Raw genomic sequence first — 55,820 nt, 5'->3', positions numbered from 1 at the left:
TTCAGGTCAGCGCTGCGCCGGGAGAACGTCGTATGATCGGGAACCGGTAGGTCCAGGCCGAGCAGGCGCATCAGCGAGCCCAGTAAGCCTTCGGTCTGGCGCCACGGACGATCAAAGGCGAGGCGCAGCATCTGCCCGGCCTCGATCGCCAAGTCCGAGTAGCGGGAAGGTCGGCCACGCCGCCCAGTGGCGGGCGACGTCCACGCGGCGACCGCCTCCGGCGTCACCCAGAGCGTCAGGTCGCCGCGCCGACGCAGCGCCGCATCGTAGTTCGACCAGTTCTCGACCCGGTAGCGCGCCTTCGGGATTTTGTGACGACGGCTCTCGTTGGCCTTGTAAGGCATCGGGCTCTCGGCTTCAGCGGGACGCCTCTATACCCGCCAGAAGCCGCACACCGCCAGCCCCCGACGCTTTATGCGCCAACGTCAAGCCCGCCTGCTGGTGCTGGCATCACGCTGGCTCACCGGCCGCACGGGTATCACCCGCGTGGTGACCGGCATGGCGCCGGGCTGGGATCTGGCGCTTGCACACGCTGCGGTGCTGGCTGGCGTTCCGTTCACCGCCGCAGTGCCGTGCGATGCCCAGGAGAGCCGCTGGCTGGCACCATCCCAGGCCTACTACCGCCGCCTGCTGGCGCTGTCAGCCAACGTCGTTGTGGTGTCGCCGGGCGGGTACGAACCGTGGAAGATGCAGGTGCGGAACGAGTCGATGGTGGATCGTTGCGACCTGCTGCTGGCGCTCTGGGACAGTTTCGCGCAGCGGCACAGCCAATTGCTGCTGGCACGCCGAGCGGGTCGAGGGCCCGATTGCGAATCTCAGGGCCCAGTGGCTGCGGCTGAACGACTCCGATTCGGCTTTGGCATCTGGCGACCGGGCTTTCCGATGATGCTTATCCCCTGGCATCTGGCGACCGTCACCTTTATCCCTTGGCATCTGGCGTCCGGTTCTTGGCATCTGGCGACCGCCGACTCGGCGGAATCCTGATTCTTCCACTGGCATCTGGCGACCATACTGATAAGAGATCTCTAGTAACTACCAATAGACCGGTCGCCAGATGCCAATCCACACGGTCGCCAGATGCCAAATTGACCAAGACCGGTCCGGTGTGCACCATCGGAGCGAGAGGTGAGCCATGGCTGAAATCCACGACCTGATCATTCATCACGGCGCTGAGCGTGCCCGCGAAATGGTGCCGTCCGAGCAGCGGCGCTACGTTGACATTGCCGCCGCCCTGATGGAAGAGGAGCGGCTAGCCATAGGCATCACCTACGCCGGATTCTGCCTGACCAGCTTGCCCCACAAGCCTCGTCCGCCAGACGAGGTGTGGACGCGCCCCGGCGCCCGCGTGACACTGATGATCGCCCCCGGCCATGTGCGTGACCAGGGAAAAACCGTACCGATCGGTGTGCCGTATGGCGCCCGGGCGCGGATGATCCTGTTCTACCTGCAATCAGAGGCCCTGAAGCGCAGCACGCGCGAGGTGGTGCTTGGCAGGTCGATGAATGAGTGGTTCGGCCGAATGGGGGTATCCGTAGGCGGCACCAGCTTCACCGCGATCCGCGATCAGGCGCGCCGGATCAGTCGCTGCATTCTGACCTTCGACTGGAACGACAGCGCCGACCATGTCCAATTTGGCATCGTCGACGGCGCTTTCAATCTGGGTGGCGAGGCGATTGACGGCCGGCAGGGGAAGCTGTTCGAGGAGGTTGTCCACCTGTCGGAGGGGTTTTACGCCGCCCTGCGCGATCACCCCGTCCCGGTCCGCGACACCGCGCTGAAGGAACTGTGCTCGCAGTCGATGGCGCTCGACGCCTATGTGTGGCTCGCCTATCGTCTGCACAGCCTTAGCAAGCCCATGCCAATCTCCTGGCCGGCCCTTTACCAGCAATTCGGCGGCGGGTTCGCCCAGATGAAGCACTTCAAGCCGCGGTTCGTGGAGAGCCTGCGGGCAGCACTCGCCGCCTATCCTGAAGCGCGCGTCGATCTTGACAGCAATGGTCTCGTTCTGATCCCGTCTCCGCCGCCAGTGCCAAAGCTGACCGCGGCATGACGGTCGCCAGATGCCAAAGGCGCTTCGGTCGCCAGACGCCAAACGAGACCCAACCGCGAGGACACCATGGCTGTATTCGTATTTGCGTCGACTAAGGGAGGGCCGGGCAAAACCACGACCGCGGCCTGCATCGCCCATCACTTCTTGCGCGAGGGTCACACCGTCAAGGCAATCGACAGCGACCCCAACCAGAATCTGGTGAAGCGGCTTAGCAAGTCAGACGTGCCGGTGGAGGTGGTTGAGGAGGAGGGGCTATTGGCAGCCATCAAGGCGGCGCAGGCAGAGGCCGAGATCGTCGTGGTAGACGTCGCCGGCGTGCTGACGCGCGGCATGCTCTATGCCGTGGCGGCGGCTAGCGCAGTCATCATCCCGTGCAGCCCAGACCGCAACGACGTGATCGAGGCGGTCAAGACGCAGATGATCATCCAGCAGGCCCAGGAGATCAAAGGCCGGTCAATCCCGCACGCGGTCCTGCTGACCAAGGTGAATCGTCGCGCCCAGGTGACGGCAGAGACGGTAGACCAGCTGACGGTCTTCAAGGTGCCGATGCTGACGGTGGACATCCCCATGCGGACCGCCTACCAGCAGGCGTCCTATACCGGCGTGCCGATTGCCGACAAAGCGGTCCAGGAAGACATCGCTGCCCTGGCCGACCAGATCGCCGACTTGATGGAGGCTGGCCATGCCGCCGCGTAAGAACCCCATGGCCGGCGTGGAGGTGGTCCAAAAGCCGAAGCGCCGCACCTTCAAGGCCGAGGAGTTCGACCCGGAGCAAATCCGCAGCGAGATAAACCCGTTCGCCACCAAGCTGCCGAGTGTTGCGAAGCAGGCCGCCCAGCCGCCAACGATCGACAACGGCACGGGCGACCTAGTGTTGGACATCGAGCGCGATCTTGAAACGGTGGAGGACTTTTCCGGCGAAGTGAGCCGGCTGTGGGGTGACGCTGGCCGGGCGTTCATCGAGACGGGCCGGGCGCTGAACCGTGCCAAGGAGAAGCTGGCCCACGGCGACTTCATGGTGCTCACGTCGCAGCGCCTGCCCTTCTCACACAACATCGCCGACCGGCTAATGGCTATCGCCCGCGCTGTCGACGATGGCGTTTATCCCGCGGATGCGCTGCCGCCGAATTACACGGTCGCCTACCAGTTGGTATCGCTGTACGAGCACGAGCGCCCAGTGGCACTGAAAGAAGGGCTCGTCACCCCCGCCGTCACTCGCCGGGCCATCGAAGAGTTCAAGAAGCGGATGCGTCCCCAGGACGATGAGGCAGACGCCCGCGTGCGGGATCGGAAGCGGCTGGCTTCGCTGATCGGGCAGCGGGCCAGGATCGATGCCGAAATCGCCGAGCTGAAAGAACGCCTAGGCAACGACACGGCCTGATGGCAAATTCTGTCCCGGGACAGAATTTGGGTGGCCCCATGAGCCGACGCACCTCACCGGCTCATGGGTGTGAGAACCTGTTCGCAGCGGGATCTGCCTGTTGAGAGCGCCACCTCGACGAAGCTGATCGCGACGATCTGATGACAGTGCGGCGGGAGAATCTGACGGTCCGGCATCGTCTCGATGTTGAGGCAGAGCAGCTTGTCGTGATGCATCAGCATATTGCAGCAAGGTTGGGCAGGCCGAGAAATCCCTTTCCGGGTCGCTGCTCATACGACGTGGATGGACTTCGGGCGCCCAAGGTCAAACATTCGGTTAAGGACCTCCACGGCGACCGAGATTTCAGTGGCCTGCGCCTCATTGCTGTGGGAGCGCAACAGCATCGCCGACTACCCGCTTGAAGCGCCCGATCTAAGCCTCACTAATGCGCGCAAATTATATACTTTGTCGCGTCGCCAGCTCAGCCGCCCAGTTTCGGCGATCTGCTGAAGGTGCTGGTCGCGCTGCGTGGGGGCGGTTTCGGCGGTGTCGCTGAACGCGGCGTCAGCGTGCGGCGGCACGATCACCGCGGCTTCCGGGTAGCGCGCCCTCATGTCGGCGTAGATGCTGTTCCGGTCGTAGGCCCCATCGCCCAGCAACGCGGTGACCGGGTCGGCCACCTGATCCAGCAGAGGGCCGGACTGTGCGGCGTCATCGACATCCCGGCCGGTCATGGGCGCGGCGACAATACGGCCGGTCACCGCATCCATGCCAATATGCAGTTTCCGCCAGGATCGCCGCTTCTTCGTACCGTGTTTTTCGATCACTCATTCGCCGGGCCCGCACAACGTCAATCCGGTACTGTCGACCAGCAGACGGATTGCACCGCCGCTGGCCTGTGGCGCCAGCAAGGCGACGGTCCGTGCACGCCGGCCGAGCGTGGTGTGGCGCAGGGCCATCCGGAACACCGCACTTACGCCGCCACCCGCCGCGGATCAGCGCCGGGTTGCTCTGTGGGTTGTCTGATGGTGGACGGCGACACGCGTGCGCCGGAGAGCGTGGCGTTGACGCAAGGCGGGCGATGGGTGGCCGGCCGTCCGGCAAGGCCGTGGCGTGGGTGGTGCCGGAAGCCGCCGGCAGGATCGGCGTGACCGACGCGGGGCCAAGCGGGTGGGACCAGCGTCTTGAGGTGGCGCGGCGGCTTCGCCGTCGGCATCACCGGGGCCGAGGCGCCGCGCAAAACGATCAGAAACCGAACCGCCCGCCGCGAAACGGACAGGTCCTGCGCTACGTTCACCATGCTGACCATTCGAAAGGCCCCACCACCGAGCGGCTCATCTGCCGCTGGCCCAAAACGGACTGATGGCAATAGGGGTTGCCTCCGGCAGGATGAAGCCGCTTCGGCAACAGCCTCAACGGAGCCGTCGTCGGGCTTCACCTTGGCGGGCGCGATTGACCTGCGGTGCAAGGAGTCCACATACAGCGCCATCGGCCGCCCGCCTCGGAGATCCGTATCATGGCACCCACCCTTCGGTCCGTTCCTCAGCTGCCCGGCGCCGCCCGCACGGTCGCCATGGCGCTTAGCGCGCGGATGGCCGAGATCTACTCCCCCTATGAGGACGAGCCGTTGGGGCCCTTCAGTTTTTGGGGCGCAAACATGCTGCCGGTGATCAGCGATGGCGTGTTGAACCGGCTCGACCGGGCCGCCGTCACGCGGCTGGTGCTGGAGTGCGAGTTCCATGAAGTTCACCCCGATTTTCCAGAGCTGGTCAACCGCGTAGTGTGCGGCCCGCAGGGTGGCCAGGGCAAGAGGATCCGCGAGGTGGCGGGTGAGGGAGTTCTGTGGCTCGACGCCGCCGGTCGAGTCCGCTTCTTCGACCGGCTCTTGCTGGACGAGGACGATTGTTGGAGGATCAACCGGTCGCTGTCGCTGCTTGCTGCATTGGGATGGCAGGCGAGCCGTGCGCATCTGCATCCATCGAAGGCGCCCAGCCACTATCAGCCGCTGTTGTCTGAGGATGTGAGGCTGCGGGCACTGGCTCTCCTGCACCATCACGACACGGGCAACGTCGTGGAGCGAGCCTGTCCGGATCTTTCAGGGAGCGAACGCGCTCAGCTGTACAGGGCGCTGCAGCGGGCCGCTGACGACATTACGAAGGACAGCGGCATCCAGCCCGACGACACGCGCCGCGGCTATGGTGTGAGGCGAGTTGGCGGGGATGGTCCTCGACAATGGAGCTCCAGCAGGAACTGAACTGATGGTGTGGATGCCCCCTATCCTTGGCATCGGAGTATGCCAGGATGCAGTTGTCAGGCGCCCCCTAGAACTGCCGCCCTGGCGACACGAAGGCTGCCCCCCGGTTGCCCCGGTGGGCCCACAGGCTTGATCCTCCTCGGGCTGGAAAACTGCCCGTCGGATCAAGCCTATGGACTACCGGGACAACCTGAAGCCCATGCTGCGGTAACGATGGCAGAGGGGGCAGCGCTCGTGTCGCCAGGGAAATAGGGATGTCACCTGACAGCAGTGTTTGTCTGGCCTTGCTGAAGGAGGGCGGCATGACTGAGACCTATCTGGTGGCGATTGATCTGGGGAAGCGGCATTTTCAGGTGTGCGCGACGGATGAAACGGGCAAGACGCTGTTCAACAGGGCCTTTTCCCGACAGAAGCTGCAGGAGCTCTTGGATAAGCTGCCGGCCTGCATCGAATGCTTCGCCGTGAGACCGTGCCCCAGATCGAAGTTGCTGCTCTGGTGCGCGATCTGCTGGATGGGGCTGCCGTCGGGCTGGCAGGGAAACTCGCCATTGAAGTAGACGACGTGCGTATCCGGCGTGCGGGTCTCCTCCCCAGCCATGGTGAGGCTGGAGAAGAGCGTGCCCGTTCGCAACCGGCGCTGCGAATCCACGTAGGGCACCTCGCGCATGACCAGAAAGCCGCCCAGTACCTGCACAAAGTAGCCATCGTCGCGCAGGCGCTTGAGGTCGGCGTTACGACTGAACAGTGCGTGTGACATTGAACACGGTCCCCTTCTTCACGTCGACCGAGCCGCCGGCGCTCAGTTCGCCAGCGTGAGGCTTGGAGGCGGCATGGCGGAACGTCATCGAGAAGAGGACGTTGGCCTCGTGCGACCCAGGGAACGCCAGCTGCACGATCTGCTCGAACGTGACCAGACGGGGCCCGTCACCACCCGCGGGCGGGAGTTGACGATGATCTCAAAGGTCGGGACGGGCCGCGGCGCGGTGATGAACCGCTCTATCCCCGGAGCTGTCAGGTCGATCAGCTCGCTCGGCTCGATCAACCGGTCCTCGCCGCCACGCACTTCAAGGAACACAACGTCGTCCACGCCGACCTTGGCCAACGCGTAAAGAGTGTTGCCATTGATCGCCGGCTTGCCCCAGGCAAGCTGGTGGTCGTTCAGCGTCAGCTTGTAGTCGCGGTCAGTCTCAAAGGCTACGAAGCGCTCGGCGCCACGGTCCCGGAGGTCGAACGGCTCGTCGAGCCGGACGTCCTCGAAGTCGCCCGCCTCCAGGACGGCGAAGAGGCTGAAGCCGCGGCGTGAGATGAGCCTGCGCGAGGCCCTGGCCTTCCTGTGCGAAGCCAAGGTGGCGCGCAAGGACGAGCGGCGCATCCAGACGGCTATGAGCATCGCCAAGTTCCCCTTTGTGCGCACGCTGGAGGAGTTCGAGTACGACGCCCAACCGTCGCTCGACCCCAAGCAGATCCGCGATCTGGCAACCGGCCGGTGGGTGGCTAACGGCGACGCGCTTTTGTTGCTCGGGCGGCCCGGCGTGGGCAAAACGCATTTGGCTGTCGGGCTTGGCCGCGAGGCCATCCGGCGCGGCTACTCGGTGCTGTTCGTGTCGGCGGCGACGTTGCTGACAATGCTGACCAAAGCCCACGCGGATGGGCGGCTGGACGAACGGCTGGGGCACTTCGCCAAGCCGAAGCTGCTCATTGTGGACGAACTCGGCTACCTGCCTCTGGAGACCAATGCAGCGCACCTGTTCTTCATGCTGGTGAGCCGCCGCTATGAACGCGGCAGTATTCTGGTGACCAGCAACCGCAATGTGAGCAAGTGGGGGAGCGTGTTTGGGGACCCCGTGGCCGCGACGGCGATCCTGGACCGCCTGCTTCACCACAGCCACGTCATCACCATCCGCGGCGACAGCTATCGGCTGCGCGAAAAGTGCCGTTCCGGTCTGATCAAGCCAATACCGTTCGCCACCGACGCGCAAAACTCCGCATGACCATGCCGTGGAACCGTCCTATGTCCGGCCGACCAGCGCCGCCTGCATCCAGGCTGGATGATCTCCCGCGGGGCGGGCTCCCTCAAGCCACGCCCTACGGGCCTCCGCCTCCGGCGGCTTCGGGCTTGACCGAACCCGCCCCGCGGGAGTCGTTGCTCACCATCGATTGCAAGCGGCTGTGGCGCTGGGCTCAACCGGGGGCCCATTCCTCGTGTCGCCAGGGAACCCCTTCCTAATGTCGTTTGACTGCGTAGGCTTTCAGCGTCAGCCCGCTGCCCTTCCAGGCCTCAAAATGACCGCGCCAATAGCTCTCCAAATCCTGACCCGACATCCTCTTACCCCGCTGAGCTGCGACCAGCGGAATATTTCATGAACCTCGATCACGTTGGATGTGTCGTCACGCAACGCTTACGGTGCTCCTACGCACCAATGGAATGAATAAGGAACAATTCAGCTGATCGACGGACCCCACGGCGTATACGAGTGTGGACAGAAAAAGGGCGGCCCCGGTCTGCGCCTGGCCGCCCTGAAGTCTGGCGCTACAACGACCCCATCCCATAGCGGAACGTGATCTCGCTGACGTATATGGTCCGCCTCAGCGGATTCTGGCCTGCAACCGGACTGCTATTTCAGCCTCCGTGCGTGTGTGCCGGGCCTGGCGCCGCTGCTCGACAAGGGGCCTGTCTTGCAGGATCCAATGCGCGGTGCCGAGGCTCGTGATCTCGCCCGTGGCGCCGCCGCAGGGGCAACCGCGCCAGCCGTGCCAGTTGGGCTCCGAGGCTTGGTGTTCGCCGCACGGGCAGATTGGCCACGGGGTGCCGTCCGGGGCGAACCGCACCGGGCGCGGAGTCGGCACAAACAGCGGTTCCTCGGCCATTGCACCTCCTTGTGAGCGCTTCAATATACAGCCCCCAACTATGGAGGACGACCGGTGATCGTGGCGGCGCAGTGCCTTGCTTGCGGGGCCGTAATCGTGTGCGAGCGTATACACGAGAGCCGGATGTGCTCCTGTCCAAACCGCGCCTTCGTCGACGTATCGATCGGCGGTCTGACTAGGGTCGGCGCGCGCGACTGGGCGCCGATCCGCGAGCTGAGCGAGGGCGAGGCCCAGGCGTTGCAGGGACCGCCGCACCAAGCCTGAGCCAGCGGCGCGGCGAAGCCGCGCAGGATGGTTGCTTCGGGGCTGCGGAGCAGCCCCCGGATGGTTGCATTGGAAGAGGTGGGGAGGACACTTGGGCCGTGGGGCCGGGAACCAGTTGGGCGTGGCAGGGCGCCAACGGCGCCGACCTGAAACGTGACTGCGGCCGAGCGGAGCGAGGCCGCGCGCCGTTCCGGCGCCGCTGGGGTGTGGAGTTCGGGGGGCGATGAGGGGGCTGGCCGAGTTTTTCTCGGATCGTACAGCTTTTCCGGGTGCCCCCGTTGCGGGCTGAAGCTTCTGCGCCCACGCTCCTGCTTAGCGTCGCACCGGGGATGAACCCCAGCGCACTTCGCGTTAAGCCCTCCGGCCGCAAGCGGCCTTTCGGGGCGTGACCGGCAGGCCGGTCACTCTTTACGCGGGAGCCCGCGGCGCATGAGCTCAGAGGATGATGCCGTGACCGCACCCTTCACCACCAGGATGCTGCACCTGACCGTCAACATCAAAGGGATCACGACGCACAAGGGCGCCATGCGGCAGCTCGACTACAACGTCGACGGCGACAAGATGCACGACCGCGATCTGATCCACACCGGCCTCGACCTGCCGAAGGATGCACCCTCGGGCGATGTCATCAATGCCACCAGCAAGGCGCTGTCGGCGTCCTTCGCCGATCAGAAGGCGTGGGAGCGGGCACATCGCGATGAACAGAAGAAACTCCTGGAAAGCGGGCGCAAGTCGCTCACTGCAGAGCGCCGTGCCGCCATCGAGAAGCAGCTGAGGGAGTGGAAAGGGTTCGTGACGAAGCGCCGTAGCGGAATCATCAAGGGCTTCATTCTGGCGCTGCCGCGCGACATCACCGATGACCAGCAGCGCGAGCTGATGAAGGGCTGGATGGAAAGCCTGACCCGCAACGGAGAACGCAGCCCGCGCGGGAAGAATCGTAAGCCGGTGGCGGTGTGCGCCATTCACCGAAACCGGGGCAGAAATCCCCACGCCCACGTCATCGTCATCAACGAGCTTGAGACGGAACACGAGGCGCGAAAGCGCGCGGAGGCCCGCAGCAACGGTGACAAGCGGACGCGCGCGCGCCGGCAGTACGTCATCGACACCTTCGCCGACCGGTCCGGCAAGTTCGCGATCCGCCGGCACTGGCGCGACTATGTGAACCCGATGCTCGAGACGTGGGGTGCGCCGGTCCGCCTGGAGGTCGAGTCCTTCGAAAACTTGGGGATCACCGACCGGGCGCCGCAGCGCCACGTCGGAGCCAGCACCACTGTCGCGGCTGAGAAGGGCAAACCGCACGACGCCAACAAGGCCGTGCACAATCGCCAAGCCAAGCAGCTGGAGATGGCCGTTGCCGAACTCGATGCGCGCCAGCAGCATCTGGCTGAATGGGAGACCGACCTGCGGGCCCGCCAAGCCGAACAGGACCGCGACCGCGAGCGCGTCCTTGAGGCGGAGCAGGCCGCCATTGTCGCCGCCGGGGCCGCCGAACTCGCGGCAGGACGAGGTGACGAATGGCGCCGATGTGCCCTGGACGCCTTGAGGCGCGTTGCCGACGCTGAGATGGAGCGCGATGCGGTCACGGCCGAGCGGGAGATTGCCAGGAAGGAGCTTGAGGCCGAGCGGGCCGCCCAGGCAGCGGCCGCGCAACGCGCATCATCGCTCGAGGAGACGCTGACGGTGCTTTGCCGCGCGTACGGCTGCGAGCAGGACGAACTGTGGGCGGTGATGGACAGCGGCGCCCGCGCAATCCGTGTTCAGCAAGCGGCTGAGGCCCGGGTAAGGGCCCGTATCGACAAGATCAACCGCGATCGCACCGAGGAAATGGCCGGCGTGATCCGCGTGCATGCCGGCGCCATGCGCGCCAAGGACGAGGAACTGACGAGGGCCCGGCGAGAGGCGCAACTGCGGACCGAGGAAGCCGACCGCCTGGAAGCGCAGAACACCCTGCTGCGTCGTCAGGTGCGGACGCTCACCAGCGTGGTCGAACACGCCGTGCGTGTCCTGAGCATCTGGTTCAGCGCGGTCAAAGAACGCGCGCAGAGCAAGTTGGCGGTGCTGATCGAGGCTGTGATGCCGCGCATGGCCGCCCTGACTGTCGAGGATCAGACCATCGAGATATACCGTGTTGCCCCCGACGCGAAGAGCGCCCGCCTGGCGCTGCGCGAGTACCTGAAGGCCGACGCTGCCGACGACGATCATGCCGTGCGGCACGACCAGCGCGTACGCGCCGAGTTGGCCCGCGTGGCCATCAAGGACCAGCACCTGAACGCCAAGCAGATGGCCCTGCACGAGGATGCGACCACACTGCAGCGTCTGGCCGATGCGCTGTTCGAAAAGTCCCACCGCTATGGCGGTGACGTGCTGCGCAGTCTGCGCGTCGACCTCGCGCAACTCAAGACGGTGGCCGACAAGCACGCGCAACCGCAGCCGACCGAGCGCGCGCGGTAGCGTCGACAGGGACTGACTGATCCTGGCCGCCCATGGCGGTGGCAGAGAGGGCGAGACGACGAGGGCGCGTTTCCCGTGGACACCCGTATACGGCGGTACACTGTAACGGTAACGCTGTAATGTAATACATTACAGCGTTACACGTTCGGCGGCGCTTCCGAGGCGCCGGGGCTGCACGCGCCCCAACACGCGCGGACGATGTTCCACTGCGCCACGCACTCAACCGGCCCTCGCTCGGTCGCTAAGCGGTCAAATCCTCCGGCTTTTTCACGCCCGTGGCAGGGGGCATCCGATTGCCCCGCCCTGCTGGGCACAGGCTGGACGGTTGGAAGCGGACGAATGGCGAGCCTCTCGGTCGAGGTTCGTTTCACGTCCTGTGGAACCGGACAATATGAACCCTGCAGATGTCGTGACTCCCATGCACATCAGAGGCTGCTGACAAGGATGGCGGCATCTGACTCGCGCTATGGTGGAACGGCGTAAACGAACGCTCACGTTGGGAGCCAAGCGTCCGCATGATGTCTGTTTCCACCATTCCGGATCGACCGGGTCGCATCGACTCGCCCGCGGCACATGGAATAGCGCTTCACGCCGGTGGCCGGGGGCGGGTCACCATCGCCACGCGTACGGTGGGCACTTGGCAGGAGCGCTCGATCCCCATCGCCGATCTCGGAGGTGCAGTGCAGGAGTTCGCCGGACGCCCTGAAGTCTTCATCTCGCAAAACCGCTTCTGGGGCGTGCGCCGGGTCGTGGCTCAGCTTGCCGAGCTGAACGCACTGTTCGTCGATCTCGACTACTACAAGGGCCGCTACGCCAACCTGAGCCCCGATCAGTTCCTCTTGGCGACCCGTATGGCCCTGGACGATGAAAACCTGCCGGCGCCCTCGCTGGCCGTATCCACCGGCCGCGGTCTCGCTCTGGTGTGGCGACACACCGCCGCGCCGCGCGCCGCGCTGCCCCGCTGGCGAGCGTGCCAGAAGGTGCTCGGCGCAACGTTGGCGTCGTTCGGCGCCGACCCGGCGGCGACCGACGCTGCGCGCGTGCTGCGCCTGATCGGCACCATCAACGCCAAATCCGGCAACCCGGTCGAGGCGATCACCGATCTCGGTGACACCTGGGATTTCGATACCCTGGCGGACGAGATCCTGCCCCTGCCGCGCGCCGAGTTGGTCGCGCTGCGCGCCGAGCGGGCGAAGCGCCGGGCTGCGAAGGACGATCGTATCAAGACAGTGGCGCCGGCGAACTTTTCGATTGCGACGCTGTGGGAAGGGCGATTGACCGACTTGCAGAAACTCCGTGCCGGGCGCTGGCCGGACGGCATCCCGTCGGGATCACGTGACGAGTGGCTCTTTCTTGCCACGACCGCCATGGCCTACCTGGTGCCGCCTGCGGTGCTCCTCCGCGAAGCCGAGGCGCTGGCGCACGAGGCGGCCGGTTGGTCGGAATCGGAGATGCGCTCCCGGATGGCGTCGGTGCTGGCGCGGGCGGAACGTGCCTTCCGGGGCGAGAAGGTCGACTACCGGGGCCACGACGTTGACCCACGATACGCGTTCCGGGACGCGACCATCATCGAACGGCTGAAGATCACCGAGCGGGAGATGATCGACCTCGACCTCCGCCACTTTGCCAGCCCCGAGATCAAGAGGGAGCGCGAGCGGCAGCGGAAGCAGCGTGACCGCCGCGCCGCGGGTGCCTCCCCGCGTGCCGAGTACGAGGCGAACAGCCTGTCTCACGAGGAACCATGGAAGGTCGAGGGATGCAGCCGCGCGACGTGGTACCGGAGGCAAAGGAACAAGGCGCGAACGACAACAGGGACCGGTGAGACAGGTCCGTCCGGTTGTATGGTGGCCGCGCCTGTCCCTGCCTCACCCCTGCAGGCAGGGGCGAGGCAGGGACAGGCCGCTGCCGCCTAGGAGAGCCGCATGGGCAAGGACGCGGCACCCGCCGGCAGCAGGGTGGACGGAGAGTGGACATGAAGCCGCTGCGGCGCGGCTGCCCTGCGCTTCAGGATTGCCCGATGCTGACGTCGGCCCAGCCGTCGCTATGCGGCGGGGTTGCTCAAGGCCGACATGCCGACCAGCACTTAGTCACGGGGCGTACCCCACCCTCGGCCTTCAGCTGGCCGCGCGACAGGTGTCCGGGCTTGTCTACCAGCGCCCACCACAAGGCGGCTGTGCCGAGGCGTGCCGGCACGCGCATAGCGGTCGCCGCCCCCAATCCGATGCGTACGCGTCATCGTCCACCCCATCAGCGCGACGACCGCCTTGAGGGAGGAGGAGCCGACCATGGGCTCTGCGGAAGCGGCCTGGTCGTTGGCGGCCGTCCGCCGCAGGGCGCGGAGCCCCATCGCCGTGAAACGCGCTAGGGGCCAGGGCGTGTCGAGCTCTCAAATCGCACTAAAAGATTGATCGTCCACAGAAATCGCGGTGCGAACGCAATGCCTTCGCTTACCTCTGCGCAATGGGTGTCGGGGATGCCGGAGCCGTGCCGCCCCGGCTGGTCCAGGCCGCGTGCGATGGCAAGCCGGTGTGGACGGGCAGGGTAGAGCACCCCGCGGGCCGACAGACGATCTCCTCGACCAGCCGTCGCGGGGACGCACGACCGGTCGGGCGGCTGACCGGCTGCCGGGGCCGGCGGATCAGAGATAGCCGGAGCGATCCGCCACACTTCGGATCTGCGGCTGCACGGTACCCGCCCTCTAGGACGCTGAGCGTGGCGTGCTCACGTTTCTTTGGCACCGGCCGGCGTTCCCTCGGAGGCGCGGCAGTGATCAGGACGAACGGTTGGCACCAAACCCGGACAGGAAGACCTGACGATGTCCTTCCGCGAGCGCCACCGCCTCCCAGCGCCCGCGCAGCTTCTCGGCGTGGCTTTTCACGAGCGGGAGGTTGGGCAGCAAGGCGGGCCATTCGTCGGCCGCCCGTTCCACCGTGCGCTTCGCCTCGTCGGTCAGCAGGCGGGGATCCAGGCTGAGCAGCATGCCGGGCCTGCGGAAGGTCTCCAACGTCACGTCGGCCATCGTCTTGGCGCGCCCGAGGGGGATGGCCAGCGTGTCGTCCCCATCCAGGCAGAATGTCGGAACGATGTCGTACGCCGGGCTCAAGTGGGCCGTGCGTCCGTCAGGATAGATCAGGCTGGTGTTCTTGAGGTGCGCATCGCCGTTGCCAAGCAGCACGTTCACGGTGAAGCGGCGCACCGCTTCGAGCAGATCACCGTTGGGGTCGGTGGCAAAGCGCTTGATACCGTTCCACAGTGTTTCCTCGTTTGCGATCGTGTACTTCTGATTGTCCACCGCCCCGAAGATCTGGGCGAAGTCCTCGATGTGGACGCGTGCGCCGGACGCGCGGTCGAACCGGGTCACCGCCAGGGCGTGCTCGCCGTGTTTGCGGTGCTCGGGACCGATTCCGCGCAGCTTGCCCAGCGGGATCAGTTCGCAGGCCGCGACCGTGACGCCAGCGGCCGCGGCGAGGCGCATTGCCGAGAATTCCAACTCGGGCAGGAACTCCAATCCGCGCTGCCGGCTTGGCAGTTTGGCGATGATGGAGCCGTACTGGCCCTCGGCCGGCACCGTCAGCCCCTCACCCTCCTTGAGGACGGAGAGCTTCATCTGCACGCCGGCCAGACCGAAGCGGATCGGCGGCAGGTCGTCGGCGGTGTGCTCGGCCACCCTGGCGGGCGGGGCGTACCCCTCGTCCCGGACGACGACGGCACCAGGCAGATCGTGCCCGACGCGCTTCATGATGTCGAAGTCGGTGTGGATGCCCGGCCCCATCTGCCGTTCGACGGCGACCCGCAGGGCGCCTTCCGGCAGCACGTTCCGGAACCAGGCGGGCAAGAGACCCAGCAGGCCCGTCTTGTCGCGCGTGTCCGAGAGGCGTGCGACGGTCCGCTCCTCGTCACCCGGGAACCACCACGCTGCGCTGAGGATCGGACGTTCCGCCCCGAGGTCGATATATCCCTGGTCGACGACGAAGCGGACGCTCTGCTTGCTGTCGAGCAGCAGGCTCCCAACTCGCACCGAAGCCCTCGCCGCTGGCTCGAGGTAGACCCCCAACATTTCGGCCTTGCGGCTCATGGCTCATCCTCGTCGGACGCGATGAAGAGTTCCTCGAGCGCACTCGGCACGCGCTCGTCCGGCTTGGCCTGGCGGTCGTTCAGGTCGAGCAGACGCTCGACCTCCGCCAAACGCTCGACCGGAACCGGGACGAGGACCGCCCGCAAGGCTTCCGTCAGCGCCAGGATCGTTGTGAGCTGGGGGTCACCGCGCCCTTCGACGGCAGCGACACGTGCCTGTGTGCGCCGCGTTCGTTCGGCAAGGGCTGCTTGGGAGAAACCGCGCAAGCGCCGCAACGAGCGCATGCGCGCGCCAAACCGTTCACGTGCTTGCATCACGATCACCTCGTTAAGCGAATAATCAGCCCCATCCATACCGTATACAGTATCAAATCTTAGTCAACAGCAATGCGCTATATGATATAACAGATGTGCTGCATACCTTATAAGGTATCAAATCGGATCGTGCTGTACGAGGCGGGCGCCGAACCGCGCAGCATCCTGCCTCCTCCCGCGGAGGCAGGATGCTTGCCGAGAAGGACTGAGCTTCCACCCTATGTTTCGCCGCCCGGGCGCCTTGTCCACCCTGCTCTCAGGAAATCTCTGCCGCATGGTTTGTGATCGACGGGCACAAGGTCCGACGCGTGTTGCCGGCTGGCGGCCCTGGCCCCCCGGACCGCCATGTGGGCTGCGGGGCGTGGCCGGCTGCCGCGGCAAGTCAGCCCCTGGCAGCCCAGGCGCGCGGCCTCCGCGCCGAGGTCCACTCCGCGATCATCCATCTGTTGCCCACCACGCTGATGCTGAAGGAGATCGACAGCCTGCTCGCGTTCTTGGCGGAGGCCAAGCTGCAGCCAGTCACCGGCGTCTTCACCGGCAATGACCAGGAGGATCAGGACGGAGCCCTCGTTGTGACCTGCTCATCACGACGGTTGGTCGCGAGCGACGTCGATGCCCGGCACAAAGCCGCGGGGATGCCGATGGCCGGAGCTGGTGGCTTCAGTCCAGCCGCCGCCATGTGGTGGAATCGGTTAGCGCGGACACGCCAACCAGCACCTCCTCATACGGTGTGCCATCTTCTGCCCGCAGCCGGGCGTGCGACGGGTGTCCGGGTTTGTCCACCAGAGCATCTGTGCCGGGGCGTACTGGCACGCGCGTAGCGGTCGCCGACTGCGATCCGATGCCTACGCGTCATCGTCCACCCCCGTCAGCGCGGCAGTCTCCTCGAGGAGACGTGCGTGGCGCTCCGGGGTGAAGGCCCGGCGGTCGGCGGCCATCCGCCGCAAGGCACGGAATCCCGCCGTCGTGAACGCGCCACGGGCCAGTGCTTGTCGAGGTCGTCCAACGCCACGAGGCCGCGGTCCAGCATGCTCTGAACGGCGGCCGGGACCTTCGGCTGCCCCTTGCGCTCGCCCGTCGACCACCGCCGCAGCAGGAACCCGTCATGAATGCTGCGGGCGCTGGACATGCGCTGCATGAACTTGCGCCGGATGAGGTCGCGTTCCTTGGCGCCGAAGTCAGGATCGTCGGAAGGGGACATGGCGGCTCCACGTTCACTTGGAACGCCGATGTACCGCATCAGCGGATACCGCAGCTAGGCGGATGATAACGGGGCCACGATGTCCGCCTGCGGACATGATCGAGCCACTCTGCGCCCGCACACCGCTGCACCGAGGACGAGGCCTCAGAGGAGGGGAAGCTGGACGCGCCCACCGTTGTCACTATGAGCCTTGGCGGCGCGCAGCGCGGCACCCTGAGCGCCCTCCATGGTGCGCGCCGTGCCGGAGGCGATGTGCTCGCCGGCCACGGTGATGAGCCACGCCCACACATCGGGCCCGCGCCACATCACCGCGAGATCGCAGCCATACGCTCGTGTCACCGCGTGGCGTGTCATCCAGGTTGTCGTATTCGGCACGTTGGTGTTCCCGATGAATCCTGGGCTTCTTTACCACAGGATCAGGATGATCCGGGAGTGCCTGCCCGAGGCATGAACGGCCAGGAGATCTGCGGATACCGATCAGGGCTGAACCGACACGGCCTTCCGACCTCCTGCGTCGGCCAACATACGATGGTCCGCATGGCGGTGCTGTGTTTAAGGGGAGATTCGGCGACGGAAGTGATTTCAATGCCATCCGCGTCGCGCAGGAGGCTTGGTAAGCGGCGATCGGCATGTCCCCCGTAGGACGGCGATGGGTCCTCGGCGGACGCGACGGGTGCTGGTTTGCGGACTCGTGCCTGTACACAGGGGGCACCGGTGCCCGCGGAGACGTCTCTGCCGCGAGGGCGAACCGAGCGTTCCGGAACGCCGCCCCGGAGTCCCTGCGGACGGGCTTGCAGGCAGACCGCAGCACCGTCTCGCCAGTGCCGATACTATAGCTGCGCAGGAGGACCCCGATCAGCCGGCGGCACGCGGTTGGGCCAACTCGACGCCGTCACCCTGCTGCGCCGCCAGAGAAGCGAGGAGTTCCACGCAATCGCCGCAGATTACCCTGAGGCCCGGTTTCCCCCACACCTTCGTCCCACATCCGCAGGCATAGGCAACCTTGTCCTTCTTCGCGGCGCCGGCCTTCCGGACGTCGGACTTCCAGGCGATGGCGATACCGTCCGCCAGCAGTTTGGCTGCTTCACGGTCGAAGGGGCCGTCCGTGACGATGATGTGCGTCATCCTCTGTCCCGTTTCCTTACCGCCCGGCGCGCCCGTGTCACTCGGGTGCAGGCCGACGGCCTTCATCTTGGCCGCCCATTCCGTGTTGTGATAGCCGCCGCGCGAGCGCTTCCCGAACTCCTCTTGCCACAGATGGACCATCTCATGGACCAAAGTGGAGAGGATCTTGGCCTGGTCGCGGTCGAACACATCCGGGTTCAAGGCGATCTCGTGCCGCCGCTCGCCAGATGCCGCCAGGCTCTCGAAGCGTTCGGGGGAAAAGTAGCCCTTAAAGCGCTTGCTGCGCTGGAAGGTGATGAGCACCTGGGGCAACGTTCCGCCGAACAGCGTCGCGTTGAAGTGGTCGAAGGCACGCTGGAGAGCGGCGTACTGCTCGGCGGTGATGGCGGTCATGCCTGATCTCGTTTGTATCGTACGCTACGGGGCCCGATCTGGCTGCCAAGGGCTGCCATGTACGGGTCCGGCTGAATCGTCTGACGCCGGGGGCTTGTGGCTCATGGCGCGCTCGGGGCGATCTGCAGGCGCAGCCGCCGCTGGAGTGCGGCTCCGTAGCGCCAACTCACCCGCTGTTGGCGCGGGGAAGCGCCGGCCGACGGACGACCACGCGCACGAAGTCGCCGTACAAGGCCGTGAACAGGCGGCCCAGAGCAGTCCCGATGCCGGCGCGCTCCGCGGCGGCCTGCACCGTCGCCAATCCGCCGGAGGCGGACGCAGCGAGCACCATCATGTCCGCACAAGCGCTCAAGTGGACGGCGTTGTAGTCGGCGAGCTGCACCGCATGGCGCTTGCGGCGGTTCTCGAAGAAGTCTTCGACCTGCGCCCGCTCGTCGGCGGTCAGGCATCCGACACCCGCGGCGGGAGCGCGGTCGCCGAAGCGGGCAAACGGGCGACCACGGTCTGCGCACCGCGGCCCCTTTCCGGGCTGTAGACCGTGCGGATCAACTGGATCGTCTGGCGGCGCGGGCCATTGCGAAGGCGGATCATCATGAGGGCATTCCGAAGGACGGTTAAGGTGCGGCTTCCGTCACCATCTTGTCCGGCGTCGTGACCAGGCAAATCAGCTCGCGTCCGAACAGCACCGGCGGGGACGCGCGGACGGGTTCGTGTGTTGCGATGCCGTTCAGGCCGGCCGGAGCCGAGATCATCCGGGCTTGTCGAGTGTCTTCGGGACACCTCGGGCGGCGAGGGCCTCGTTGAGCAGGAGTTCGACAATGGTGTACTCGGGAAGGCCGATCTCGTTGGACACCAGCCCGATCCGATCCAGCAGACGTTGTGGCAGGCGGTACGAGCGGAGCAGCTTGGGTGGGGTCTTCCGCTTCGGCTGCGAACGCCTCCTCGCCGACGCGGCAGGGGGGCCATTTGCCCAGGCTTCGGCCGTTTTCGCGTCCTCGTTCGGCTCGGTGATGGTTGGCACGGCCTTCGTGGTTGGCATCTTGATGCGCATAACCAGTTCCTCGCGTCTACGTGCGTTGACGATGGTTTACGGGCGTGGTCAGGCGCGGATCGTTGCTGACGCCCGAACACGCTCGAAGAGGGCTCCGGTCAGCACCTCGAAATCCTCGATCGCACCGTTGTCCCGGGGCTTCGCCTCGACGACGCCTTTGCCGTCAGCCGCTGCCCGGAACCAGGCGCTGCGCTTGCGAATGGGGGTATCGAGAAACTCCAAGCCATTGAGATCGGTGAGCATCCGGGCGACGTCCCGGCTCTCGGCGCCACGGAGGTCCGCCATGCTCAGGACCGCGAAGGCCTGGAGGCGTTGGTTGTACGCCCTCGCCTGGGCGATCAGGTCAACCATCTGCTGCAGGGCCCAGACGTCGTAAGCGCGCGGGCCGAGCGGGATGAGCACGGCGTCCGAGATCAGGAGCGCGTGACGCAGGGTCGCCGTGTCGCGGCCGCCGGCGTCGATGATGGTCCGCATGGTACGCGGCGATGCGCTTGGCATGGACCTTCAGGGCCTCGGCGTTGAGGATCGACACGCAGGTGAAGAGCGGATCGCCGAGCGTCTCGGCGCGCATGTTGGCGAAGGTCGCGGCCGACTGCTGCGCATCGGTATCGATGAGAGCGGTCTTTGCAAAGCGTCGGATCGCTGCCCAGACCGCGAGATTGGTGGCCAACGTCGTTTTGCCGACACCGCCCTTGATGTTGGCGACCGTGATCGTGACGGGGGCGGGCAGGAACGTCGGATCGTGGAGTTTCAGAATCGGAAGCTGCGCCATTGCGTCCTCGCGCATTGCTTGGCTGAGCCCCCTCAGAGCGGAAGGATACCGAGTCCGACCGTCAGCGCAAGCGGTCGCTCACTGTCATGCGTATACGCTTGCTGACCGATGCTGCACGCCGATGCGGGGCTTGCGAGATTGGACGTCTCCCAACCCTATGGCGGCGGGCCGCCGAAGGCTGGCCAGACTCCACGAACACCTGCCGGGTCGGCCGGTGAGGGTGGAACGCCTGTGCCCGAGCGCCTCAGGACACAGCCGGGTAAGCGGAATGGTGGTGGCAGCGTTCGTTCTTACGGCGGACATGGGAGAAACCCGGGATGCGGTCTCCGTCACCGACCGTCCGGACATCGTGTGGAAGGGAACCGGGCATTTCGGCTGGTCGTGGCCGGCGCGTGAGATTCCTGAGAAGGCTGCCTTGCCTCCACCGGCGCCTTGGAAAGATCGGCAAGGATGGCGGGCCAGGACGGCAGAATACCCTGCTCGGACAATGACTTGGCGCCGGAGCCAGGATCGGCGAAGACATGGCAACATCTTGGCGCCGGTCGCGGATTCCCACTTTGTAGGCAATGGGTTAGCTGACGGGATGATCGGCAGAAGATGACCGTGATGAGGACGGCCAAGCCGGATCGAGCCTGCCGTTACCCTGATATGCCCGGATGACCGTTCAAGTTTACCAAATCACCCTGCCGGGCGCTGTGACGGACACGCGAGAGCGTTATCGTTCCGGATCCGGAAATGGCAGGTCCATCTGCCGGCCACCATGGTGCCGTGCGCCGTCGGACAGCGCGGAGACGGCGTCCGGATCCACGTGGAACGTACGCTTGCACATGGAAGGCTCTGTTCGGCGGGAGGGCTCTGCAGCGCGCCTGCTCGGCCGCGGCTTGATCGTCGGGAGGCTGCCGCGTTGAAGGGAGGTCAGATCGGCGCGAAGCCTCTCGATCGCGCGAAGCACCTCGGTTTCGGCACGGAGCGATGGCAAGTCCAGCATGGATGGGGCCTTGTTTTGGAGGCTCTTCCTAAGAGTAGCGTGCCGAGCGCATGCCGACGAGGTCCAGGCCGCACTCTCTGACCGGTCCGGGATCGGGGCGATCGGCATCCCGCAAAGGCAACGGGTCTCCCATCAGTCTGCAGAGGCACCGCGTGTCGCTCCATTGCGGTTGCCGCCCCGGCCGCTCTTCCGCCGGTTGGTGAGCATCGGCTGCAGGAGCGGCATGACGTGCCGGGGTGACCGCACCGTCGCGCGTTGGGCGGGCGCCGCCGCGCGGCTGTGCGCCGCGGCGGCGCCCGCCCAACGCGCAAGGGGCCAGGCATCGCTCGGGCATGCGAAACCACGCGGAATTTTTCGATGATCCTCAAATCCCTGTCTGAAGCGCTGAATGAGACCGCGTCCCTCGACGTCTTCTGGCTGGACCATCGCCTGCGCTTGAACGGAACCGTCATTCCGCGTGAGGACCCGCGCTGCGCACCGGTCGACAGCTGGATTCGCCGCTTCGAGGCCGGTACCGGTGTCGGGGTCCTCGATCTCACCGCAACCGTTCCGGTCGGCGCTCGCGGCGTGCTGGATCTCGGGCGCTTGGGAACTCTTCTGGCATGTCTGCAAGCGGAGATTGTCCTCAACCGGCCTGTGTGGCTGGGCAACACGCGGATCGAGAGCGTCACCGCGGTGACGTTTCCGTCCAATGGAGTGGGTGGAGCAGACCGCCCAACCGCGTCGAGCGTCGTGTGCTCGATCAATCGCTGGGGCGACCACCGCAGCGAGGACGAGCGCTGGCCCGCGATGGTCGACGCGATGAACAGCGTGGCCGTTGCGGCCGTCGACGATCAGCGCTCCTGGTTCCGTGAATGTGGGCTGGGGACAATGCGGCTGTTCGTCAGTGCCCGGTACCCGCTGTCGGAGCGGCATCGCGACCGCGCCCGCGCGCAGCGGCGGCGCGCGGCGGAGCTGCTCGAGGACAAGCCAGTGCGCTGACCGCCCCCGCGTCGCGCCGCCCAGCAAACCGCACACCCAATCGGCCGCCCGTCCCGGCACGCCGGCCGGCCCTGCGGGCCGCCGCGCCGGGCGGTCGGCACGACAACGATGTTCCGACAGGAAGAAGCCATGATGACGATTGTTCACGACGGTACCGAGCTGATCAACCGCATCGAAGCCGATGCGGTCGTCAGGGTATTGCAGCCGGACACCGCCTATCTCACCAACCGCCTGTGCCGGCTTCTGCGCGATGCGGTGCATGCTTGGTCGCACGGCGATCACTCACCCGCTGCGCGCGAGCAGATCGAGAACCTCCTTCTCGTGGCCGGATCCCTTGGCTACCAAGTGGGCGTCGCATGCGCCGACATCTTTACGGCCGTCAGCGACCTGGACGCGGCCGTGCAGGACGGGTTGGCTCTGATGCCCCATTTTGACCGGCCGGTTCTTCGTCTGGCGTTGCAGCCCAAGCTCAAGGCAAAGGCCCACGCCTGAGGGGATCAACCACCGCCGGGCACGCCCCCTCGCTCGGCCTGGCGTGGAACACATGAACCGGAGAGGAGGCCGGGGTGGGAGCGGCCTGTTGGAACTGATGAGGACGCCCAGGGTGAGGCCCGCCGTCGGCCTCGCCGCCGCTCAGCCTGGGGCGGGCACCAAGGCCATGCACTGCGAAGGCATCAGCGTTCGCAATGCATTGGCACCCCAGAATCCCTGCTGGCCCAAACGCTTAGGTGGAAGACTCGCTGCATGGCGCGTCCGCATCGGCATGTTGCGTCGTGCCCGCCCCGTCCAAGGCACCCCGCAACCCCGTACAAGTCACCCCGTCGGCGGCTGGCCCTCCGCACACGCGATCCCGTAGCCCCGTACTTCTCACCCCGACATCCCGTCTCCGTCCAGGGTTGGTGCGGGGTTCCGGCTCTCCGGAATCTTAGAACAGAGTATTCTTGAACAGGGGAACGAAGTTCCCGCCCAAGGGGCGCGGTCCGGTGGTTTCGCCACGGATGCCTTCGGTACCCGGCAGGCCGTACAAGCGGTGGCTGCCGCGGCCGGTCACCTCGACGGCATCGCCGCAGGCTACCGAATCCTCCAGCCTCAGCCCGGCGCGGCGGACGCTGCAGCCGACCAGGACGGCCAAGCTGGCGCGAAAGCTGTCGAAATCGACATGGAAGCAGTGGAGGGCGCTCTGTCCCACGACCTTGTGAATAAGGCTGCGGGCATCGGCTTGGCCGAGTAGGGGTGGCGTTGGTCGTCAGCTGGAATTTGGAGAGAGAGCCTCGCCCAACAGGTTAGGCCCGAACTGTCGGAGATGATGGGCGAGGTACCCGAAGGATCGCCTTACGCCGCCTTCGGACCTGCTGGTGCTGAAGAGTAGGGTCCGGCGGCGCTGCGTCGATCACCACCACCGACAGCAGTTCGCGCGCACTGCCCGTCAGCCGATTCACGAGCGCCGTCTTCAGGTCTCCCGCCGATGCCGGAGGCGGCGAGCCGTCGCGTGGGGACGTGAGGTCAACTGTCGAGCCGAACCAGAACACAAGATACACGCCCCGTCCGCCCGCCAGCGGATCGGCCGTGTAGAGCCGCTGCAACTGCCCTTCCGCCGCCGTCCACAGCGCATCGTGCATCTGCAGTTTGATCTCGACGGGTAACACGAGGGTGCCGGCGGTCACGTCGATGTCGGCGCGCTTGCTCCCGGCGTAATGGCCCTCCGGCTTCGCCACCGCGCCGTGGCGGATGAGGCGGGGGCTCAACAGGCCGAGCAGGGCGTTGCGGCAGATGTTCTCCACCTTGGGTCTGACGTGCTTCTCCACTTCAGTGTTCCAGAAGGTCTTCCAGCCGTCGCCGGAGCCGGTGCGGATTTCCTCGGCGATGTCCTCCAGATGCTGGACGACGAGCGCCTGCAAATCCGCGGCGTTGGCCGGCGGCCCGCCGTCGAGCGCCGCCACCACCTGCGCGACGTCGGCGTGCTGGAACGATGCTTCGCGGCGAACTCGCACCTGTCGTGCCGCGGCATGGGCGAAGGCGTCATGCCAGGAGGCCCGCCGGGGATCGTCGCGCCAAGCGGCGAGGACGTTGGCCGCGTCCGTTGAGGGGTCGGCGGCGAGATGGTCGATGCAGGCGCGGATGAGGCGTGCGAACTCGGACTCCCCGCGAACCCGGCGCCCGTTCTCGACGCTGTACGCAGTGTCGTCGAAATGTGGAGCCAGCGACCGGATCAGCACCATGGCCTGCTGGGTGGAAAAGCTCCACCCCTCGGCGCGGCCACCCAGGGCCAACAGCAGGACAGGGGCGATGACGTCCCAGCTCATGTCCTCCCACCGGGACAGCCGGTCTTCGAAATCGGCGGCGAAGCGGTCCGGTGCGAGATGGAAGGCCAGGGCGCTCCACAGCAGGAGCCGCTCGTCATCCGGATCGTCGCCGGCAAGGTGGTGAACGGCGAGGTCCAGCAGGGCTTCGCGGTCGCCATGCCACAAGGCGGCGTTCAGCAGGCCGTCCACCGCCCGGACCGGAGCTTTCGGAAAGTCCCGCAGCAAGGCCACCGCCATGCCGCCGGCGACGTGTCCAAGGGGCTCCTGCCCCTTCAGGCCGAATAACCCCGGCGGACACTGCAAGCTCCGCTCAAGACAGATGCGCCAGAACGCCGCCAGGCTTCGCGAGGCCAACTCGGCGCGCTCGGCTAGAATCCATAGGATCCACGGTTCGGAGTACTGATCCTCGATCACGGAACCGCATAACGCCGCGTCCAAGGTGCGATCCGGCAGACCCAGAACGGCTTCCTTTCCCTCTGTCGCCAAAATCTCCATGCCGACCAGGAGCGGGAGCACTGCGAAGTGACGGCGATCCGTCACGGTCGTGTCGGCAAGTTCGTTCGGGCTCGGCAGATCGTCACGGAGCACAATGTTCCGGAAGCCGGCCATGATCGCGATGGCTGCCTCATCTCCGACATCTTCGGCGATGCGCGTGCGGAAGGCGTTCAGCTTTTCGCCCTCCAGCCCGGTGAGTGACCCGAACCCCGCAGCCCAGTCGAGCGTATCGAAAGCGGCTCCGCTCCGGATTTCCTCGAGATGCGGGGCCAGTTCGGCAGCGCCCTCGGCTTGATGAAGCTGCTTGGCATCGCGCAAGCGGCGGGAGAGCGCGATATGCTCGGAATGCCGCTCATGCACACGCGTCGTAAGGGCCGCGGCGAGTGCCGGTTCTAGGTCCGGCCGTTCGTCGGGAAGCGCCGACAACTCGTCGAGCGTCACCTCACAACCATCGCCGACGCGACCACCGGCCGTACGAACGGCCAAGTCGAGCAGGAACGCGGCCTCTTCCGGCCCGCTTGCCTCCCTTGCCCAGGACACCAGATCAAAGGAAAAACCAGGAGGAAGTGGCGTGTTGAGGATGCGCTCCTGAAAGTCCCAATAACCGCGCCAGTAATTGTCGTGTGTCTCCGACAGCCACGTCCGGAACATCGCCCGAACCATGGCGGGTTCGGCGAGACGTGTTTGTAGCCGTTTGGCATCGGGTGGCCGAATAGTCTGATGCCGATCGTCCAGCCCGGCGGCAAGCCAGCGGTACAGGCGCTCCGGGGTGACGTCTTCCGGCACTTCGCGAAGGATGCGTTCCAGAAGTCCGATCACCAGCCCGGAATGATCGAATTGCGCGCGCCTGTCGCGCGGAGCGCCGCGCGAGGCCAGTGCGTCGGCCAGGGGCACCAGCTGGTCCCGTGGCGTTCGCCGGACGATGCCGCGGCGCAGGTCCATGCTGTAGTGCCCGACATAATCCTGTGCACGCCTTCCCGTCAGGTATCCGACAAGCTGATCCGGTGTCAGCAGCCCCGGATACAGGCGCCGCAGCAGGGAGGCCCGGATGTCCTCCCGGCGATCCGCCACGACACCGTCATCCACCGCGTCCAGTAGGGCAAGCAGATCGTCCTGCCGATCCGGACTGGCGTGGGAGAATGCGTCGATCGCGTGCGAACGGAAGGCATCGCTGACACCGTCGTTGCGTGCGACGGCAAGCAGATCGTCCCCGAGTTCCGGCCGTGGCGGACCGCTCTCGATAATGTCCAGCACGGTCGCGAGCAGATGGGGCTTGACCGTCTCGCAAAGCGCGTCGCGGAAATCCGGCACGAGTTCCGGGCAGGATAAGCCGCCGAACGGTGTGCCCATGCGCGGCCAGCCCAGCGTCCGCTCCTGTGCCCGGAACCACGGGTCCTCATCCGACAGCGCCCTCAGATGGTGAAACGCCGAACGCTTGACGTCCACGCTCCACGACGCGGCATCGCCATACAGAATGGCTCCCAGCGGATCGCTGCCGAGAAGCCGCTCGGCATGCTCCGGCATCAGGGCAACCAGCCAAGCATACACGCCGCGCAGGTCCGACAGGGTGCCGCCGTCCCAGCCGGTGATCAGCGCCAGCACGCGGCCGAGCGGCAGGCCCGCCGCCCGCATCCGGTCGCGCAGGTGGCGTGCGGCCATATACTCGGCGATCATGCGGTGGCGCGGCACCACCCGCCGGCCCTCGACCGGCGAGAACGGCCGTCGCCGCGCTGCCGCGGACAGAGCCGGGACATCACTGCCAAGGGACTGGATCGCGGTGAACTCGGCATCGGCTTGGTTGGGGTGGAGCGCGAAGCCCATCCGGTTGGCGAGCAGCGCCACGGCGGTAAGCCAATCGGCCGCCGCGGACAGCGCCGGATCGGACACGGAATCGCCCACCACCTCGGCATGCTCGTCGTTCAGTTCCGTCAGCAGCTGGGCACGGGCGCTTTCGAACAGGGCGGTGCGGGTGGCGGGCCAGCCGCCGTCACCGACATGGGCCTCCAGCAACAGGCCGAGCAGTTCGGGATTGAGCAGCCAGGGGTCCAGGTTGCGCGCCCTGGCTCCGGCGATGAGGGCCCTGGCCCCGGCGTCGTCCAGCCGCGCCGCCGCGATGACGACGGCATCCTCGAACTTGAGCGGCAGCAGCTCCAGGACCACCGGCTCCCTGCCGAGCTGCGACAGCATGCGGGTATCGCTGCCGCCGTACCAGTCGGCGGTGCGACAGGACAGCCGGACCTTCGGGCTGCCGAGTTCCTCCAGCTTGCCGAGGATGTGGTCCATCACGCTGCGCCCGCCGCCGGTGCGCGCCCGGTGCTCGTCGAGCCCGTCAAGGTACAGTGTGCGGCCCTGCATCGCCGATGCCGGCCGGCTCAGGAAGCGGCCGACCGGCATCACCTCCGCATCCGCCTCACCCGCCGCGGCCCGTTTGAATTCGGTGGTCTTGCCGAGCCCCGGCTCGCCCAGCAGCACGACGAGGCGGTTGTCCAGGAAGTCCGCGAACACCCCCTCGCGCGGCTGGCCGTCTTCGGATGCGGGCAGAACCTGCCTGAGGCGGCGCGTCACGAGGACAGGACATTGCGTCGGTGAACGTCGGACGAAGGTCGGCATGGAAAATGGCGATCTGAATAGCCGGAAGGGAGGAGTTATGGTCACAGTGTCGGGTGTTCGACCCGTCACGGTCAATCCCGGCGTCGGACCATTCCGTGCGGCGCGCGGGTTCGTGAAGTCCAGCTCTCCCCGGTTGCGTAAATGGTCAAGGCCACGCTAATTTTCGTCCGATCGTTGCCGAACTGGACAATTTCGTGCTGGATACCGCAGACGTCCGCAGCCTGCATCTCCATTCCCTGGACAGTCTGCTGGCCGATCTGGTCAGTGGTCGGCCGGTTGGGTTGGACGCGGACGGAACGCGCCGTTTCGCCCTGGGAACGGATGAGGCGCGGTCCTTGCTCGACTGGTACCGGAGGAACCGGCCGGTGTGGTCGAAGGCCGTCGCCAAAGACCTGCTGCCGCTCCTGGTGGACGCCGCCGCCCAGACGCCGCCCGCCCAGACGGCCGCCTCTGCTTCCTCCTACACGCCCGGCAGATACGTGCCTATTCGGGTCGAGATTCTCCGATTCGGAGGCGTGCAGGAGTACGATAGCGACGAACCTCTGGGCATCGATTTCGACAAGCGGCTGCTCCTGTTGGAAGTGCACAACGGCTGACAGTGCACTGCAAGCTGTCGTAGCTTCGGCCCTTTCTGGGAATGGGAGACACCATGCTTAGCGGACTATATGCCGTTGCCCGATGGGGGGTTGCCTGCTCGCTTCCGGCTCTCGTCCTTTTCGCCCTTTCTGCTCCCGCTGACGCCGCATCGACTGCTTGCCCTGATCATTATGCTGCGGCCGTAGCGCCGGACCTGATCAATCAGAAGCTGGCTGCGAAGACGCGGGAGCTTTGCTACTCAGCCTTCGCCGTTCTTCATTCCGGTGTGACACGGACTCCTCTCTATGCGGTTGAGCACCTGACCCGCGACAGCGTTGCGGCCGCCAAGGGCCTCGAGCGTCCGGAGGCAAGCGCCTTCCACGCCGAAACGGCCTTGCCGCCGGACGAGCGCTCCGAATTGGCCGACTTCAAGCGCTCTGGCTTCGACCGCGGCCACATGGCGCCGAACGGCGACATGCCGACGCCGAAGGCCCAGCAGGAGAGCTTTACTCTGGCCAACATGATCCCCCAGGTCGGTGAGAGCAACCGTGGGATCTGGAGTGCCATCGAAGGGGCAACCCGCCATCTCGCCAACACCCGCGGCGAGGTCTATGTCGTGACTGGTCCCGTCTTCCAGGGCGCCAACCTCCAGCGTATCGGCGGCCGGGTTCTCGTGCCGACCCACGTCTTCAAGGCCATCTACGATCCGCGTCGCCGTGAGGCCGCCGCCTATCTCGTACCCAACGCGACAGGGAACGATTACCAGCGCATCCCCATTGCACAGTTGGAGGAGGTCACCGGCATCTCGGTCTTTCCAGGCATCCCGGCCACGGCCAGGTCGACGGTACTGGCTCTGCCGGAACCTCAGGCCTCGGGGCGGGGACGGAAGAAGGATGAGCCCGGTTTCTCTGAACGCGACGTGCTGAAGTTCCTGAAGGAGTTGATGCGATGATCAAGCCGTATGCCGACGACGCCGGAGCCATGCAGATCGGTGAACTCCGGGTCGAGAACGGCACCGACCGGGTGGCGCTCTATGGGTCAATCGATCTGACCAGGGATAAGCAAGGACTGGAACATGCCCGCAAGCTGCGTGACCTGCTGGCTGCCGTCGTGAAATCCCTGGAGACCGAAACTGACCTTCCCGACCAAATCCCTCCCCCGAAGCCGACGGATACGGTCGACAACCCGTTCAAGTGAATGGCAGCGGACACAGAGTTCACAGCCTTGGCTGTCCCGCTGACCCTCGGGACATGCCAACAAGCACTCCTTGCCCACTGTGCCCGACCCAGGTCCGTGAAAGTGCATTTGGATGTGCGGACGTGGGGGTTGTATAATGATTTAATCTGCTCACGCAAATGGATCGGTTAGGCGGCATGTCGCGTCGAAGGAATGGAACGCAAGCTAAAGACGAAGTTGTAGCGGCCACAGCGGTAGACCAATATGTTGGAAGCCGCATCCGGCTGCGTCGCACGCTTCTGGGGATGACCCAGACCGCGTTGGGGCAGGCTGTTGGGCTCACGTTCCAGCAGATCCAGAAGTACGAGAAGGGAGCCAACAGGGTCTCCGCATCCCGCCTGTGGCAGTTCGGGGTGACGCTGGATGTGCCTGTGTCCTTCTTCTTCGACGGCCTTGCCGACCAAGACTATATGCCGGACGTGACGCTCGAAGCCGATCTCTGCGCACCGGGAGAGCCGAACCCGATGGCAAGACGAGAGACGCTTGAGCTTGTCCGAGCCTACTACCGCATTGAGGATCGAGCCTTGCGCAGACGGCTGCTGGACCTGATCAGGGCGGTTGCCGCAGCTGACGCCCCGGCAGACGCATTTATGGCCGCAACCGATGCCTAGCCAACGGCGCCTTCAGGCGACGCCGTGACGCTGTCCCGCTCCGCTGCGACGAGGCGGGTCAATCGCTTCACGACAGGCTCGCCCAGCAGAGTGACGTAGGAGCGTCTGCCGATCAGCAGGTACTCCACCAACTCGACCCCGAGCAAGCTCCCGGCCTTCTGAATGTCGGCGCAGGACACCCTGACGCTGGCTGGACTCGGTGGGTCATCGCTGGGATAGCTGCGGACGATCACCAATCCACTGGCGTCCATGGTCAGCGCGCGGCCCATGATCTCCCGCACATACAAGGCGACGTCACCAACCGAACCGGTCTGGTGAAGCTCATCGGCAATCAGCTGGCGCTGAGGGTCGAGGAACAGCAGGCGCAGCGTCTGGACCGTCGAACACGCGGCGCGGAGGCGGGCATAGGTCACCAAATCCTGGTGAGAGGACAGGAGTGGGCGTTGCTCCAGCACAGGCCTTGCCAAGCGGGCCGCCAACTCGAGCACGGCCTGGAAGCGCAGCGATGCATAATTGTCCCAGAGGATGCCGCCGGGCAGCTTGCCCGCTGATGCCGCCGCGATGGCCGTTTCCAATGAGCCATGCCCGCTTAGCAGGCGCAGGGCCAGGAGATCCCCGTCGGCGTCCGGGGCAGCTATCGTGAGTAAAGAGGACAGCAGGGTTTCGTCCGGTATCCCTTCCAGGCTGCCGCCAACTCTCGGGTTCCTCATCACCGGGAACGGCCGGGGGCTGTTGGCGGCCGCCGGTCTCCCGGCCCTCGCTCTGGACGCAACCTTGGCCGTGCTTGGCATGGTCGACCTCTCGTTTCCGCTTACGCTTGGCCGGAGCGGCCACGGCCTGTCCGGTCGAGGACGGCAATGCCGAGGACGCCGTCGACCGCCGTACGCAGGGATCGGCCTGCCTGGCGCCAGCGCCGCCGCTGTTCCACCAGCGCGCCACGACGGCTGCGAAGCGAGGCTCGCACCCGTTCGATCTCGCTGGTGGTGGATGCGCGACCGGGGCCTCCGCCATGCTCCTGGGCTGCGGCGATGTCGACCGGCCGCAGCACGGGCGACCGGGTGCCGCGGAACCACTCCGGCCGGGCTTCGCGCGCGGCGGTCTCCAGATCGACCACCCCTTGGACCATCATTGAGCGGATGATGTCGCCGACCTCATGGTGGGCGCGGCGGAACGGCATGCCATGCTCCCGGACCAGCCAATCGGCCAGCGCGGTGGCGTTGGTCTGGCCGGACACCGCCCTGAGGCGCATGGCGCCCTGGTTCGGCTCTGCCCCGGCCACGATCAGCCGGACCAGCGTCGGCACGTCCAGCATTCCCGAGGCCGCCGACCAAACCGGCTTGACGCCTTCGGTGCCGACGGCGATGGAGTTGGAGAAGGGGGTGGCGTGCATCGCCATCGCTGCCGACGTCTGCGCTCCCATCGGCGCCGCTGCCAAGCCCTTGACGTGCTCCAGCATGTAGACGTTTCGCTTCTGTGGCATCATCGAACTGGTGCCGACCAGATCGTCGGCCACCGTCAGGAAGCCGAACTCGCCGGTGGTCCACAGCTGGAGGTCATGGGCAAGGCGGCTGAGCGTCACGCCGAGGATGCCCAGCGCCGCCAGCAGGCGCAGGACGGCGTCGCGCGAGGCCACGGCGTCGATAGAGTGCGCCCAGGGTGCGGAGAAGCCGAGCAGGGCGGCCGTCCGCCGGGTGTCGATTGGAAGCCCGGTGCCACCCACCGCACCGGCGCCGAGCGGGCAGCGATCAAGATCGGCCAGCACGGCGTGCAGGGACTCGGCGTCGCGGTCCAGCGCCGCGGCGACCCCGGCGTAATAGTGGGCGAGCGTCACCGGCTGGGCGGGCTGGTAGTGGGTGTAGATCGGGAACACGGCGTCGGTGCAAGCCGCGGCGCGGCGCAGCAGCGTGGCCTGGAGACGGGTCAGGCCGGTCAGAAGGTCGGCGACGACGTTGCGCAACCGAAGGCGCAGCACGGTGGCGCCCAGGTCGTTGCGCGAGCGCGCCGTCTGGAGGACGCCGCCGATCTCCTCGCCGAGATCGGCGATGAGATAGGTCTCGTAGAGCAGGTAGACGCCGCGCGGGGCAGAACGGCCGCGCAAGACGGCGAAGCCCGACCCTTCCATCTCGTCGATGCGCCGCAGCAACGGCGATACCTGCGCCACCGGCAGCAGGCCGGTCTCGGCCATCATCACCAGGTGCGCCCGGTCGACCTGGGTGATCCAGGGCAGGTCACGGTCGATGGCGTCATCGGCGACGTCGCCAAACAGGATGGACTGGGCCGTCGGGTTGAGCGTCCCAGCCACCCGGCCGGTGTCGCCGAGGTGGGCCAGGATCTGGGCGTTGCTGATCACCATGAGGGTGGCTCCCGGTGAGAAAGTATTTCGGGTGTATGGCTGGTCGGAGGGTGGCTGGTCGCCAGGTCAGCGGCTCGAGGTCCGGCGGGCCAGCGTGATGCCGACCAGTGCCAGCGCGCCGCCGAGCCACTGGAGCGGCCCCAGGTCCTCGCCGAACAGCATCCAGGCCAGCGCAGCCGCCGCGACCGGCTGGATGAGCAGGCCGATGGACGAAAAGGTGACCGGAAGGTGGGCCAGCGCATGGGTGATCAGGCCCTGGCCGATGACATGGCAGGCGACGCCCAGCGCCAGCACCGCGGCCCAACCCCAAGCGGTTGCGGGCAGCAGCGGGCCGCCCTCAAGTAAGGCGGCCACCGCCAGAACCATGGCGGCGGCAGCACTCGATCCCGCCATGATGACGCTGGTCGAGTGGCTGGCCCGCAGGCGTTTCACCGCCATCAGGTAGACGGCGTAGAAGGCGGCGGTGCTGACTGCGATGGCGTCACCCTGCCATTGCCCCTCCGCAGCGCTTCCCACCGACGCGAACAGCCCGTCGCCGATCAGCAGCGCCATGCCCGACAGCGAGACCGCCAGGGCGACGATCAGCCCGAGGCCGATCCGCTCGCCGAACAGCAGCCAGCCGAGCAGGGCGACGAAGACAGGGGCGCAGTTGTTGAACAGCGTCGCCTTGGCCACCGAGGTCATGGTGATGCTGAGATGCCAGAGTGCGAGGTCGCCCGCCAACATCAGCCCGGCCACCCCCATCAGCGCCATGTCGGCGGCGGTGACGCGCGCGCTGGCCGCCTGGGGCGCCTTCCGTTCGGCGAGCATGCCGAGCCAGAAGAAGGGGAGTGCGATGACCAGCCGGTAGAAGGCGGTGGCGATCGGCTCCAGTTCGCTGACCCGCACCAGGATGGGGGCGAGCGCGATGGCGAGTGCGCCCGCCAGCAGAGAGAGCAGCGCCGGGTTCGCCCCGGCTCGCGACGGTCCGGCGGCCGCAATGGAGGTTGAGGTCATGGAAGGGGGCTCCTGCTGCTGTTCCGGTCAGGCGACGGTGGCAAGGGATCCGGTGCCGTCGGCCGCGACACGGAAGCGGATGGCGCGGCGCGCCAGTTCGGCGGCGGCTACTGCGCCCTCCAGGGTGGGGGCGCTGGTGAGCGCGTGGCCGAGGCGGTCCTGGAAATCGCCGCGGCGGGCTATCAGCAGCGGGGATGCGCGGTAGAGCCGCAGGTCCCGCAGGAAGGGCGCACCCCGTGCCGCCTCCAGACCCTCGGTGGCGAACCACAGCCCGTCGTCGGGCGGCGTGAGAAAGCGGATCGCCGCGTGCTCCTGGCGGGTCGGCGTCACCTCCGGCGTCCGGCCGACGGCCAGTTCGACGGTCGCCCGGATGAGGTCGATGCCGGTGGCTTGGCGGACGAGCTCGGGGATGAATCCCCGGCCAGCCGCGGGTTGACCTCCATCAGGTGCGGGCCGTCCTCGCCGAGGCGAAGCTCGACATGCAACGGCCCCCAGGTGAGGCCGAGCGCCCGCGTCGCAGCGAGCGCGAAGCCCGCGATCCGATCTGCCGCTGTCGAGGCCAGCGGCGCCGGGAAATCGTGGCCCATCTCGACGAAGTGGGGCAGGGCGCCCAGGTGCTTGCGGGTCACGCCGATGACGGCGTCGTGGAAGATCTCCACCGAATACTCGTCGCCCTTGACCGCTTCCTCGACCAGCAGCGCGCCACAGGTCGGGTCGGCGAGCAGCGATCTGGCGTGGGCCGCCACCTCGGCCACCGTGGCGCAGAGCCGGACGCCGACACTGCCCGATCCGGCCACCGGTTTCAGGACAACGGGCAATCCGATGCCGATGGCGGCCTGGACGGCATCGGCGGCGTCGGTGACCTCGGCATGGCGCACGCGGTCGACACCGGCCTCGTCCAGGCGGCGGCGCTGGGTTGCCTTGTTGCGGCAGGCGGCCACTGCGTCGGCATCCGGCCCCGGCAGGCCGAGGTCAGCGGCCAGGCGAGCGGCGGTGGCGATGAAATACTCCGAACTGGAGGTGATTCCGGCCACCCCCTCGCTGCGCGCCAGTTGGCGCACCAGCGAGCGCAGGACGGTCAGGTCGGCGGTATTGGCCTCGATGCTGCGGATGGCGTCTTCGACGACATAGGGATAGCGGCTGGGCTGGCGGCTGATCAGTACCGGTTCGAAGCCGAGGGCACGGGCGGTTTGGGCGAACAGGCGACCGGTGCCGGACGTGTTGCTCTCGATGAACAGCAGGAGGCGCGGCATCACGCGGCCTCCGCGAGGTCGCGCGCAACCGGGGTGCCTGCCGCCAGCACCTCGTCCAGCGTCCGGCGGTCCCAGCGGAAGCTGCTCCAGCTGGGCCGGACATCGCTGGGATGCGCCACCGGCTGCGGGGCTTCGGGCAGCACGCCGGTCCAGCCCGGCAGCGCTGCGAGCCAGTCGTCATTGTAGATGCTGGCGACGTAGCGGTGGCCCTCGTCGGGGAACAGCGTCACCACCCTGCGGTCGGGATGGGTGCGCGCCCACCAATCGGCCACCAGGTATGCCGCTCCGCTGGTGCCGCCCTGGTAGAGCGCATGGTGCTGGTGCAGGCGGCGGGTGGCCAGGAACGCCTCGGCGGCGCCGACCCAATGGACCTCGTCGAACTGGCTGTGGTCGACGTTCGGCGGCACCAGGCTGTTGCCGAGGCCGCGCAGCAGCCGCTTGCCGTCGGGCTGGCCGAAGACGACGCTGTTGGGGGTGTCGACGCCGATGACGTGGAGATCGGGGTTGAGGTGGCGCAAGAAGCGGGCGATACCCGACATCGAGCCGCCGGACCCGACGGTGCCGACGAGACAGTCGACATGACCGAGGCGCTCGGCAATCTGCTCGGCGACCTCGGCATAAGCACGCGGGTTGTCGGCGTTGCCATACTGGGAAGGGCAGAAGCTGCCCGGGTTGGCCTCCAGCGCAGCGCGCAGCCGGTCGAGGCGGGCGGTCTGGAAGCCGCCGATCTCATAGGGCTTCTCGACGATCTCCAGCGTGACGCCAAGTTCGATCAGGCGCTTGTGTAGGTGCTCGTCGATGGCCGGGTCGCTGACCAGGATGAGCTTGTAGCCGCGCACCGCAGCCAGCATGGCGAGTGCCAGCCCGAAGGTGCCCGACGTCGTCTCGCAGATGGTGCCGCCCGGCTTCAGGCGCCCGTCGGCCGCCGCACGGTCCAGCATGTGACGGGCCGGGAGCAGCTTCATCAGGAAGAAGGCGGCGCCGTGCAGGTTGTCCGTCAGCCGCACCAATCGGGGGAGTTCATAGTCGGGAAAGCCACGGGATTCGCGGGACTGGGGCTGGGACATCGTCATCTCAAGCGACATGGCGGACCTCGGCGACATCGGTACGGAAGTGGAAAGCGGGGGGCAGGCCGAAGGCCTCGAGGCGGGCGGCCGCTTCGGCGACCCGGCGGGCCGTGGCCGGGTTGCGGGGGTCGAAGAGCAGGCCGACGACCGTGCCGCTGTGGGCGACCTGGATGCCGAGCGCCCCAGTGGAGGCCGCAATGGCGTTGATCTCCTCGAAGGCGGGCTTGGGCAGGTGGCGCTGGGAGATTCGGGCGCTGGCCGTGGCAACCCGGCCGAGCAGAGCCGCGTCACCGGTGCGGATCGCCCGCCGCAGCATGCCGCGCAGTGGCCGGAAGGCCTGGACCTCCCAGTCGTCGTAGTCGGCCGGAGGCTGCTTCACAGTGTCCACGAGGGCGCTGGGAGCCGTGTTAACGCTGAGGACCTCCAGCGGCGGCAGGGCGGGGCCGAGATGCTCCAGCACAATGCCTTCGCGCTGGGCGAAGAGCACGGCGAGCTCGCCATGCATGATGCTGTCGCTGGCCGTCTCCGCTCGAACCGCCAGCCGGGCGACCTCTTCGGCGGCGAGGACCGCACCGTGGGCGTTGGCGACGGCGCGGATCGCAGCCACCACGTCGGCGGTCGAGGACCCCATGCCGAGGCCGACCGGGATGGTGCTCTCCACCGTCAGGTGGCCGCCCTGGTCATGCAGGCCGAGGCTGTCCAGCGTCAGCCGCGCGGCCTCGGCCGCCTTCAGCTTGTCGTCCGGGACGGTGACCAGATTTCCCGGCGCCGGGCGGAAGACGGCAGTGGATGAGACTATGTCGCACGGGAGCGTGACGAGACCGCGATGCAGGCGGCCTGCATCGTCCGGGAAGACCCCCTGAAGGATCTCGCCGTGATGGCCGTTTACGCGGCCCAAACCGCGCTCTTTTTGCTGATTTCCCCTGGTGCCAAGGCGCACGGAGGCAAACCGAGAGATCACATCTCCGGGCATTCGAAACCTCTTCGCTGAATGGGTCAGTTTCTATTGTTGATGTTTAGGCGAGTGTCCCCGCTCTAACGGGGATAATTAGCTACTACTGGGAAGTTGTTTGCGCCGCGGCGCAGTTCATTGCGTCGTGATGAGCAGACTGTAGCGCCATCTGGACGGTATGAAATTTCTAATTCTGCCACCCAGTTTGTCACGATGGAAAAATTGACGACGCAGAGCGCGACACTCATAAGTGTGAAATCGCCTCAAACGAGCATTCGCCCCATGCCTGACATCGAACTCGACCAGATCGACCGAAAGATCATCAACCTGCTTCAGGGGAACAGCCAGATCACCAATCTGGAGCTTGCCGACGCGGTTGCGGTGTCGCCACCGACCTGTCTGCGTCGGGTCCGCCGGTTACGCGAGGCTGGGGTCATCGCCAAGGATGTCTCGATCGTCGATCCCAGCAAGCTCGGCAGCCACATCCAGCTGATCGTGACCGTCGAGCTCAAGGGCGACGACCGGGTGCTGATGGATGCCTTCGAGAAAACCATCCACGCCCAGGACTGCGTGACGCAGTGTTATCTGGTCACCGGATCGACCGACTATGTCCTGATGGTCTGCGTCAGGAACATGAGCGAGTTCGAGAAATTCGCCCGGGCGACGCTCTACACCAACCCCTTGATCAAGCGGTTCATCACTCTCACGGTCATCAGCCGGGTCAAGTTCGAGACCAGAATCCCTATCGACGGCTGATCAGACGCTGGCCTCACCGATACTTCCACATCCCCACCCGTTCGGTGCGCGCTGCCTGTTCCTGGAGTTCGTAGAACCCGGCGCTCTCGGCGTGGTCGTCCGTCGCCCATCCCGAGGTGATCATCAGGTGGCCGAGATCGGCGCCCTCGACCGAGCATTGGGCGCTGAGCGGTTTGTCCGGGCTGCCGTCCTTCACGATGCAGATGACCTCGTCCTTGCCGATCAGCGCCTCGAGCAGGCGGCGGGATACCCTGGCGCACGGCTCCCCTTGGCCATTTCCATGGCACAGGGCATCGGCCTCCGGTGCACGGACGCCCCAGAGATGGATGTCCCGTCCTTCCACTTCGATCCGGTCTCCGGCGATCACGGAGATCTCGGCCGCGAGGGTTGCGTGACCGGCCAAAGGCATTAGCAGGGCGGTCAGAGCAATTCGGTGAAATCTGCGGAGCGCTGCAGGAGGCAGGTTCATGCGCCTACTCATGAGGGAATGGCTGTGGCTTAATGCTACCGAACAGCCACGTCTTCGTCATGCAGGAACTTCTCCTTCCCGCCAAGCGCCCGCCAAAAGGTCGCTTGCTTGGCTGCCAGGGCCTGTTCATTGTCCAGGCGTACATTTTCGCGGGGTCTGCTGGTGTTCGTCGTGAGCAAGGAGATGGCGGAAGCCGTGCAGCGAGTCTTCCATGAGCAGGGTGAATGGCCCGCCGTAGCGGAACTGCGCCGCCACGTCCACATCGCTGACAACGCCAACGCCTTGCAGGCGGTCAGGGCCATCGCCTCTTGGCGCACCCTTCCCGCTGATCCACCGGCGCAGCACCATGAAGCTAAGGACGGCCGGGCAAACACGTGAACCAGCTATCGTGTCAAAGCCCCCTCGGCAGACAGCACGATGGGGTCTAGTTGATAGACTGTGCGAGTATACCTGTATGCATTCGCTCTAAATGCATTCTTAAACGCCGCTTTTCGCCGTCTTTCCCGGGAGTTTGCGCCAAAGCCACCCGGTTCCGACTGCTTTGTCGCGTTCCATTGGGCTTCCAGACGCTTTATCCGACTTCAAGCGTGCCTGAGTGCCTTGTTCGCGGTCCTTCGACGCGTAATTCGTCTGCTGCTTGGGCTTGACAAGACGATCTCTGTCGTCTTCGGTCGGGCCTATCGACTCATCTGCCACTCTCAGTCGCCAGGAACGCCAGGAGCTCCCGAGCAAGCTCCTCCGGCGCCTCCTCGGCCATATGGTGCCCGCAGTCCAGACCTCGACCACGCAGATCGGTTGCCCAGAGCCCCCAGACCGAGAGGACATCGCTATAGAGCGCCTCGAGGTCATTGCGCAGTGACCATAGGGCGAGGGTCGGGCAGGCGAGTGTCCGTCCCGTCTGCCAGTCCGTTTCGTCACCCACGTCGGCACCGGACCGCCTTCGCATGTGCGACTGGCCCAGAGCTCCGGAATCAAGCACAATCCCGGCATGAGCGGGCAAGCCATCGCGTCATCGACGGAGTCCCTGGCCGGGCTGGTGGAGCGCGTGACCTTCCACAGCGCCGAGACCGGCTTCTGCGTGCTCCGGGTGAAGGTCCGCGGACATCGGGACTTGGTTGTCGTCGTTGGCCATGCGGCGATGATCTCGGCCGGGGAGTGGATCCAGGCGAGCGGCAACTGGGTCAACGATCGCACCCACGGCCTCCAGTTCAAGACCACCTTCCTGAAGGCCACGCAGCCGACCACGCTGGAGGGCATCGAGAAGTACCTGGGCTCCGGCATGATCAAAGGCATCGGCCCCGTCTACGCCAAGAAGCTCGTGAAGGCGTTCGGCGAGTCCGTGTTCGACGTCATCGAGGCCGAACCCGGTCGCCTGCGCGAGGTCACGGGCATCGGGCCCAGGCGGGCCGACCGCATCGTCAAAGGATGGGCCGACCAGCGGGCGATCAGGGAGATCATGCTGTTCCTGCACGCCAACGGCGTCGGGACCTCCAGGGCCGTCCGCATCTACAAGACCTACGGGCAGGAGGCGATCCAGCTGATCACCGAGAACCCATACCGGCTGGCCCGGGACATCCGCGGCATCGGCTTCAAGACCGCTGATGCCATCGCGGCCAAGCTGGGCATCGAGAAGACGGCCATGGTCCGCGTCCGGGCAGGCATCGGCTATGCGCTGGCCGAGGCCATGGACGAGGGGCACTGCGGCCTGCCGGTGGAGGACCTGGAGAAGCTGGCCAGCGAACTCCTGGAAGTCGGCACCAATCTCGTGGAAGAGGCGCTGGCGGACGAGCTTCTTGACGGCGCCGTCATCGCCGATCAGCTGGAGGGCAGGGATTGCGTCTTCCTGGCCGGACTGTACCGGGCCGAGCAGGCCATCGCTGCCCGGTTGCGGGGACTTGCGGCCGGGACGCTGCCCTGGCCCGCCATCGACATGCAGAAGGCGCTGGAGTGGGTGGAGGGAAAGACGAGACTGACGCTGGCGCCAAGCCAGCGGGAGGCTGTCCGGCTTGCCCTGGCATCCAAGGTCATGGTCATCACCGGCGGCCCGGGCGTGGGCAAGACTACCTTGGTCAACTCCATCCTGAAGATCCTGGCTGCCAAGCACATCCGGATCCTGCTGTGCGCCCCGACCGGCCGGGCGGCCAAGCGGCTCTCGGAGAGCACCGGAATGGAGGCCAGGACCATTCATCGGATGCTCGCCTTCGACCCGGCTGCCGGAGGCTTCAAGCACAGCGAGGAGAACCGGTTGGAATGCGATCTGCTCGTCGTTGACGAGACGTCCATGGTCGACGTGCCGCTGATGAACGCGCTGCTGAAGGCGACGCCTGACAGGTCGGCCCTGATCCTGGTCGGCGATGTCGACCAGTTGCCGTCGGTGGGGCCGGGGCAGGTGCTCGCCGACGTGATCGCATCCGGCGCCGTGCCCGTGGTACGCCTGACCGAGGTTTATCGACAGGCGGCGGCCAGCCGCATCATCGTCAACGCCCATCGCATCAACCAGGGCCAGATGCCGGATCTGACACCCGTAGAGGGCTCGGACTTCTACTTCGTCGAAGCGGCGGAGCCCGAGGATGGTGTTCGCAAGCTGATCGAGGTCGTTCGGAACCGGATCCCGAAGCGCTTCGGCCTGGACCCCGTACGCGATGTCCAGGTGCTCTGTCCGATGAACCGCGGAGGCCTCGGCGCCCGGTCGCTGAACGTGGAACTCCAAGCGGTCCTGAACCCGCCAGGCGATGTCCGGGTCGAGCGCTTCGGCTGGACCTATTGCGTCGGCGACAAGGTGATGCAGACCGAGAACGATTACGAAAAGGAGGTCTACAACGGCGACCTGGGCGTCATCACCGCGATGGAACCGGAGAACAGTGAACTGTTGATCGACTTCGACGGTCGTGAGGTTCCCTACGACTTCGGCGAACTGGATAGGGTATCGCTGGCCTACGCAACGACGATCCACAAGAGCCAGGGATCGGAATACCCGGCTATCGTCATCCCGCTGGCGATGCAACATTGGACGATGCTCAGGCGCAATCTTGTCTATACCGGCGTCACCCGCGGGAAGCGGCTGGTCGTCGTTGTGGGCCAGCGGAAGGCGCTCGGGATGGCTGTGCGGGCACGGCAGGAGGGGCGCCGGTGGTCGAAGCTGAAGGAATGGCTTCTGGCAAAATCGGCCTGACTGGCGCGGGAACGTCTTCCTCTTGCCCAAGGGGGCACGTTCGCTCCGGAAGGGCTTGCTTCAGAGAGTGGGAGGCCGCGCGAGCCCCCGTTGTGATCGGGTAATCCTTGAATTCCAGAGCGAACCTGTCCAAGCTCGGGGAACCATGACACTGCCGCGCTGCCATATCCGTAACCTCCTGCGTGCAGGCCGCGTTCACGCAGGCTCGCCCGCCCCGGATCTGGTCGCCTGAGGCAAGGCTCCTGGACCGTCCGGGGCCAACATAATCTCCCAATCCAAGAGTTCCTCTCGAACCGCATCTATGCGGCCGCGGAGTTATCACGTGCAACCGCTGCATGACCGATGAGGCGTCCGCCGGGGGACGCCGCCTGGTAGCTGGTTGTGCATGTCGAGAAAAGCGAAGGAAGACATCGATGCGTCCCGCAGACCAGTTTCCGCCCATCGTTCTGACCGCCACCGACCATGACCGCCTTTCGGCCCTGGTCGAGGCTGTTTCCGAGAGGTTGCCCGATGTCTACGAGTACCTCACGGTCGAACTGGATCGCGCCGCGGTGATCGATGCCAGTGAGCTCGCGATGGCGGTGGTCACGATGGGCGCGCGCGTGGCGTTCAGGGACGAAGTGAACGGACAGGAACGGACCGTCACCCTGGTATATCCGCGTGACGCCGATCTCGCGGCCGGTCGGGTGTCTGTGCTGACCCCCATTGGCGCGGCGCTCATTGGCGTTGCGGAAGGACAGTCGATCACATGGTACACGCGGGAGGGCGAGGCGAAGACCCTCACCGTTCTGGCAGTCGAGCGTCTCGTCGGGGACGAGGGCGCCGTCGCCGCGTGATCCGCGGTCTGAAGAGCGACTGCACGCAAGACGCTTTACAACCGCTTCGTCCGGTGGGCAGCCAAGGGCGTGTGGGATGACATCTTCCATGCCTTGGCGGTGGCGGGGGCCTACCGGCTCAGGTGATGATCGATTCCACCGCGGTGCGCGCCCTCCTCCAGCCTCGCGACGTTGCTCCAGTTCGAGAGCGGATCGCTCTGCGCGGCTGCCCAACCTCGACTGGGTCGAACTCGGTTCAGGCGGCCTATCGAAAGTCCCTCGTCTGCGGCTTGATGCCGGACCCGAGCCGCAGGTTGGGGTCGTACATTTCCTTTGCCTGCGGCATCTGCGGCCTAGCCGCGACCATTCCAACCTCATCAGCCCGGCACTGTTTCAATGGCATCGGCTCCCCTCGACCACCAAGCGACCGCAACAGGTCCGTCTGGTCGGTCAACCGCTCAGCGATCAGGTGGATGACCTCGCCCTCGACCTGTACACGGCCCTTCACCGCCATCATGTTGGCGCCCAGGACGACCCGGCGCTGCTGCTCGAAGAGCTTCTTCCAGACGATGACGTTGGCGATGCCGGTTTCGTCCTCAAGCGTGATGAACAAGACCCCGTTGGCGCTTCCCGGCCGCTGCCTGACCAACACCAGGCCGGACACCGTGACCCGGCGTCCGTCGCGCGTGCGAGCGAGGTCAGTGCAGGGGATGATGCCCTGACGTCGGAAATCCCTGCGCAGGAATGACAGCGGATGGCTGCGCAGGCTCAAGCCCGTCGTCGAGTAGTCCTCGACCACCTCGCTGCCCGCGCTCATGGGCCTGAGGGCGACCTCCGGCTCGTCAGCCTCCCGCTCGGCCCTGGCGGCCGCAAAGAGCGGCAGGGCCTCATCCCGGAGCGCCCGGATGGCCCAGATCGCTTCCTGGCGCCTCAGGCCAAGGCCAGCGAAGGCATCGGCGGTCGCCAACTGGCGAAGAGCCGCCACCGGCACACCCGCCCGGCGCCACAAGTCCTCAACGCTGCCATAAGGCCGGTCTCCGCGGGCGGCAACGATTCCGGCCGCGGCGGCATTGACCAGCCCCTTGGCCATCCGGAAACCGAGCCGGACGGCCAGCCCGCTGTCCCCCATTGGCTCCAGGATGCAGTCCCAGCGCGAGGCGTTGACGTCGACCGGCCGGACCTCGACGCCGTGCTCGCGCGCATCCCGGACGATCTGGGCGGGTGCGTAGAAGCCCATTGGCTGTGCATTCAGCAGAGCGGCGCAGAACACCTCGGGATGGTGGCACTTCATCCAGCTGCTGGCGTAGGCGATCAGGGCGAAGGAAGCCGCATGGCTTTCCGGAAAACCGTAGCTGCCGAAGCCCTCCAACTGCTTGAAGGTCGCCTCCGCGAATTCCTGGGTGTATCCGCGCGCCACCATGCCGTTGACCAGCTTGTCGCGGAACCGGCTGACGCCGCCGGTGAACTTGAAGGTGGCCATCGACTTCCGCAACTGGTCGGCCTCGCCGGGGGTGAAGCCCGCGCATTCGATGGCGACCCGCATCGCCTGCTCCTGGAAAAGCGGCACCCCCAAGGTCGGTCCCAGCACGGCCTCGAGCTCGGGTTTCGGGTATTCCACCGGCTCCAGCCCCTCACGACGGCGCAAATACGGATGCACCATGTCACCCTGGATCGGGCCCGGCCTGACGATGGCCACCTCAATGACCAAGTCGTAGAAGGTCCGCGGCTTGATCCGCGGCAGCATGGCCATCTGCGCCCGGCTCTCGATCTGGAAAACGCCCAATGTGTCGGCCCGCCGGATCATCGCGTAGGTCGCCGGGTCCTCGGCCGGGATTCCCGCCAAGTCCATGCGGATGCCCTTGTGCTCCTCCAGGATTTCGAAGGCCCTGCGCATGCAGCCGAGCATGCCGAGGCCGAGGACGTCGACCTTCATGATGCGGAGGACGTCAATGTCGTCCTTGTCCCATTCGATAACCTGCCGGTCCTCCATAGCGGCGGGTTCAATGGGGACGAGTTCGTCGAGCCGACCCTGCGTCAGCACAAAACCACCCGGGTGCTGAGACAGATGCCTCGGCGTGCCCATCAGCTGTCGGGCAAGCTCCAGGGTCAGCCTGAGACGCCGGTCCTCTAGGTTCATCTTCAGTTCGGCTGCGTGCTGCTCGTCGACGCCTTCGTCGGACCAAGCCCATATCTGCCCCGCCAGCGCGGCCGTGATGTCCTCGGTGAGCCCCATGACCTTGCCGACGTCGCGGATGGCACCCCGCGCCCGGTACCGGCTGACCACGGCCGTCAGAGCAGCGCGGTGCCTTCCATAAGTCTGGTCAATCCATTGGATTACGATTTCGCGTCGGTCATGCTCGAAGTCGACGTCAATGTCCGGTGGCTCCCGGCGCTCTGCCGAGACGAACCTCTCGAAGAGAAGGTTGTGGCGCTCGGGATCGATGCTGGTGATGCCCAATACGAAGCAGACGGCCGAGTTCGCCGCCGAGCCCCGCCCCTGGCACAGGATGCCACGCGACCGGGCGAACCGGACGATGCTGTGGACGGTCAGGAAATAGGGCTCGTAGCCCAACTGCCCGATGAGCCGCAACTCGTGCCGGAGCACGGCCTGAACCTTTTCCGGCGCGCCATCGGGATAGCGGTCGGCAACTGCTGACCAGGTCAGTTGCTCCAACGACTGCTGCGCCGTCAGGCCGGGCGTACAGACCTCCTCGGGATATTGGTACTGGAGTTCGGACAGGCAGAAGCGGCAGCGATCGACAATCTCCAGCGTGCGGGCCACCGCCTCCCGGTATTTCGTGAACAGGCGCACCATCTCCGCCGGTGGCCGCAGATGACGGTCGGCGAACCGTTCCCGCCGGAAGCCAGCGCTGTCGATGGTGCATCCCTCGCGGATGCAGGTGACAACGTCCTGCATGATCCGGCGCTCCGGCGCGTGATACAGCACGTCGTTGGTCGCCACCGTCGGCACGCGTAGCGCGGCCGCCATAGCCGCCAGTTGATGCAGGCGCATGGCATCTCCCGGCCGCCGCCGGAGGGTCAGCACCACATAGCAGCGGCCCGAGTAGAATCGGCGCAGGCGTTCCAGCTGCCGGGCACAGTGCTCGTCCGCTTCTTCCGGCATCAGGATGGTGAGCAGTCCCTCAGCCCAGTCTGCCAAGTCCTCCCAGGTGAGCTCGCAGGCTCCTTTGCCAGCCCGGGCCTTGCCGATGGTCAGCAGGCGGCAGAGCCGCCCGTAGCCCGCCCGGTTCATCGGATACAGCAGCAGGGCCGTGCCGTCGCTCAGGTCCACCCGGCAGCCGACCACCAACCGCACGCCGGTCTGCTTCGCGGCCTCATAGGCGCGCACGATGCCAGCCAGCGAGTGCCGGTCGACGATGCCCAATGCCGGGATGCCCAGGGCCGCAGCCTGCGCGAACAACTCCTCCGCGGATGAGGCGCCGCGCAGGAAGCTGAAGTGGGTGGTCACCTGGAGTTCGGCGTATGCCGTATTCGAGGAGCCAGACCCCGTGTCCTCGGCCGTCATCCAAACAGCCCATGGATGAACCAGCGCACCGGGCTGGTCTCCGGCGAGCCCTCCCAAGACCTGTAGAGCCAGAAGCGCTCGCCTGCATGGTCCTCGACGGCGTAGTAGTCGCGCGCGGCCGCCATCTCGCGATCTCGTCGCCACCATTCGCCATGGATGCGCTCTGGGCCGTCCGCCCGCTTGATGAGCCGACGAACTCCCCGCCAGGTGAAAGCCATCGGCGGGTGATCAGGCATCAGGGCCAGCGTCTCTATGGGTTCCGGCGGTGTCAACAGCCGTCCCGGCCGTGGCCACTGGGACGGCCAACCGGTCGTTACCGGCGGTGCCAGGGCGGGGATGCGCGTGACCGACCTTTCGGGGACGTCGCTCTCCAAGGGTGCGCACCGATAGAGCCGGTCATGGCCGATTCGGTTGCCCAGGACGTCGATCAGTCCGGCGATGGTGGCCGCGTCATCGGGGGCGGCAAGTTCGGTTCCAGCGCCGACCAGGCGGCCGACCTCCTCGGCCGTCAGGGGCTCGGCAAGCGCGGCCATCAAGATGGCGTTTTCGATGCCGAACCCAGGGTCGACCTTATCGACTCGCTCGACCAACAGACGGATGAGGTGCGCCGCGCTGCGGACTGGCTTGGCCGTCCCGACCCGGATGGCCTGCATCGTGCCGTCAACCCGATGCCAGAGCAGGTCCAGCGTTCTGGCGCCCAGCCCCCGTTGCTCCAGCTGTCCGCAGAGGTCCTTCACCAGCGCCCCGATGACGGCCTGGAGTGCCTCAGCCGTGCTGATAGGCTCGACCAGGCTGTGGCGCGCCCGGACGGCTTCGGTCGGGACAACAGGCACAATCGGTTCAGCGATGCTGCCGAAGACTTGGTCCAGCCGTCGGCCAAGCACCGTACCGAACCGATGGGCCAGCGGTGCGCGCGGCGTCGCCTCCAGGTCACCGATGGATTTGAAGCCCAGACGCCGGAGTTCCATCGTCATCTCTGGCGGTAGCCGCAGGGCGGCGAGCGGCAAGGCGGACACTGTCTCCAGCGCATCATCCACCACACACACAGGCCGGTGACCGAAGCGCGCGATGGCATTGGCGGCGCCCGGTGTACCGGCGACGGAAGCCCGCGCGGCGACGCCCATTGCAGCAAGGCGGCCGACCAGGTCGTCAAGCAACGGGCGTTCGCCGCCCATCAGATGGCTGGCGCCGGTGATGTCGATCCACAGGCCGTCCGGCAGGTCGACGGACACGATCGGGCTATAGCGGAGTGCCCACAGCGCCAGTCGGTGCAGACCCTCGGCGTCGGCTTCGGGATCGGCGTCGGCGACCATCAGGTCTGGTACCATTGCCCGCGCCTGGGCGAGCGGGATGCCCCGGCGCAAGCCGAGCCGATGGGCGGCCATGTCTACAGCCGTGATGACGCGCTGCGCACCGGTCGACGCGACGACGAAGGGCTTGTCGGTCGGCTCGTCGGCGTCAGGCGCCGATCCGGAGCCCGGCCTGCCTTGGCGGTTCTTCGACGAGCGTGCCCTGGCGCGAAGCCGATCCGTCGGCCAAGTTGGGAAGTAGACCGAGACGACCCTTCTCATCGCAGCCCTCCATGTCCCACTCACCCGCCCCACCTCCACGGCACCGCACCAGTTCCACCCGCCATCGCCTTCGGCCCATTCCCGGCGCTGGCAGCGGGCTGGACGGCAGGGCGGAGACCCGCCAACGGGTGACGGCGGCCGTGGGCTGGCCGACTTCAGCGGCGGCCGCGGCCGGGCTGCGCCACCGGCGTAGGATGATGGCTGTGACCCCAGAGTGCTCCGCGGCGATTTGCATGCGCCTGGACGCCACCATGGGCAGTTTGGCGAGCTCGCCGACCACGGCTGCCAGCCCGCGGTGGCGCAGGCCTTCCTCGATCAGCAGAGGCAGCATCTTCTCATCCGGAGCCTCGGCGTAGATGACCCGGTTCGCGTCCAAGCCGACCTGGGAGAGCGCCGGGGCGAACAGGTCCGACGCCCGCAGGCACCAGAGCACCGGCCCCGTCATCCTGGACAGGATCCCCGCGACGAACAGCGTGGCCGCCGCGGCGTGGATCACGCCTAGGTCGCCGCCCTCGGCCACCTCGTGCACGGCCCCCAACGCCAGCCCGCCGCTTGGCAGCCGATCGTCGATCTCGGTGAGCCCGAACGGCAGCACGCGCATGACGCGCTGTCCGCCGCGTTCCAGCTGACGGATGCGGTTGCGCAGGTCCTGAAGGGCAGGTCGAGTGGGCTGGTCAGGATACATGTCTCTTGAGACAGGCCGAGGAGGATTATGTTCCCTTTTTGTTCCCCATAAACCGGACATAAGTCAAGACCAAGCCTGTTGCGGCCAAGGTCAGGGCAGTGGCGTCACGTTTCTCCGCATCGCTGATGTGATTATCGACTAAGCGTCACAAGCGGAAATCCGGCGCAAACATCGGAGCAGATGGAGCAGCATCGTGAACCCCGTCGTCCGCTCCACCAACGTACCGATCAGCGCCCGATCGATCCCTCAACGCGGATCGTCATGATGTTGATCCGGCGCAGAGGGGCCTTCGTCGGCCCAGTCTGCCCGCTGCGTCCGTCCGCGGCACGCAGGATGGGCATACGTGTGGCTGAGCGGCGGCTCGGGAGGGCGCGACCGGGAACCGGCACGTCGGGCCCGAGCGAACTCCGAACGGAGCGCCCCATCCCATCGGTCTGGTGCAACGCCTGATCCCCAGTGACGTGGCGGGGCCGTCCGGCAAAATTGTTGCGGAATTGACTGGTCGTGGGCTTGCCACGCAAAATTCGGACCATATCCGCCGGGGCCACCGCCTCGCCCCGGTATCCCGCCGGCCGCGACGCGTGATTGCGCAGGGGATTTCATGATTTTTCTCGGTTCCCGCGATGCTGCCGCGGCGTCGCCCGTGCTGACCAGCAGCCTGCCGAAGCATATTGGCCGCAACGGCGGACCGGTGGCGCGGCTCAGCGCCCGCCTGCTGGCGAACCCGCCCTGGTACGATCAGCCGCTTGTGGACCGCGCCCTGACCGCCCTTGACACGGTCGCGCGGGCGTCCGCCATCCGTCCGGGGTTTCTGCACGCTGTTGCTGGGCTGATGCGCACGCACGACGGGGCGAAGTTTTCCGACCTCGTGAAGGCGCTGCGGAACGCCGGGCCGGCGCACGGCTTGACCAAGGGCGCGGCCGAGCAGGAGGGCAGGGCGTTGGTCATGGCGTTGGGAGTGCTGCAGGCTCTCAAGCGGCGCGCGCAGTCGGCCCTGCGGCCGGGCCATGCTCTGCCGGTCGGCATGCCGACTGACCGTTTGCGGGCCCGCCGGGTCCGGCGGGTGGAAGAGGTGGCGCGAGCGCTGTTCCGCAGCGCAGCGCACGGCACCTCCTGCGAGGTCTGGCTGACGGATGACCCTGCGGCGGTTGGTTTCACCGTAAGCTTAGGCCGGGTCTACCCGTACGGTGGCCGGTACAAGAGCTATGCCGCGCCCAGCTCGTCGTGGACCATCACGGTTCCCCAGCGTTGGCTGTCGCGGGTGGACTGTCGAGAACTCGCGGTCGTGGACGGTCTCATGACCCTCGATGCCCAGCCGTTGCTGTCTCCGGTATCCGGCGTAGAGGTTTACGCGGCGACGTGGGCGGCGCAGGCGCGCGGGCTGGATGTGAGGGTCGAGCGCGGCGTGATCGCCCGGCAGGGTGCAGTCTCCTATCACGGGCCGGATGTCGCCCGGGCCGTTGCCGGACTGACGCGCAAGATGAGCCTGACGGTCCGCCGTTCCCTGTCGCCGGACGAGCGCGCCGAACGGCGTCTGCGGCGTCTCGCAACCTTTGCCCGGCGTTTTGGCGACGAGCCGGTGACCCTGCACGACAGTGAAGCCGTCGGCAATTGCTCGTACGGCACCCGGAGCTGGTGCTGCGGGGTGGGCATCGATCCGGAAGCCGGTGCGACGACGCTGGCACGCGTGATTGAGGGCTATCGCGAGCGGCCGCAGGACGAAGCCTGGGCGGTGGTGCTGCACGTCGTGAATTGCTGCCGGTTGCGCTGAGTCCGACTTCAGGCCCTCGCGCCACTGGTCGGCGAGGGCCCTTCTCTTCACGCGAACACGGACGGAACGGTCGTACCGGTCGGTGACCGCGATCGACAGCTTCACCGTCCACCCCGTCCACTCCCGTTCTACCGCCACTTCAGCATCGCCTGGATGCGCTCGACGACCCGGTTGGTGTCGGCGAGCAAGGCGTCGAGCGCCGTGTAATCCACCTCCAGGCGCTCGAGGCGGGCGGGCATGGGTGGTGGTGACGGCGGCGGTTCGGTCGCGGCCAGCGGCTCCGGCATGACAACCTTCGGCGGCCGTCCCCGTCGGTGTCCGTGCCGGCCCGGCGGTCTCACCGCGGATGCTCGTCCTCGGCGTCTTCCTCGACGTGGGCGAGGAGCCGCACGACGGTCCGGCAACGAGCCTCGATCGCCGCGGCGAACTCGCCCATCAGCGGGTGGTCCCCGCCCGGCATCGCCCTGACCGCTGCGACCGCCTCGGGCAGCTCCCGCCGGACCCGTTCCGCGACCGTCTCGATCCGCCGCAGGATCATTGTGCGGTTGAAGCCGCACTCGTCAGCCATGCGCTGCCAATGGTGGCCCTTGAGATGATCGCCGCGATCCTTGCCGGCGATTGTCTGCGACAGGTTCTTCGTGACGTTCTCCCACGCGGCCGCGCACATGAGGTCGTAGAGCGGGGCCAGCGAGAACCCCCGGCCCGTCAGCAGGATACTGTAGTTCTTGGCGTGTGCGTCGGTGTTGCAGATCAGCACGTTGAAGACTATGGCGTCGAGCAGCCGCATGCGGTCGGCCGCCGTCAGGTGGTTGTCCACCACCTTGAACATGTCCACGAGCCGCGGCCCTTTCATGCCCGAGCGGTTGCGCTCGTACTTCGCCCCAGGCGGCTTGCCAAGCGCCTGGCAGAAGTCCTCCTGGTGGACGCGCAGCCAGCGCCCGTTCCGCTGCACCCGGTCGTAGCGGGTCACCAGAAGGTAGCTCCGCTCTCCCGCCTTACCCGTCGTCACCGCCGCCGTCTTCAGGTCGCAACGGTGGGCGAGCGTCATGCAGAGGGCCTCGTTCTGCACGCTGCCCCACAGCCGTCGGCGGGCGTCGGGCTTCAGGATATGTGTGGACGGCGCTCCGTTGACCGGAATTGCCATTCGTCCGTCCGCCATGAAGGCGACGGGCAGCTTCTCTTGGGCGCCGGCCAGCGACATCGACACGCCGTCGTCGCCCGCCAGGAAGGGCTTGGCTGGCAGCTCCTCGATGATCTTCTCAAGCTCGGTCTCGCCGTCGATCGGACGGTAATCGGGAGCCTCCCCCGCGCGGAGACGCCCGATGGTCAGTGCTCCCGCCGTGTCGCGGCCGATCCGCTCAAGGATGCCGATGACGTCCTGCGGCGAGACGCCGAGGTTCCGTCCGACGGCGAGCAGGTTGGCGTCCTCGGGCAGCAGGTTGGCCAGCCACGGCATCAGGACCTTTGGGCCGAAGGGCCCCCCGCCAAGCGGCATCCCCAGCGATACCGGGAACGCCCCCCGCGTGTTTTGCCAGCGGATGTCGTAGGCGAAGGACGGCCCCTCTTCGGCGAGGGTGATAGCGCCGATGACGAGATGTTCGTAATGGACGGGAAGCGTGCTCACGCCTCGTCTCCGAGGTCGGGGAGGTCTGGATAGGCATCGCCGGGGCCAAGGTCGGGCAGTGTATCGGCGGACGGAACAGGGGCTTGGTCGGTCAACCGGATGCCGACGCCCTTGGCGACGGCGAGGGCCTTGCCGAGCTGGCACGTCGGCTTGCCGCTTTCGAGATCGACGATGAACCGCTCGCCGACGTTGACCGCCAGCGCGAGGTCGCGCTGGGTCATGCCGAGGGCCTGCCGCCGAGAGCGGACGAGGCTGCCGAAGCGTCCCGGCGTGTCGATGAATTCCATGGCGCGCACCGTTCTTCCCGCTCGGGAAGATGATGCCTCCTCTCGCCCGCGTCAAGGCGGATTTTCCCGAGCGGGAAGGAATGCCCGGTTTGACAGAGTTGGGGATCGAAAACTTCCCGCTCGGGAAGCCTGGCGCAGTTTCACCGGGGCCAATACAGGTACCTGTGGAGGGCCGTCGATGATGAGGGCGAGGTGCTGGAGGTTTTCATCCAACGCCGACGGGACAAGGCCGCCGCTGGCAAGCTGATGCGTACGCTGCTCAAGAAGCAGGGCTTTGCCCCGGCCCGGGTTTCCGCCGACAAGCTGCGCTCCTCTGGGGCCGCGTTTCGTGAGATCGGCCTGATGACGCACCATGAACAAGGCCGGCGCCAGAACAACTGGGCCGAAGTCTCGCACCAGCCACTCCGGCGACGCGCAAGGAAGATGCAGCGCTTCAAGTCTCCAGGCTTAGCCCAGCGCTTCGTCTCTCTGCACGCCGCCGTCAACAACACCTCCACCCCTCAGCGCCACCTGGTTCCCCGCCGCATGCTGCGCACCGTCCGGGCGCAGGCCATGGCCGCCTAGCAATTCGCGATCATGGCCGCGTACGGTCGGCACCGCCGGGGCAGCTCGGTCGTGTGGCTCAGGATGACCTCGAACACGATCACGGCGGGCTGACGGCGCAGGGCGAAGCCGAGCTCCCGAACGCACTGCTCGCGATGGGATTGATCTGCAGCCGCGTGCTGCGGATGGCCAAAATTTTTTCGTGCTGACACGCCGCCGCAACGCGTTGACCGGGGCGCCTAAGAGGGGCGGGTGGTACCTTCCTCTTGGGGGGTAATGTCTGGGAGTATCAACACATGGACGCTGAGACGAAGCTCCGCGAGTTCCTCTCATTGATCGATCCTTCCAAGATGCCGGGGCAGCGCCGTCCGGGTCTGCCGTTCCCGACTGCCTTTCTGTTCGGCAAGGGCCGTTTCTGGACGCCGGCGCCGCTGCCGCCCGACATCCCCTTCGGCACGCGGAAGATGTGCTTCCAGAACGCCTTCCAGCTGATGATGTCCAACCCGCGTCGCTACTGTTATGCGGAGGGCTACGCCCTGGAGAAGGACGGTGGCGTCCCCCTCGAGCACGCTTGGTGCGTGACGGAGTCCGGGACGGTGGTCGACCCCACGTGGCGGACGCCCGAACGGACCGCCTACTTCGGTGTCGCGCTTGATGCATCGGTGACCTGCCGCGTGCTCGCAGCGACCGAGACGTACGGTGTGCTTGATTACGCGACGTGGCGGGTTGCCGGGCCGATTCTGCATGAGTTAGTCATGTCGGTTTAGGCGCGGATCGGCTGAGGGATGGGCGCCGGCTCGGTTCGGAGCGGCGCCCATCGCTGGTCGATCTCTTTATCGGCGGACTGGCGCCGCGTGGGTCCTGGCCGACAACGGGGCCTTTGTCGGGAGTGGCACCCTAAAAACAGACCAGAACAAGAACCCATAGAACAGAGCGCATACAGATCATGCGCGCGCAGATTGTACCGGCAGTCGCACAATCGGGTCTCGCCCTACCGCTTCTTCAGCATCGCCTGCACGCGCTCGACGACCCGATTGGTGTCGGCGAGCAGGGCGTCGAGCGCCGTGTAATCCACCTCCAAGCGGTCGAGGCGGGCGGGCACCGGCGGTGGCGGCGGGGACGGTTCGGTCGCTGCCAGCGGCTCCGGCACCAGGATCTTCGGCGGCCGTCCTCGCCGGTGTCCATAACGGCGCGGCCCGGCGGTTTCGCCGCGGATGCTCTCGGTGCCGGGCAGGCCGTACAGGCGGTGCGAGCCGCGGCCGGTTACCTCGACGGCGCCGCCGCAGGCCACCAGCTCCTCCAGCATCATGCCGGCGCCGCGCAGCGAGCAGCCGAGCAGGGTGGCGAGCCGGGCCGGGCCGAGCAGCGGGGCGGCGGCGAGCAGATCGACGGCGGCGGGCAGGCGGCTGTTCGAGCGGCGCGGCCCGATGGCGGCGCGGGCGCCGCGCCAGGCGTGCTCGAGCCGGCGCAGGACGGCGAGGCCATCCGCGGCCTCGCGCTCCAGGCTGCGGGCGAAGGCGCACGTCCAGCCGTCCGGGTCCAGGGGGCTGTCCGGGCGCAGCGTGTCGGCGCCGGCGAGGATGGGGAGCTGTGCGCGTGTCACGCCGGTGGCCTGCAGCGCCACCGGCAGGGCGGCGCGCACCGCGCCGCGCGGGCGGTCGTCGACGATCCACGCCCGCATCGCCCGCGCCAGCGCTGGCAGGCGGGCGCCCGAGCCGGGCTGCGTCAGCGCCCACAGCGCGTCCTCGGCGAGGCGCCGGTGATCAGGGGCCTCGGTGCTGGCATCGAGGTCCCGCTCGGGGCGGCGGTCGGCGGCGGCGAGCATCAGGTTATAGAGCCGCAGGGCGTGGGAGAGCGCATCGAGGTCGGCGCCCCGTTCGTGCTGCGCCGGCGTGTCCGGCGCGCGCAGGCGCAGCCCTTCGAGGAACGCGGCAAGGCGCTGCGGGTCGACGCGGTGGCCGTCGAGGCCGGCGTGGGTGCGCACCGCCTCCAGGCGCACCCAGTGCTGCCAGGCGGGGAGTAGCGGATGGCCGTCCAAGGTGGCATCGAGGCGGGCGACGGCCAGGGTGGCGCGCTCGAGGGCGGCGGCGCGGACAGCGGGGTCGGTTTTTTCGAGGGCGGAAAACCCGAGCACGGACAATCCTTTCACGGCGACAGCGGAGACACTTATAGAAGTAAAATAGTAGTTCGTTTCATGTTGGTGAATTCCCTTTACAAGAGCAAAGGGCCGCTGGCGCACGGCGGCGGCCGGGGGGCGCGAACCTCCTGGAAATCCTTGAGTTTGCTGGAGTTGGCCCCTGCCGCCGGCCACGGGCGGCCCTGGCGCTGCGGCGTTGGCGTCGACGCTGGCGGATTGCGTCCGACAAGCAATGTTGTCGGTCTTGAAAAAAGAGTGCAAGACGCCGTATTCTCTCCCTAAAGGAGAAGCCAACCGAATGCCGCTCAGCCCGCCCGCCGATCACCCCGCCGACCGCGCGGCCGAGCTCGTCAGCTCCGTCGTTGTGACGGCCGCTCCCGATGACACCGGTGTGGTGATCGAATTCGAGATCCTCGACGACCTCCTCCTGCCCGGCACGCACACGTCCGAGCAGATCGTCGAGATCACCCGCTTGGCCAAGGCCGCCGCCCGCACCGTCGCCGCCCGCTACAGCCCGAACACCGAACGCGCCTACCGCGCCGCCTGGGCGAGCTACCGGGACTGGGCGGTCAGCCTCGGCTTCGCACCGCTTGGCGCCGACCCGCGGGTGGTCGGCATGTACCTCGCCAAGGCCTCCGAACGCCTGGCGCTCCCCACCCTCAAGGTCCACCTCTCCGCCATCCTGCTCGCCCACCGCCTCGCCGGCCGCTCGCTCGACGCCAAACACCCGCTGATCGCCGACCAGCTCGCCGGCGTCGCCGCCCTGCAGGCCCGGCGCAAGGTCAAACAGGCGGCCCCCATCCTGCCGGATCTGCTGCGCCGGCTCGTCGCCGCCCAGCCCGACAGCGTGATCGGCTGCCGCAACGTGCTCCTGTTGCTGCTCGGCTTCGGCGCCGCCACCCGGCGCAGCGAGCTGGTCGGGCTGGACGTCGGGGATGTGGTGGTGGTGCCGGGGCGTGGTCTCGAGGTGACGATCCGCGGCGGCAAGACCAAGCGCGGCCGCACCGCGGCCATCTGGGCCGCCGATGACCCGGCGGTGTGTCCGGTGGACGCGCTGCGCCGCTGGCGCGCCGTCTACACCATGGAGGACGCCGACGCGCCGTTGTTCGTGTCGGTGGGGAAGGGCGGGGCGTTTGGCGGCCGGCTCTCCGACCGCAGCGTGGACCGGGTGGTGCGCGAGACCAGTCAGGCCATCGGTGAAACCGATGCCGATCTGATCCGCTGGACCCAGGGACCCGAAATGGCGCAGCGCCTGGGCAGCCGCTTCTCCGCCCACTCCTTGCGCAGCGGCTTCGCCACCGCCGCCGCCGAGGAGGAGGCGTCGCTCAAAAAAATCATGGAGCAGACCGGGCACCAGAGCAGCGACGTCGCGGTGAAGTACATCCGCCACGCCGACCGCTGGCGCGACAACCCCACCGAGCGCTTGTTCCGCCGCAAGCCGGACGCGAACTGACGGCGCACAGCGGTGGGGACAGGGCCCCGCTCAGGAGCGAGCGGGGCCTGTCTCACTGCTACGCCATCTCGTAGGCGCCCACATACAGGTAGCCGCCCTTGGCCCTGGCCCTCGCGCGCAGACGCGGGTTGACCGGGTGCTCCAGGGTGTACGGCTGGTCGCCGTTGGGGTTGATCCAGGTCTGGCCGCACAGGGTCTTCAGCCAGGCGGTCACCTCGTTGTCCAGGAACGCCTGGAAGTCGGGGCTGAACGGGGCCTCGGCCGGGAAGAACGACTTGCGGTCGGGAAAGAACTCCAGCGTCTGGCGGCCGTAGCGGCTCTCCAGGATGGCGCGCGCGCCAAAGGCGCCGCGGATCGGCGTGTTGTCCGGCGGGGGCTCGCCGAACCAGTGGTCCTTCGGGGCAACGTTCAT

Annotated in this window: 52 protein-coding genes and 6 pseudogenes (1 of these 58 running past the window's edge); 25 read left to right on the top strand and 33 right to left on the bottom strand. The window is 66.8% G+C overall.

From position 1 onward, the window contains the following. Window positions 1–344 (bottom strand): annotated as a pseudogene (locus ABNQ38_RS14605) (IS5 family transposase); its annotated part reaches 411 nt to the left of the window's first position; the annotation flags it as partial. Window positions 345–414: 70 nt separating this feature from the next. On the opposite strand from ABNQ38_RS14605, the gene ABNQ38_RS14600 reads away from it, so the two are divergent. The 4 genes from ABNQ38_RS14600 (at window position 415) to ABNQ38_RS14585 (ending at window position 3,431) form a co-directional block, all read left to right on the top strand. Beyond that, window positions 415–984, top strand: a complete 570-nt coding sequence (locus ABNQ38_RS14600) for a hypothetical protein (protein WP_377807902.1) — start codon at window positions 415–417, stop codon at window positions 982–984. A 148-nt stretch (window positions 985–1,132) separates the two neighbouring features. After that, a complete protein-coding gene (locus ABNQ38_RS14595) occupies window positions 1,133–2,050 on the top strand; it encodes a replication protein RepA (RefSeq protein ID WP_377807901.1) in 918 nt (305 codons plus the stop codon). A 66-nt stretch (window positions 2,051–2,116) separates the two neighbouring features. Then, on the top strand, window positions 2,117–2,746 hold the full coding sequence (locus ABNQ38_RS14590) for a ParA family protein (RefSeq protein WP_377807900.1): 630 nt from the start codon (window positions 2,117–2,119) through the stop codon (window positions 2,744–2,746). Continuing rightward, window positions 2,733–3,431 (top strand): DUF3102 domain-containing protein, encoded by a 699-nt coding sequence (locus ABNQ38_RS14585; RefSeq protein WP_377807899.1) that lies wholly within the window; start codon window positions 2,733–2,735, stop codon window positions 3,429–3,431. The genes ABNQ38_RS14590 and ABNQ38_RS14585 overlap by 14 nt, the downstream gene beginning before the upstream one ends. A gap of 53 nt (window positions 3,432–3,484) precedes the next feature. Here ABNQ38_RS14585 and ABNQ38_RS14580 read toward each other — a convergent pair whose 3' ends face one another. Then, the gene (locus ABNQ38_RS14580) at window positions 3,485–3,646 is read right to left on the bottom strand and encodes a hypothetical protein (protein ID WP_377807898.1); all 162 of its coding nucleotides are present in this window, start codon (window positions 3,644–3,646) and stop codon (window positions 3,485–3,487) included. A gap of 174 nt (window positions 3,647–3,820) precedes the next feature. Then, window positions 3,821–4,237, bottom strand: a complete 417-nt coding sequence (locus tag ABNQ38_RS14575; RefSeq protein WP_377807897.1) for a transposase — start codon at window positions 4,235–4,237, stop codon at window positions 3,821–3,823. A 689-nt stretch (window positions 4,238–4,926) separates the two neighbouring features. On the opposite strand from ABNQ38_RS14575, the gene ABNQ38_RS14570 reads away from it, so the two are divergent. After that, window positions 4,927–5,664, top strand: a complete 738-nt coding sequence (locus tag ABNQ38_RS14570; RefSeq protein ID WP_377807896.1) for a hypothetical protein — start codon at window positions 4,927–4,929, stop codon at window positions 5,662–5,664. 439 nt (window positions 5,665–6,103) lie between these two features. On the opposite strand, the pseudogene ABNQ38_RS14565 reads toward ABNQ38_RS14570, so the two are convergent. Together ABNQ38_RS14565 and ABNQ38_RS14560 are read right to left on the bottom strand one after the other, a co-directional pair. Continuing rightward, window positions 6,104–6,421, bottom strand: a pseudogene (locus tag ABNQ38_RS14565) (DUF6791 domain-containing protein); the annotation flags it as partial. After that, window positions 6,396–6,967 (bottom strand): annotated as a pseudogene (locus ABNQ38_RS14560) (multiubiquitin domain-containing protein); the annotation flags it as partial. The pseudogenes ABNQ38_RS14560 and ABNQ38_RS14565, both read right to left, overlap by 26 nt. On the opposite strand from ABNQ38_RS14560, the pseudogene istB reads away from it, so the two are divergent. The 4 genes and pseudogenes from istB to ABNQ38_RS14540 form a co-directional block, all read left to right on the top strand. Continuing rightward, window positions 6,960–7,655 (top strand): annotated as a pseudogene (gene istB, locus ABNQ38_RS14555) (IS21-like element helper ATPase IstB); the annotation flags it as partial. The pseudogenes ABNQ38_RS14560 and istB sit on opposite strands and share 8 nt — an antisense overlap. A 1,000-nt stretch (window positions 7,656–8,655) precedes the next feature. Beyond that, window positions 8,656–8,796, top strand: a complete 141-nt coding sequence (locus ABNQ38_RS14550) for a hypothetical protein (protein ID WP_377807895.1) — start codon at window positions 8,656–8,658, stop codon at window positions 8,794–8,796. Between the two features lie 450 nt (window positions 8,797–9,246). Further along, window positions 9,247–11,247 carry a MobA/MobL family protein gene (locus ABNQ38_RS14545; protein WP_377807893.1) on the top strand — a complete coding sequence of 667 codons (2,001 nt, stop codon included), beginning with the start codon at window positions 9,247–9,249 and terminating at the stop codon, window positions 11,245–11,247. A gap of 515 nt (window positions 11,248–11,762) precedes the next feature. Beyond that, a complete protein-coding gene (locus ABNQ38_RS14540) occupies window positions 11,763–13,160 on the top strand; it encodes a hypothetical protein (protein ID WP_377807892.1) in 1,398 nt (465 codons plus the stop codon). 857 nt (window positions 13,161–14,017) lie between these two features. Here the strand turns inward: ABNQ38_RS14540 and ABNQ38_RS14535 are convergent. From ABNQ38_RS14535 to ABNQ38_RS14490, 10 genes are all read right to left on the bottom strand, one after another. Then, window positions 14,018–15,322, bottom strand: a complete 1,305-nt coding sequence (locus tag ABNQ38_RS14535) for a type II toxin-antitoxin system HipA family toxin (protein WP_377807891.1) — start codon at window positions 15,320–15,322, stop codon at window positions 14,018–14,020. Further along, a complete protein-coding gene (locus ABNQ38_RS14530) occupies window positions 15,319–15,675 on the bottom strand; it encodes a helix-turn-helix domain-containing protein (protein WP_377807890.1) in 357 nt (118 codons plus the stop codon). Before ABNQ38_RS14530 ends, ABNQ38_RS14535 begins: the two co-directional genes overlap by 4 nt. An 829-nt stretch (window positions 15,676–16,504) precedes the next feature. After that, the gene (locus ABNQ38_RS14525; protein ID WP_377807889.1) at window positions 16,505–16,837 is read right to left on the bottom strand and encodes a hypothetical protein; all 333 of its coding nucleotides are present in this window, start codon (window positions 16,835–16,837) and stop codon (window positions 16,505–16,507) included. A 144-nt stretch (window positions 16,838–16,981) separates the two neighbouring features. Then, complete coding sequence (locus ABNQ38_RS14520) at window positions 16,982–17,191, bottom strand: hypothetical protein (RefSeq protein ID WP_377807888.1); 210 nt, start codon at window positions 17,189–17,191, stop codon at window positions 16,982–16,984. Between the two features lie 501 nt (window positions 17,192–17,692). Beyond that, complete coding sequence (locus ABNQ38_RS14515) at window positions 17,693–18,355, bottom strand: SprT-like domain-containing protein (protein ID WP_377807887.1); 663 nt, start codon at window positions 18,353–18,355, stop codon at window positions 17,693–17,695. A 166-nt stretch (window positions 18,356–18,521) separates the two neighbouring features. Further along, window positions 18,522–18,689, bottom strand: coding sequence for a hypothetical protein (locus ABNQ38_RS14510; RefSeq protein ID WP_377807886.1), 168 nt, complete (start codon window positions 18,687–18,689; stop codon window positions 18,522–18,524). Between the two features lie 107 nt (window positions 18,690–18,796). Beyond that, complete coding sequence (locus ABNQ38_RS14505) at window positions 18,797–18,949, bottom strand: hypothetical protein (protein WP_377807885.1); 153 nt, start codon at window positions 18,947–18,949, stop codon at window positions 18,797–18,799. A gap of 154 nt (window positions 18,950–19,103) precedes the next feature. Continuing rightward, a complete protein-coding gene (locus tag ABNQ38_RS14500; RefSeq protein ID WP_377807884.1) occupies window positions 19,104–19,406 on the bottom strand; it encodes a hypothetical protein in 303 nt (100 codons plus the stop codon). A 48-nt stretch (window positions 19,407–19,454) separates the two neighbouring features. After that, a complete protein-coding gene (locus tag ABNQ38_RS14495; RefSeq protein ID WP_377807883.1) occupies window positions 19,455–19,757 on the bottom strand; it encodes a hypothetical protein in 303 nt (100 codons plus the stop codon). Continuing rightward, window positions 19,750–20,178, bottom strand: a complete 429-nt coding sequence (locus tag ABNQ38_RS14490) for a ParA family protein (RefSeq protein ID WP_377807882.1) — start codon at window positions 20,176–20,178, stop codon at window positions 19,750–19,752. Before ABNQ38_RS14490 ends, ABNQ38_RS14495 begins: the two co-directional genes overlap by 8 nt. Window positions 20,179–21,523: 1,345 nt before the next feature. Between ABNQ38_RS14490 and ABNQ38_RS14485 the strand changes: the two genes are divergently transcribed. Together ABNQ38_RS14485 and ABNQ38_RS14480 are read left to right on the top strand one after the other, a co-directional pair. Beyond that, window positions 21,524–22,147, top strand: coding sequence for a hypothetical protein (locus tag ABNQ38_RS14485; RefSeq protein WP_377807881.1), 624 nt, complete (start codon window positions 21,524–21,526; stop codon window positions 22,145–22,147). A gap of 129 nt (window positions 22,148–22,276) precedes the next feature. Further along, on the top strand, window positions 22,277–22,639 hold the full coding sequence (locus ABNQ38_RS14480; RefSeq protein ID WP_377807880.1) for a hypothetical protein: 363 nt from the start codon (window positions 22,277–22,279) through the stop codon (window positions 22,637–22,639). A gap of 433 nt (window positions 22,640–23,072) precedes the next feature. Here the strand turns inward: ABNQ38_RS14480 and ABNQ38_RS14475 are convergent, their stop codons facing one another. Together ABNQ38_RS14475 and ABNQ38_RS14470 are read right to left on the bottom strand one after the other, a co-directional pair. Continuing rightward, window positions 23,073–23,336, bottom strand: coding sequence for a hypothetical protein (locus ABNQ38_RS14475; RefSeq protein WP_377807879.1), 264 nt, complete (start codon window positions 23,334–23,336; stop codon window positions 23,073–23,075). A 94-nt stretch (window positions 23,337–23,430) separates the two neighbouring features. Continuing rightward, window positions 23,431–27,555, bottom strand: a complete 4,125-nt coding sequence (locus tag ABNQ38_RS14470; protein WP_377807878.1) for a hypothetical protein — start codon at window positions 27,553–27,555, stop codon at window positions 23,431–23,433. Between the two features lie 194 nt (window positions 27,556–27,749). Here ABNQ38_RS14470 and ABNQ38_RS14465 point away from each other — a divergent pair, with 194 nt between their 5' ends. The 4 genes from ABNQ38_RS14465 (at window position 27,750) to ABNQ38_RS14450 (ending at window position 29,978) form a co-directional block, all read left to right on the top strand. Beyond that, window positions 27,750–28,151 carry a hypothetical protein gene (locus tag ABNQ38_RS14465; protein WP_377807877.1) on the top strand — a complete coding sequence of 134 codons (402 nt, stop codon included), beginning with the start codon at window positions 27,750–27,752 and terminating at the stop codon, window positions 28,149–28,151. A gap of 53 nt (window positions 28,152–28,204) precedes the next feature. Continuing rightward, window positions 28,205–29,083 (top strand): DNA/RNA non-specific endonuclease, encoded by an 879-nt coding sequence (locus ABNQ38_RS14460; RefSeq protein ID WP_377807876.1) that lies wholly within the window; start codon window positions 28,205–28,207, stop codon window positions 29,081–29,083. Beyond that, entirely contained in the window at window positions 29,080–29,328 is a 249-nt protein-coding gene (locus tag ABNQ38_RS14455) for a hypothetical protein (protein ID WP_377807874.1), read from the top strand. Before ABNQ38_RS14460 ends, ABNQ38_RS14455 begins: the two co-directional genes overlap by 4 nt. Window positions 29,329–29,504: 176 nt before the next feature. Beyond that, a complete protein-coding gene (locus ABNQ38_RS14450) occupies window positions 29,505–29,978 on the top strand; it encodes a helix-turn-helix domain-containing protein (protein WP_377807873.1) in 474 nt (157 codons plus the stop codon). Here ABNQ38_RS14450 and ABNQ38_RS14445 read toward each other — a convergent pair. The 7 genes from ABNQ38_RS14445 to ABNQ38_RS14415 all read right to left on the bottom strand — a co-directional run bounded on the left by ABNQ38_RS14445 (window position 29,975) and on the right by ABNQ38_RS14415 (window position 36,545). Continuing rightward, a complete protein-coding gene (locus tag ABNQ38_RS14445) occupies window positions 29,975–30,553 on the bottom strand; it encodes a JAB domain-containing protein (RefSeq protein WP_377807872.1) in 579 nt (192 codons plus the stop codon). The genes ABNQ38_RS14450 and ABNQ38_RS14445 overlap by 4 nt on opposite strands. Before the next feature lie 236 nt (window positions 30,554–30,789). Continuing rightward, on the bottom strand, window positions 30,790–32,331 hold the full coding sequence (argH, locus tag ABNQ38_RS14440) for an argininosuccinate lyase (protein WP_377807871.1): 1,542 nt from the start codon (window positions 32,329–32,331) through the stop codon (window positions 30,790–30,792). A 66-nt stretch (window positions 32,332–32,397) separates the two neighbouring features. Continuing rightward, window positions 32,398–33,327 (bottom strand): DMT family transporter, encoded by a 930-nt coding sequence (locus ABNQ38_RS14435; RefSeq protein WP_377807870.1) that lies wholly within the window; start codon window positions 33,325–33,327, stop codon window positions 32,398–32,400. A 27-nt stretch (window positions 33,328–33,354) separates the two neighbouring features. Beyond that, window positions 33,355–33,657 (bottom strand): hypothetical protein, encoded by a 303-nt coding sequence (locus tag ABNQ38_RS14430; RefSeq protein WP_377807869.1) that lies wholly within the window; start codon window positions 33,655–33,657, stop codon window positions 33,355–33,357. Beyond that, entirely contained in the window at window positions 33,654–34,580 is a 927-nt protein-coding gene (locus ABNQ38_RS14425; RefSeq protein WP_377807867.1) for an ATP-grasp domain-containing protein, read from the bottom strand. The genes ABNQ38_RS14430 and ABNQ38_RS14425 overlap by 4 nt, the downstream gene beginning before the upstream one ends. Further along, window positions 34,580–35,647 (bottom strand): cysteine synthase family protein, encoded by a 1,068-nt coding sequence (locus ABNQ38_RS14420; protein WP_377807866.1) that lies wholly within the window; start codon window positions 35,645–35,647, stop codon window positions 34,580–34,582. Before ABNQ38_RS14420 ends, ABNQ38_RS14425 begins: the two co-directional genes overlap by 1 nt. 7 nt (window positions 35,648–35,654) lie before the next feature. Continuing rightward, window positions 35,655–36,545, bottom strand: a complete 891-nt coding sequence (locus tag ABNQ38_RS14415) for a hypothetical protein (RefSeq protein ID WP_377807865.1) — start codon at window positions 36,543–36,545, stop codon at window positions 35,655–35,657. Between the two features lie 336 nt (window positions 36,546–36,881). Here ABNQ38_RS14415 and ABNQ38_RS14410 point away from each other — a divergent pair, with 336 nt between their 5' ends. Then, window positions 36,882–37,355 (top strand): Lrp/AsnC family transcriptional regulator, encoded by a 474-nt coding sequence (locus ABNQ38_RS14410; RefSeq protein ID WP_377807863.1) that lies wholly within the window; start codon window positions 36,882–36,884, stop codon window positions 37,353–37,355. Between the two features lie 13 nt (window positions 37,356–37,368). Here the strand turns inward: ABNQ38_RS14410 and ABNQ38_RS14405 are convergent, their stop codons facing one another. Continuing rightward, the gene (locus ABNQ38_RS14405; protein ID WP_377807862.1) at window positions 37,369–37,824 is read right to left on the bottom strand and encodes a thermonuclease family protein; all 456 of its coding nucleotides are present in this window, start codon (window positions 37,822–37,824) and stop codon (window positions 37,369–37,371) included. Window positions 37,825–37,986: 162 nt separating this feature from the next. Here ABNQ38_RS14405 and ABNQ38_RS14400 point away from each other — a divergent pair, with 162 nt between their 5' ends. From ABNQ38_RS14400 to ABNQ38_RS14385, 4 genes and pseudogenes are all read left to right on the top strand, one after another. Next, complete coding sequence (locus ABNQ38_RS14400; RefSeq protein WP_377807861.1) at window positions 37,987–38,202, top strand: hypothetical protein; 216 nt, start codon at window positions 37,987–37,989, stop codon at window positions 38,200–38,202. Window positions 38,203–38,812: 610 nt separating this feature from the next. Next, entirely contained in the window at window positions 38,813–40,996 is a 2,184-nt protein-coding gene (locus tag ABNQ38_RS14395; RefSeq protein WP_377807860.1) for an ATP-dependent RecD-like DNA helicase, read from the top strand. A gap of 413 nt (window positions 40,997–41,409) precedes the next feature. Then, entirely contained in the window at window positions 41,410–41,832 is a 423-nt protein-coding gene (gene rnk, locus ABNQ38_RS14390; protein WP_377807859.1) for a nucleoside diphosphate kinase regulator, read from the top strand. A gap of 24 nt (window positions 41,833–41,856) precedes the next feature. Continuing rightward, window positions 41,857–41,984: pseudogene (locus ABNQ38_RS14385) on the top strand (IS5/IS1182 family transposase); the annotation flags it as partial. Window positions 41,985–42,076: 92 nt separating this feature from the next. Here ABNQ38_RS14385 and ABNQ38_RS14380 read toward each other — a convergent pair. Genes ABNQ38_RS14380 through ABNQ38_RS14370 form a run of 3 tightly spaced genes read right to left on the bottom strand, consistent with a single transcriptional unit; the run spans window position 42,077 to window position 47,509 of the window. Then, window positions 42,077–45,337, bottom strand: coding sequence for an error-prone DNA polymerase (locus tag ABNQ38_RS14380; protein WP_377807857.1), 3,261 nt, complete (start codon window positions 45,335–45,337; stop codon window positions 42,077–42,079). After that, window positions 45,334–46,908, bottom strand: coding sequence for a Y-family DNA polymerase (locus ABNQ38_RS14375; protein WP_377807856.1), 1,575 nt, complete (start codon window positions 46,906–46,908; stop codon window positions 45,334–45,336). Before ABNQ38_RS14375 ends, ABNQ38_RS14380 begins: the two co-directional genes overlap by 4 nt. Further along, window positions 46,796–47,509, bottom strand: a complete 714-nt coding sequence (locus tag ABNQ38_RS14370; RefSeq protein WP_377807855.1) for an ImuA family protein — start codon at window positions 47,507–47,509, stop codon at window positions 46,796–46,798. The genes ABNQ38_RS14375 and ABNQ38_RS14370 overlap by 113 nt, the downstream gene beginning before the upstream one ends. A gap of 685 nt (window positions 47,510–48,194) precedes the next feature. On the opposite strand from ABNQ38_RS14370, the gene ABNQ38_RS14365 reads away from it, so the two are divergent. After that, complete coding sequence (locus tag ABNQ38_RS14365) at window positions 48,195–49,364, top strand: hypothetical protein (RefSeq protein WP_377807854.1); 1,170 nt, start codon at window positions 48,195–48,197, stop codon at window positions 49,362–49,364. 128 nt (window positions 49,365–49,492) lie between these two features. Here the strand turns inward: ABNQ38_RS14365 and ABNQ38_RS14360 are convergent, their stop codons facing one another. Genes ABNQ38_RS14360 through ABNQ38_RS14350 form a run of 3 tightly spaced genes read right to left on the bottom strand, consistent with a single transcriptional unit; the run spans window position 49,493 to window position 51,275 of the window. Further along, complete coding sequence (locus tag ABNQ38_RS14360) at window positions 49,493–49,651, bottom strand: hypothetical protein (RefSeq protein ID WP_377807853.1); 159 nt, start codon at window positions 49,649–49,651, stop codon at window positions 49,493–49,495. Between the two features lie 50 nt (window positions 49,652–49,701). Then, window positions 49,702–50,988, bottom strand: coding sequence for a type II toxin-antitoxin system HipA family toxin (locus tag ABNQ38_RS14355; RefSeq protein WP_377807851.1), 1,287 nt, complete (start codon window positions 50,986–50,988; stop codon window positions 49,702–49,704). Next, on the bottom strand, window positions 50,985–51,275 hold the full coding sequence (locus ABNQ38_RS14350) for a helix-turn-helix domain-containing protein (protein ID WP_377807850.1): 291 nt from the start codon (window positions 51,273–51,275) through the stop codon (window positions 50,985–50,987). The genes ABNQ38_RS14355 and ABNQ38_RS14350 overlap by 4 nt, the downstream gene beginning before the upstream one ends. A 147-nt stretch (window positions 51,276–51,422) precedes the next feature. Here ABNQ38_RS14350 and ABNQ38_RS14345 point away from each other — a divergent pair. The 3 genes and pseudogenes from ABNQ38_RS14345 to ABNQ38_RS14335 form a co-directional block, all read left to right on the top strand. Then, window positions 51,423–51,839, top strand: a pseudogene (locus ABNQ38_RS14345) (DDE-type integrase/transposase/recombinase); the annotation flags it as partial. 53 nt (window positions 51,840–51,892) lie between these two features. Next, complete coding sequence (locus ABNQ38_RS14340; RefSeq protein ID WP_377807848.1) at window positions 51,893–52,027, top strand: hypothetical protein; 135 nt, start codon at window positions 51,893–51,895, stop codon at window positions 52,025–52,027. An 87-nt stretch (window positions 52,028–52,114) separates the two neighbouring features. Beyond that, the gene (locus ABNQ38_RS14335; protein ID WP_377807847.1) at window positions 52,115–52,585 is read left to right on the top strand and encodes a hypothetical protein; all 471 of its coding nucleotides are present in this window, start codon (window positions 52,115–52,117) and stop codon (window positions 52,583–52,585) included. Between the two features lie 224 nt (window positions 52,586–52,809). On the opposite strand, the gene ABNQ38_RS14330 is transcribed toward ABNQ38_RS14335, so the two are convergent. Continuing rightward, the gene (locus tag ABNQ38_RS14330; RefSeq protein WP_377807845.1) at window positions 52,810–53,952 is read right to left on the bottom strand and encodes a hypothetical protein; all 1,143 of its coding nucleotides are present in this window, start codon (window positions 53,950–53,952) and stop codon (window positions 52,810–52,812) included. Window positions 53,953–54,253: 301 nt separating this feature from the next. Here ABNQ38_RS14330 and ABNQ38_RS14325 point away from each other — a divergent pair, with 301 nt between their 5' ends. Then, window positions 54,254–55,408: a tyrosine-type recombinase/integrase gene (locus tag ABNQ38_RS14325; RefSeq protein ID WP_377807844.1), complete on the top strand. Its 1,155-nt coding sequence runs from the start codon at window positions 54,254–54,256 to the stop codon at window positions 55,406–55,408. Window positions 55,409–55,466: 58 nt separating this feature from the next. On the opposite strand, the gene ABNQ38_RS14320 is transcribed toward ABNQ38_RS14325, so the two are convergent. Then, window positions 55,467–55,820: hypothetical protein (locus tag ABNQ38_RS14320; RefSeq protein WP_377807843.1), on the bottom strand; the 354-nt coding region annotated here is incomplete at its 5' end.

This window comes from Azospirillum sp. A29, assembly GCF_042604625.1.
In the GTDB taxonomy this organism is placed as follows: Bacteria; Pseudomonadota; Alphaproteobacteria; order Azospirillales; family Azospirillaceae; genus Azospirillum; species Azospirillum palustre.
The sequence above is the reverse complement of the archived record's forward strand: the minus strand, read 5'-3'. Positions and strand labels throughout refer to the sequence as shown.

Bases quoted from the DNA above. Each gene is read 5' to 3' on its own strand.
- ABNQ38_RS14600 (WP_377807902.1), top strand. From the start codon at position 415: ATGCGCCAACGTCAAGCCCGCCTGCTGGTGCTGGCATCACGCTGGCTC.
- ABNQ38_RS14595 (WP_377807901.1), top strand. From the start codon at position 1,133: ATGGCTGAAATCCACGACCTGATCATTCATCACGGCGCTGAGCGTGCC.
- ABNQ38_RS14590 (WP_377807900.1), top strand. From the start codon at position 2,117: ATGGCTGTATTCGTATTTGCGTCGACTAAGGGAGGGCCGGGCAAAACC.
- ABNQ38_RS14585 (WP_377807899.1), top strand. From the start codon at position 2,733: ATGCCGCCGCGTAAGAACCCCATGGCCGGCGTGGAGGTGGTCCAAAAG.
- ABNQ38_RS14580 (WP_377807898.1), bottom strand. From the start codon at position 3,646: ATGCATCACGACAAGCTGCTCTGCCTCAACATCGAGACGATGCCGGAC.
- ABNQ38_RS14570 (WP_377807896.1), top strand. From the start codon at position 4,927: ATGGCACCCACCCTTCGGTCCGTTCCTCAGCTGCCCGGCGCCGCCCGC.
- ABNQ38_RS14550 (WP_377807895.1), top strand. From the start codon at position 8,656: ATGTGCTCCTGTCCAAACCGCGCCTTCGTCGACGTATCGATCGGCGGT.
- ABNQ38_RS14540 (WP_377807892.1), top strand. From the start codon at position 11,763: ATGATGTCTGTTTCCACCATTCCGGATCGACCGGGTCGCATCGACTCG.
- ABNQ38_RS14535 (WP_377807891.1), bottom strand. From the start codon at position 15,322: ATGAGCCGCAAGGCCGAAATGTTGGGGGTCTACCTCGAGCCAGCGGCG.
- ABNQ38_RS14530 (WP_377807890.1), bottom strand. From the start codon at position 15,675: ATGGATGGGGCTGATTATTCGCTTAACGAGGTGATCGTGATGCAAGCA.
- ABNQ38_RS14525 (WP_377807889.1), bottom strand. From the start codon at position 16,837: ATGTCCCCTTCCGACGATCCTGACTTCGGCGCCAAGGAACGCGACCTC.
- ABNQ38_RS14520 (WP_377807888.1), bottom strand. From the start codon at position 17,191: ATGACACGCCACGCGGTGACACGAGCGTATGGCTGCGATCTCGCGGTG.
- ABNQ38_RS14515 (WP_377807887.1), bottom strand. From the start codon at position 18,355: ATGACCGCCATCACCGCCGAGCAGTACGCCGCTCTCCAGCGTGCCTTC.
- ABNQ38_RS14510 (WP_377807886.1), bottom strand. From the start codon at position 18,689: ATGATGGTGCTCGCTGCGTCCGCCTCCGGCGGATTGGCGACGGTGCAG.
- ABNQ38_RS14505 (WP_377807885.1), bottom strand. From the start codon at position 18,949: ATGATGATCCGCCTTCGCAATGGCCCGCGCCGCCAGACGATCCAGTTG.
- ABNQ38_RS14500 (WP_377807884.1), bottom strand. From the start codon at position 19,406: ATGCGCATCAAGATGCCAACCACGAAGGCCGTGCCAACCATCACCGAG.
- ABNQ38_RS14495 (WP_377807883.1), bottom strand. From the start codon at position 19,757: ATGGTTGACCTGATCGCCCAGGCGAGGGCGTACAACCAACGCCTCCAG.
- ABNQ38_RS14490 (WP_377807882.1), bottom strand. From the start codon at position 20,178: ATGGCGCAGCTTCCGATTCTGAAACTCCACGATCCGACGTTCCTGCCC.
- ABNQ38_RS14485 (WP_377807881.1), top strand. From the start codon at position 21,524: ATGATCCTCAAATCCCTGTCTGAAGCGCTGAATGAGACCGCGTCCCTC.
- ABNQ38_RS14480 (WP_377807880.1), top strand. From the start codon at position 22,277: ATGATGACGATTGTTCACGACGGTACCGAGCTGATCAACCGCATCGAA.
- ABNQ38_RS14470 (WP_377807878.1), bottom strand. From the start codon at position 27,555: ATGCCGACCTTCGTCCGACGTTCACCGACGCAATGTCCTGTCCTCGTG.
- ABNQ38_RS14460 (WP_377807876.1), top strand. From the start codon at position 28,205: ATGCTTAGCGGACTATATGCCGTTGCCCGATGGGGGGTTGCCTGCTCG.
- ABNQ38_RS14455 (WP_377807874.1), top strand. From the start codon at position 29,080: ATGATCAAGCCGTATGCCGACGACGCCGGAGCCATGCAGATCGGTGAA.
- ABNQ38_RS14450 (WP_377807873.1), top strand. From the start codon at position 29,505: ATGTCGCGTCGAAGGAATGGAACGCAAGCTAAAGACGAAGTTGTAGCG.
- argH (WP_377807871.1), bottom strand. From the start codon at position 32,331: ATGGTGATCAGCAACGCCCAGATCCTGGCCCACCTCGGCGACACCGGC.
- ABNQ38_RS14435 (WP_377807870.1), bottom strand. From the start codon at position 33,327: ATGACCTCAACCTCCATTGCGGCCGCCGGACCGTCGCGAGCCGGGGCG.
- ABNQ38_RS14425 (WP_377807867.1), bottom strand. From the start codon at position 34,580: ATGCCGCGCCTCCTGCTGTTCATCGAGAGCAACACGTCCGGCACCGGT.
- ABNQ38_RS14420 (WP_377807866.1), bottom strand. From the start codon at position 35,647: ATGTCCCAGCCCCAGTCCCGCGAATCCCGTGGCTTTCCCGACTATGAA.
- ABNQ38_RS14410 (WP_377807863.1), top strand. From the start codon at position 36,882: ATGCCTGACATCGAACTCGACCAGATCGACCGAAAGATCATCAACCTG.
- ABNQ38_RS14405 (WP_377807862.1), bottom strand. From the start codon at position 37,824: ATGAACCTGCCTCCTGCAGCGCTCCGCAGATTTCACCGAATTGCTCTG.
- ABNQ38_RS14395 (WP_377807860.1), top strand. From the start codon at position 38,813: ATGAGCGGGCAAGCCATCGCGTCATCGACGGAGTCCCTGGCCGGGCTG.
- rnk (WP_377807859.1), top strand. From the start codon at position 41,410: ATGCGTCCCGCAGACCAGTTTCCGCCCATCGTTCTGACCGCCACCGAC.
- ABNQ38_RS14380 (WP_377807857.1), bottom strand. From the start codon at position 45,337: ATGACGGCCGAGGACACGGGGTCTGGCTCCTCGAATACGGCATACGCC.
- ABNQ38_RS14375 (WP_377807856.1), bottom strand. From the start codon at position 46,908: ATGAGAAGGGTCGTCTCGGTCTACTTCCCAACTTGGCCGACGGATCGG.
- ABNQ38_RS14370 (WP_377807855.1), bottom strand. From the start codon at position 47,509: ATGCGCGTGCTGCCGTTCGGGCTCACCGAGATCGACGATCGGCTGCCA.
- ABNQ38_RS14365 (WP_377807854.1), top strand. From the start codon at position 48,195: ATGATTTTTCTCGGTTCCCGCGATGCTGCCGCGGCGTCGCCCGTGCTG.
- ABNQ38_RS14360 (WP_377807853.1), bottom strand. From the start codon at position 49,651: ATGCCGGAGCCGCTGGCCGCGACCGAACCGCCGCCGTCACCACCACCC.
- ABNQ38_RS14350 (WP_377807850.1), bottom strand. From the start codon at position 51,275: ATGGAATTCATCGACACGCCGGGACGCTTCGGCAGCCTCGTCCGCTCT.
- ABNQ38_RS14335 (WP_377807847.1), top strand. From the start codon at position 52,115: ATGGACGCTGAGACGAAGCTCCGCGAGTTCCTCTCATTGATCGATCCT.
- ABNQ38_RS14325 (WP_377807844.1), top strand. From the start codon at position 54,254: ATGCCGCTCAGCCCGCCCGCCGATCACCCCGCCGACCGCGCGGCCGAG.